Here is a 55,626-nt window from a genome sequence, read left to right as displayed (position 1 = left end):
ATGACACGGCGCAGCACCCCGTCACGGATACCTGCCTGGACCGGCCTTTCCTCGTTCCATGAAGCCATGCTCCAGTCCATCGCCCCGGTGCGCCGCCGTCACGCATGGAGTTTGCGGCCGCACAACCACTGGCACACATCAAGGACAAGAAAAAGCCGGTGTCCCGCGAGGAGACACCGGCCACGAAATCAAGGTATGACCTTGGGAAGGGAGGCTTACCAGCCGCCGCCGTAGCCGCCTTTGCCGCCACCACGGTTGCCACCGCCGCCTTTGTAGCCGCCGCCACCGCCGCCCTTGTAGCCACCACCACCGCCGCGGTTGCCACCACCGTAGCCGCCGCCACCACCACCGCCGCCGTAGCCGCCGCTACGTGGTGCGGATTGACGGGGTTCCGATGGATTCACGCGCAGGGCGCGGCCTTGGAAATCGGTGTCATGCAGTGCTTTGACAGCTTCATCCACGCGGGACTGGTCCGCAAGAGTCACGAAGGCGAACCCCTTGGAGGATCCGGTGTCGCGGTCGGTGATGATTTTCACCGATTGCACGTCACCAAAGGCAGCGAAAAGTTCGGCAATATCAGCTTCCTTGGCGGTATAGGGCAGGTTGCCCACATAAATATCCATATCTATAGTTCTTTCTGTTAACGCATTCCTACAACTTGGCGGGGACTTTGCGTTACAGAACCGGTCAAGCAAGACCGGACGGATAATCCGCTGACGATCAATCCTCACTCGATAAGGGAAGGGATTTCGAATAGCAATTTAATTCGGAATTTTATTTTATATCGAAATCGTAAATGAATGAAACGACGACGGAAGGAGCACTCATCTCCCCCTTTCCCGCGTTGCCAGATAGTTCGACAGGTGGTCCCTGCGCTCCGCCTTCGAGATCTGGCGGATCCACTCCCGAGCCGCATCGTAGTCACCAAGGTCCACGGAAATGGCGAAGCCACCCATCGCTGCGGCGTCCCTGTGTTCCCAAGCCATGGTGGTGGCGTTCTTCTCATACCAGTCCGCCGCGGCGGCGGCGTCCACCTTCGCCCAGGAGCTGAAGGTATTGCTCAGATCCATCAGCGGCTGTGGGCCTGCACGCGCGGCGGCCAGCGCGGCCTCCGGGTCGCTCTTCACCCACGCTGACATGAGCGAGCGCCGGTAGGTCTGCAACGCGTTGCGGCCATCACCAAGGTCCGGGATGCGCTGCATCGCATCGACCCTCGCGGGGATATTCAACAGGTTTCCGTTCTTGAGAACCTCCACCATCCCCTCCGGGGTGAGCAGCCCCTTTGCGTAGAGCCCCGCCATCGTTTCCATCCGCGTGCGCTGCCCCGCCACATCCCCGGTGGCGGCGTCACGCACATGGAGCTGTAGCAGCGGGGACAGCGTCGTCGCCAGTCCGTTTTTCGTGAAGCCCGCCGCTTCCAGTCTGGCGAAGAAGTCCTTGAAACCCGGCGAGGTGAGATACGCCGCAAGCTCCTCCGGCTGGCAGCGCTGGCACAGGCCACGCATTCCGGCGGACATCTCCTGCGGCGACAGCCCCAGCAGTTTTTCATACAGCGCCTGGTCCGCCAGCTTGGCGTAACGGAAGAACACCTCCAGTTGGTGGCTGCGCACGGGACCCGGATCCGTCTCGATCAATCCCCACGCCTCCTCCGCATGTCCAGCGGCACACAGCGCCGTGATCACCTCCCGGGATGCCGCCGCGCGCGAGCGGATGTCCTCGATCCTCCGGGCCACCACCAATCGCTCCCGCGCTTCGGCGGGGGTCATGCCCACCTTCGGCGGAGCGGGCCTTTCGCGCCGGCTCGTTCCTCCCGCTTCAATCCTGTCACCCGATGGCAGCGACCGACCCGCCTCCCGAAGAGATCTTGATCCATCTGGCATCAGAAAAATCCCTCCGCCGCCCAACATCGCCACGACCAACACACTCGCACCGATCCCCGCCATTCTCCCTTTTGTCATCTGCCATCACCAACGCCTGCGGAAGGAAGAATCCCCCGGGAAATCCACGGATCGATTGGTTAGGGAGTCTGTTGGAAAAATCGGGTAAGGCCATCAGGGAATCGGAACCACCGGATGATGGCACATCCGCACTACCTGACGGTTGGGAATGGGAGCGAAGCGGACATAGCGGATATGCCGCAAAACCGTCCCTGCCCAAGATGGCATCGGCGGGACGCCGATGCCACGGCCTGCTGCGGGACGCAGCAGCCACATTTGCTCCCATCAGACGATCTCCCAGCCCTTGCGGATGCTTTCGCGGATGAACTTGTCCGCTTCCGGCAGGCCCTTGGCTTTCATCTCCGCCGCGTCCCAATGGATGGTCTTCTGCATGCGCAGGGAGAGCACACCGAGCAGGATGATCTCCGTGAGATGCGCGCCGAAGCCGAACGGGCTGTAGGCTTCCTCCGTGCCCTTGCACGCGTCGATCCAGTTGCTGTAGTGGCCGCCGGGCAGCCGCTTGATGCGGGCCGCGGGCTTCGGATGGGTGGCGCCTTTTTCCGCCAGAATGAGATTCGGCGGACCGCCATTTCCCGCAGCCCAGATGACGCCCTTCTCCCCGATATAGACGCAGCCCCGGCCCGGCAGCTTCACGCCCTCCATCAGCGGGTGGGTCGCCGGCATGAGGCCGCCGTCATACCAGGTGAGCTTCACCGGTGGGCGGTCGCCCTTCGCATCGAACTCGAAATTCACGATCGAGCCATACGGCCCGATGTCGGCGTTCATGCCGCCCGCGCCGGAGCCTTCGATCCTGGAAGGAAGCTGCAGATCCAGCGCGCGCACCGCGCTGTTGAGATCATGGCAGCCGATGTCTCCCAGGCCCACGGTGCCGAACTCCCAAAAATCACGCCAGGCCACCGGGAAATACGCGAGATCGAACGGACGCTCCTCGCGCGGTCCCAGCCACAGGTCCCAGTTCAGCCCGGCGGGCACCGCAGCACCGCCCTGCGGCGCGCCTTTCATGCCCGGGTTCCACCTGCCGGTGCCTGCCCACGCGTGGACTTCACGGATGGCGCCGATGGCTCCGTCCTGGATCAGCTCGATGGTTTCGCGGGTGCCGTCGGATGAGTGGCCCTGGCTGCCGAGCTGGGTGGCCACACCGGTTTCCTTGGCCACCTTCGCCACGTGGCGGGCCTCCCAGATGTTATGGGTGAGCGGCTTCTGGCAATAGACGTGCTTGCCCGCGCGCATGGCGTAGGCGGAAACATAGGCGTGCAGGTGGTCCGGCGTGGCGACCAGCACGGCGTCGATGTCCTTCTCCTTTGCCAGCATCTCGCGGAAATCCACGTAGTCCGCGCAGCGGAACGCCGGGTCCTTTTTCTGGTAGTGGGCCTCGATCTCTTTCTTCACCGGCAGCCGCCCGGCCACCCCCTTGTAGTAAAAGGCATCCAGGCTGAAGGATTCCGCGGGGTCCGCGATGGCGATGATGCGCACGTCATCCAGCTTCAGGAGTTGGCGCATGTCCGAGCGGCCCTGGCCGCCGGTGCCGATGATGGCCACGTTCACCTTGTCATCCGGTCCCAGCTTGCGCGGCGCGCCGGACGCATGGCGCGGCAGGAAGGTGAAGGCGGCGGAAGCGGCGGCGGTCGCCTTGATGAAGTTTCTCCGGTCGGTCATGCTCATGGCCCATCAATACACCATGCGGCACGGCGGCGTTTGCCTCTTTTCGACCGATTCCCGCCGCTTATCGGTCAAGCGGGCACGGCTCCACGCACATCCTGGACGATCAACTGGAGCGTCGTCCTGCCGCGGAACGTATTGCGGTCGATGGTGAACGCCACATCCCACGGCGGGTCCGGCAGCGCCTTTTCCCCCCCGCCGAAGAACACGGCATCCTGCTCATGGTAGCCCTGGCGGAGCATGAAACGGAGGTGCTGGTTTTTCATCCGCACCGGCGGGCGGCTGAGCGAGATGCCCCGTGAGATGAAAACCGGCTGCGGGTTCCCGTTGCCGAAGGGCTGGAGCAGGTCATAGCTGTCCATGAACTCCAGGCAGAGCTGGCCGAAGCTGATCTCCGCATCATAGTAGAGGGTCGGCCGCAGTTGTTCCTCGTTCGTGTTCCGCCGGACGTAGTCGGCGAAGCGGTCGCGGAAGGAAGGAAGCCGCGCTTCCTCGATGGAAAGACCGGCCGCCATCGCATGGCCGCCGCCTGCCAGAAGATCGTCACCACAGGCACGGATGGCCTCGACGAGGGACACCCCCTCGATGCTGCGGCCGGAGCCTTTTCCGATGCCGTCGCCGTCGATGGCGATGACGAAGGTCGGCTTGTGGTATTGCCGCATCAGCCGCGATGCGACGATACCGACGACCCCCGGATGCCACTCCCGCGAGCCGATCACGATGACCGGGTCCCGGTTCGGAACGAAGTCACGCTGGAGCTGTTCCAGCGCCTGCCTGCGGATGAGGTTCTCATGCTCCTGCCGGGCACGGTTGTAGTCATCCAGCTTCAGCGCCAGGTCCATGGCCAGCCTGCGGCAGTCGGTGATGAGGGTTTCCAGCGCGTCCTCCGGCACATCCATCCGCCCGGCGGCGTTCAGCCGGGGACCGATGCGGAAGCCGACGTCCATGGAGGTGGCGTGGCCGTTCATGCCCGTCACTTCCTGTAGCGCGCGCAGCCCGGGATTCAGCGTGCCGGGCAGGTGGCGCAGGCCGTGGCGCACCAGCAGCCGGTTTTCCCCGACCATCGGCACGATGTCGGCGATGGTGGCGACCGCCACCAGGTCCAGCAGTTCCTTGAGATCCAGCGGCACCTGCCGCGTCTTCAGCAACGCGTGGCCCACCTTGAAAGCGACACCGGCGGCGCAGAGGTAGGTGAAATCGTCACCGCGCTTCGGGTTCACCACCGCCACCGCGGCGGGCAACTCCTCGGCGGGTTCATGGTGGTCCACGATGACCACATCCACGCCTTTCTCATTCAGTTCCGCGACTTCCTGGACGGAGACGGTCCCACAGTCCACCGCGATGAGGAGGTCCGGCTTCGGCCCCTCTTTCATACAGCGCTCCAGCGCCGCACGGTTCAGCCCGTAGCCCTCCGATCCCCGGCGCGGGATGAAATGCCGCGGCTCCAGACCGTAGCTGCGGAGGATGCGCCGCATGATGGCGATGGAGGTCACGCCATCCACGTCATAGTCGCCGAAAATGCACACCCGCTCCCCACGGTCCACCGCCAGCAGAATGCGCTCCACCGCGGCGCGCATGCCGGGAATAAGGAACGGGTCCGCGAGGTCCGCCAACCGGGGGCGGAGAAAACTTTCCAGGCGATCCCCGACGGGCAATCCCCGTTGGAGGATCAGATGCTCGAGGATCGCGGGAAATTCAGCGGAAGAACCGCTCCCGATGGTGTGAAACGGTTCTCCGCGGGCAATCCATCGGAAAGGTTCGGCTCGCATCAACGTCCGGACATTCTAAATACCCCGCCGCCCCGGTTACAAGATTTGAAATTGGAAACGCGCTTGCTTACCCCTCCGGACACTGGTGGGACAACCCGTCCGCCGTGACAAAGCGCCCACCCTCACTGTGTCACTTTGGCGCGAATCGGCCATTTCTGTTAGGGAATGACGCACCACATTATCCAAATTTCTTTCTGGATTCCAACGAGTTAAATCACTCGAAACACCCGTGGCATGCGCCCTGCGAAAGGCTGGCATCATCATTCACCCGTGCCTGTGTACGGGACCAATCGAAAGGAACCCACTTATGTCAAAAATTCTCGGAATCGACCTCGGAACCACCAACTCGTGTATGGCCGTCATGGATGGCGGTGAGCCAACCGTGCTGGAGAACTCCGAGGGCGCACGCACCACCCCTTCCGTCGTCGCCTTCGCGAAGAACGGCGAACGTCTCGTCGGCCAGGCCGCCAAGCGCCAGGCCGTCACCAACCCGAAGAACACCATCTTCTCCGCCAAGCGCCTGATCGGCCGCAAGTTCAACGAGCTGACCGAAGCGGACAAGCGCATGCCCTACGCCATCGTCGCGGCTGCCAACGGCGACGCCCACATCCAGGTGGAAGTGAACGGCGAGAAGAAGACCTACTCCCCGCAGGAAATCGCCGCCATGGTCCTCGGCAAGCTGAAGGCCGACGCCGAAGCGAAGCTGGGCGAGTCCATCAAGCAGGCCGTCATCACCGTGCCCGCCTATTTCAACGACTCCCAGCGGAACGCCACCAAGGCCGCCGGTGAAATCGCCGGTCTGGAAGTTCTCCGCATCATCAACGAGCCGACCGCAGCCGCGCTCGCCTACGGTCTGGACAAGAAGGCCGACGAGAAGATCGCCGTGTATGACCTCGGCGGTGGCACGTTCGACATTTCCGTCCTTGAGATCAGCGAAGGCGTCTTCGAGGTGCTCGCCACGGACGGTGACACCCAGCTCGGCGGTGACGACTGGGACAACACCCTGATCTCCTGGATCGCCGGTGAGTTCAAAAAGGACCAGGGCATCGACCTTTCCGGCCAGCCGGACGCACTGCAACGGATCAAGGAAGAGGCGGAGAAGGCGAAGATCGCCCTTTCCTCCAGCCAGTCCTACGACATCAACCTGCCGTTCATCACGGCGGACGCCACCGGTCCGAAGCACATCCAGCTCAGCCTCACCCGGTCAAAGCTGGAGCAACTGACCGACAGCCTGTTCGAGCGCACCAAGAAGCCCGTCCGCGACTGCCTCAAGGAAGCCGGTGTTTCCGCCAGCGACATCGATGAGCTGGTCCTCGTCGGTGGTATGACCCGCATGCCGAAGGTGGTGGAAACCGCCCGCGAGCTGGCCGGCCAGACCCCGCACCAAGGCGTGAACCCGGACGAGGTCGTCGCCATCGGCGCCTCCATCCAAGGCGGCGTGCTCCGCGGTGACGTGAAGGACGTCCTCCTTCTCGACGTCACCCCGCTCACCCTCTCCATCGAGACCATGGGCGGCATCGCCACCGCGATGATCGAGCGCAACACGACCATCCCGAAGAAGACCTCGCAGGTGTTCTCCACCGCCGCTGACAACCAGCCCGCCGTGGACATCCAGATCTGCCAGGGCGAACGGAAGATGTTCGCGGACAACAAGAAGCTCGGCAACTTCAAGCTCGACGGCATCGCCCCGGCACGCCGCGGTGAGCCGCAGATCGAGGTGACCTTCGACATCGACTCCAACGGCATCCTCCACGTTTCCGCGAAGGACAAGCAGTCCGGCAAGGAGCAGAAGATCTCCATCCAGGGATCCTCCGGCCTCTCCAAGGACGAGATCGAGAAGGCCAAGCAGGACGCCGAAGCCTACGCCGAGGAAGACCGCAAGCGCGTCGAGAAAGTCGATGCCAAGAACAAGGCGGACAACCTCGTCTTCCAGGTCGAGAAGCAGCTCGGTGAACTGGGCGACAACGCCCCCGCCGAACTCAAGTCCATGCTCGAAGGCAAGGTCCAGGCCGTGAAGGACGCGATCTCCAGCGACGACCTCGACCGCATCAACTCCGCCGTCGCCGACCTCGAAGGTTCCCTGCAAGCCCTCTCCCAAGCCGCTCAACAGGCAGGCGCGGGCGCAGCCCAACCGGACGTCGAACCCGCCGGTGACGAGCCGGCCTCCAACGAGCCGAAACAAGCAAAAGGTAAGGTCGTCGACGCAGAGGTGGTGGATTGATTCCCCTCGGCTCCTCTATACCCAGCTACTGATTCAGCTTATTGTCTGATGTCGCTGACAAACAAACATCAACGCCTCGCCGCGCTGCGACCGCTCTCTCCGGAGTCGGTCGCCAGCCTGGCCGCGGCGTTCGATGTGCGGATGGTATATGAGTCGAACTCCATCGAGGGCAACACACTCACGCTCCGCGAAACGGAGATCGTCCTTTCCAAGGGCGTCACCGTTTCAGGAAAGCCGCTGAAGGATCATCTGGAAGCGGTGAACCTGATGAAGGCGTGGGAACAGGTGAAGGCACTCGCCCAACCGGACGCGATTCTCAGTGAGCGCGATCTGCTCGATCTCCACCGCATCGTGCTGACCAGCGTGGAGGACCAGCACGCGGGTTCCTACCGGTCATCCTCCGTCCGCATCGCGGGTGCGAAGATCGTCCCGCCAAACCCCGTGAAGGTTCCGGACCTGATGGAAGAACTTTTCGCGGAGACCGCCGCGATTTCCGATCCAATCGAACGCGCCGCGAAACTTCACCACGGCATCGCCCGTATCCACCCGTTCACGGACGGCAACGGCAGGACCGCCCGGCTGGCGATGAATTTCATCTTGCTGGCCGCCGGTTATCCTCCAGTTTCCATCCCCACCGAACTCCGCCAGAACTACTACAAAGCCCTGGAGGCCGCCGATGAAGGCGACTCCGCGACATGGCTCCAATTTCTCACCGATCAACTGAACCACGAACTCGACGAATGGCTGTCCGCCCTCGAAGCGGCATCGGAGGCCGTTGATCCCTGAACACTTTCCACGCCGCAAGCGCGGCGTGGCTTCTCACAACAAACCAAACCAGAATACACAGACCATTATGGCCAACATCAAACCCCTTGGACAACGCGTCCTCGTCAAGCGCATCGAAGCCGACGCCATCAGCGCCGGTGGCATCGTCCTTCCGGACACCGCCAAAGAGAAGCCGCAGGAAGCTGAAGTCCTCAGCCTCGGCACCGGCGGCCGCGACGAAGACGGCAAGCTCATCGAGTTCACCGTGAAAGTCGGCGACAAGGTCCTCATCTCCAAATACGGCGGCACCGAAGTGAAGCTCGACGGACAGGAAGTCCTCATCATCTCCGAAAACGACATCCTCGGAATCGTCGCCTGATCAATTCTGAAAACTGAACACTAGCAACTAGCAAACTCTCATTATGGCCAAACAACTCCAATTCGACGAAGCAGCCCGCCAGGCCCTTCTCCGCGGTGTCGAGAAACTCGCCCGTGCCGTGAAGGCAACCCTCGGACCAGCCGGCCGCAACGTCATCCTCGACAAGAAATTCGGCTCCCCGACGATCACCAAGGACGGCGTCTCCGTCGCCAAGGAAATCGAGCTTGAGTGCCCTTACGAGAACATGGGCGCCCAGCTCATCCGTGAGGTTTCCAGCAAGACCTCCGACATCGCCGGTGACGGCACCACCACCGCGACCGTGCTCGCCGAAGCCATCTACAAGGAAGGCCTCCGCAACGTGACCGCCGGTGCCAACCCGATCTCCCTGCAGCGCGGCATCCAGAAGGCCACCGAGGCCATCGTCGCCCAGCTCAAGCAGATCTCCAAGGCTGTCTCCGACACCAAGGAAATCGCACAGGTCGCCACCGTTTCCGCCAACTGGGACACCGAGATCGGCAACATCATCGCCGAAGCGATGGACAAGGTCGGCAAGGACGGCACCATCACCGTGGAAGAAGCCAAGGGCATCGAGACCACCCTCGACGTGGTCGAAGGCATGCAGTTCGACAAGGGCTACCTGTCCCCTTATTTCGTGACCAACCCTGAGTCCATGGAAGCCCTCCTCGAGAGCGCCTACATCCTCATCAACGAGAAGAAGATCTCCTCCCTGAAGGACATGCTTCCCCTCCTTGAGAAGGTCGCCAAGACCGGCCGGCCGCTGCTCATCATCGCCGAAGACGTCGAAGGCGAAGCCCTCGCGACCCTCGTCGTCAACAAGCTCCGCGGCATCCTCAACATCGCCGCCGTCAAGGCTCCTGGCTTCGGCGACCGCCGCAAGGCCATGCTGGAAGACATCGCCGTCCTCACCGGTGGCCGCGTGATCACGGAAGACCTCGGCATCAAGCTGGAGTCCGTCGAGCTCAGCGACCTCGGCGAAGCCAAGCGCGTCGTCATCAGCAAGGAGAACACCGTCATCGTTGAAGGCGGCGGTTCTTCCGACGGCATCACCGGCCGCGTGAACCAGATCCGCAAGCAGATCGAAGACACCACCAGCGACTACGACCGCGAGAAGCTCCAGGAGCGCCTCGCCAAGCTCGCAGGCGGTGTGGCCGTCATCAACGTCGGTGCCGCCACCGAGACCGAGATGAAGGAGAAGAAAGCCCGCGTCGAAGACGCCCTCCACGCGACCCGTGCGGCCGTCGAGGAAGGCATCGTTCCTGGCGGTGGCACCGCCCTCATCCGTGCGCAGGCCGCCGTCGGCGACCTGCCACTGGAAGGTGACGAACTCACCGGCGCAGGCATCATCGCCCGTGCCGTGGAGGCTCCTCTCCGCCAGCTCGCCGCCAACGCAGGCCGCGAAGGCGCGCTGATCGTCTCCAACGTCAAGACCAACAAGGAAGGTCACGGCTACAACGTCGCCACCGACAAGTATGAAGACCTCATCGCTTCCGGCGTGGTCGATCCTACCAAGGTGACCCGCTCCGCCCTGCAGAACGCCGCGTCCATCGCCGGCCTCCTGCTCACCACCGAAGCTCTCATCACCGACCTTCCTGAGAAGGAAGCCGCGGGTGGTGGCCACGGTCACGACCACGGCGGCGGCATGGGCGGAATGGGCGGCTTCTAAGCCATCCCTTCCAGCGCCCGTTCGCTGAGATATCTGGGAAAGCCGGGTGGGAGACCATCCGGCTTTTTCTTTCCCTTTTTACTTTGCAATACAAAGTGAATGGGATTTAAGGGATTCCACCATGAAAACACGATACCTCGCCTGCCTCCTCCCGCTCGCGTCCTCCCTGCTCCACGCCGGAGTGAAGGAAGGCGACTCCGTCCAGGTCACCGTCCGCGGCATCCCCGCCGTGGAGCAGGAGAAAGTCAACGGGGCCTACCGCGTGGGTGCCGGGGGCCTGCGCCTGCCTTTCCTGAAGACGCGCCTGCCCGTGTCCGGCATGGAGCCGGAACAGATCGCCTCGGCGGCGGAGCGCGCCTACATCGCGGCCGGGGTTTATCAGACGCCCGCCATCGACGTGGAGATCGTCCGCGGCGCGGATCAGAAGGGGGACATGGCGATGGTCAGTGTCGGCGGTCAGGTCCGGCGTTCCGGTCCGGTCGCCTTCCGCCAGAACATGACGCTGCTCCATGCCATCCAGGCCGCAGGCGACCGGAATGAATTTGGCAGCCGCAACATCCGCCTGATCCGGAACGGCAAGACCACCGCGCTCGATTTCCGAAAGCCTGAGCACAAGAACCTCGTCCTCATGCCGGACGACTCCATCATCGTCGAACAGCGTGGCATTCTCGAAGGTGCCAGTGATTGAGTGTCGCACCCGGCCAATGTCTTTGAGGTTGGAGCAAGTATCAGGACTGACCGGCATTTCTGAACCACGGATTGCACGGATTACACGGATTCGGGGGCAATGGGATTCCTTTGGAAGGCAATCCGTGTAATCCGTGGTTGAAAATGCAGCATGATCATAAGACCCGGACTTGCTCAAAGAGACCCGAGTTGAACGCCATGGACGAGGAAGATCCCATCGAAATCCCCATCACCCCGGAGCTGGACCTGCACACCTTCCGGCCATCCGAGATCAAGGATCTGCTGCCGGAGTATTTCCACGAATGCCGCGCGCGCGGGATCTCCCGCATCCGCGTCATCCATGGCAAAGGCACCGGCACCCTCCGTGAAACGGTCCACCGCCTGCTGCCGAAGATCCCCGGCGTGGTCTCCTACCAATATCCCGCGGAAGCGGATGCAGGCTCCTGGGGAGCCACCTGGGTGAATCTGGAGTGAATCCGCATCTTGGGGCATCGCCCGGTGTTTTCCTTGACACTCCGGAGGGGGTATAAAAGCATGAAAGCCGCTATGAAAGCCCCCCTGATCTACCTCCTGTCCGCCGCCGTGCTGACCTCCGAAGCCGGAGCGGCCGCGTTCATGCTGGATTTCGGGCCGACGGACGCAACGCTGCCATCAAACAGTCCGCTGCATACAGTGACACCAGGCACCGGAACCACATGGAACAAGGCGGGGCCTTCCGAACCGGCCGCCGACCCCGCCGGTCCGTTCAAGTGGTCCGACAACACCAACGCCACCGGCGTGACGGTGAACATCGGCACGACGGCTGACACCACCAGCTCGACCACCCTCGATCTGGCCGTCCAACCGAGCCGTGCAAACGCTCTCGGAGCGCAGTTTTCAGGTGGCGGACACATCTACGAGTCGGGCGCTCCGGGGCGCGATGGCATTTTCCACCTCACCAGCAACACCGCAACCGGCATCCAGGTCGCAGGCCTGCCGGCAGGAACCTATGAGGTCTATGTCGCCGGACGGAACACCTCGAGCAACGGAATCTATTCCCTGAATTTCCATGCGGGCGCGGGGACGGCGGGAGCCAACTTCGACTACTCGGGCTATGCCACCAAGACCCTGTCCTACAACGGAAACACCGCTCCGACGGCATGGGTGGAGGACTCCCACTATGTGAAATTCACCGTGGTTCTGGACGGCGTCCAGGCACTCAACATCGCATCCGCCAGTTCGGCGAGGGGCTTTCTCAATCTCGTCCAGATCGTCCCGGTTCCGGAACCTTCCACCGCACTTCTTGCCGGAATCAGCCTGGCGGGATTGCTGCGCCGGAGGAGGATCCGCCGTCCTTGAGAGGTTCCAGGCGGGCTATCTGGAGAAGACCACGATCCGCTTGTCCCCCCGCTCGGACAACAGCGTCAGGGTCTTCCCGTCCTTTGAAAATCCGACGGACTCCGCCTGGGCCATGCCGTGCGGGCCGAGAAAGACGGGCAGCTTCGCAAAAGCTTCACCCCAGCTTTCCTTTCCGGTCCGGGGGAAAAGGAACACGCCGTAGTAGCTGACCAGCACTCCAGCGGATCCATCACGCGTCAGGTCCATCCCGGTCGGCTGGGCGATGTAGGGAAGCATCGGCACGCCCTTTGGCGGAGCCACCGTGGTTTCCCCCAGCCGCTTCGCCACCACGGTGCCATCCTGCGGGCGCAGCGGCAGCTCATACACCACGGGCGGCTTCGTGCGCTTGCTGACGAGGATGATCTTCCCCACCCGCGCATCCACCGCGACGGACTCGCAATCGCGCGGCCCGTCCTCAAAGCTGAACGGGATCTTCCACGCCACCTTCACGGTTCCGGAGAGCTTTTCCCCGGCCGCCGGCAAGGCGGGCTCCTCCACCACATACAGCACGCAGTCATTCCGCCGGGACAGGTTGTCCCCGCTGTCCGCGATGAGCAGGTAGGGCTTCCCATCCAGCTCGAACGACGAGAGGTCCTCCCAATCCACATTCACCGCACCCTCCACCCTCACCTGGCCATGGTCCACGCCATCCCTCCCGAACAGGTGCAGGTCCGCCTGCGCGCCGCTGTCATTGATGATCCACATGAAACCGCCAGCCCGGGATGAAACCGCCAGCCCGCTGGCCTCCGCCACCACTCCGGACTGGATGGAGGCCGAAGGCTCCGCACGGACAAAGGCCACCTCATCCGCGAGCGCGCCGCCCGCGAACAGCATCCCGACGACGATCCATGGAAAATCCCTCCGGTTCATGCGCCGAGCATCCCCATCCCGTGGCAAAGCTCAAGGCTTGTAGCTGAAGAATCCGCGCCGCTTGATCATCGCGGCGACTTCCACCGGGACCATGGTTTCCCATTCGTCATCCCCGTTGGCGATTTTCTTCAGCACGTCACGGGAGAAAATCTTGAGGTATTCCTCCTTGTAGTTGTCCAGCGCGACGAAGCTGCCGCGGTCCTGGAGGTAGCCGTAGAGTTTCCTCAGCTCCGGAGCCACCAGGAGATCCTCCACGGTGGTCAGTTTCCCCGCCATCTGGTCGAACAGCGGATAGACGTAGAGCTTCAGCTCGTTTTTGAACAACCTGCCGAAGGATTCCAGAATGCCGCCGGGGAGCTGGGTGTAGTATTTCTCCTCGAACAGCTCCATCATGCTGGGAACCCCCATGACGATGCCGATGCGTTCCTTCGTCCGCCACGCCAGGTAGGCGGCGAGGCGGTAGTATTCGAAGTAGTCTGAAATGAGGACCGTCATCCCGCAGGCGGCCAGCAGGTCGGCACGGGCGAGGAAATCCCGGCGGTCCACGTCATCGCCGCCCGCCAGCAGGTTGCGCATGGTCAGTTCATAGATGGGCAGGATCGTTTTTCCCACCACCTGCGGTTCCTTGCTGAACTTCTCCAGCGCGCACTGCAGCATGTCCACGTTCACGTTCGTCGGTGGGCGGAAGCTGCCGCGCTCCACCAGCACGGCCTTCTTGTAGAGCACCTCCGACGGTTGCAGCACCTGGCCGCTGGGGTCGAACATGGCGGCGCCGCTGAGGCCAAGTTGCACGAGCTTCAGCGCGATGAGGCGGTTGTCCACCGCACGGAATTCGATGCCGCGGAACTCGATGACGTCGATCTCGATCCTTCCGGTGGTCAGTTGGTCGAGCAGGCTTTCCACCAGTTTCTCCGGCTCATGGTGGAGGAAAAACGCACCGTAGAGCAGGTTCACGCCCACCACGCCCAGGGCCTCCTGCTGCAGCGCGGCCTCCGTATCGAGCATCCGCACGTGGATGAGGATCTGGCTCGGCTCGTCATTCGGCCGGGACTGGAACTTCACCCCCATCCAGCCGTGGCATTCGTTGCCGCCCTTGAAGCTGCGGGCCACCACCGTGTCCGCAAAGGCGAAGAAAGCCGTCGTGTCGCCGCGCTTCTCGCTCAGGCGTTCCAGGTTCAGGCCGAACTCCAGGTCCAGCATCGCCTGCACGCGGCCTTTCGAGACATAGCGCTCGCTGCCGCCATAAATGGCGTCACTGACCACCATGTCATAGGCGGACATGCTTTTCGCCACCGTGCCGGCGGCGCCCCCCACGCGGAAAAACCACCGCACCACCTCCTGCCCCGCGCCGATCTCCGCGAAGGTCCCGTACCACCGTGGGTCCAGGTTCACCTTCAGCGCCTTGAAATGCGTGTCCAGCACCTCCTCCCGGTCATTCAGATTCATGCCTCACCTCCCCTGCTGACACCTTGATCCTGAGCGTGCGATCCCATGCCGGACTCCTAGCAACATTCACGCCAGCCCGCAACCCCCGCAACGCTTCCCTGTTGACCCGCACCGGTGGAATCGCTTCCAGTGACGGAAATGAAACCCCGTCCCAGCATCGCCATCGCGGCCGCCATTTCCCTCACCATCCTGCCTTCGGCGGGGGTCCAGCTTGAGATCGATGCGGGTGCGCTCGCGCGGGATCACAGTATCGTCACATTCGACCCCGGGGATGCCATGGGCGGAGCGGACGCGCTGAAAATGACGGATGGCGTGATCCTGCCGCTTTTCAAAACCCACTCGGGCAAGGCGGGATTCATCGCGCCACCGATGCCTGCGGGGACGAAGCTGCTGCTCACACCGGAGAAGAATCCCGGCATGCCGGAGCGGGTGGTGGAACTCCGCCGTGACGGTTCCCGCCAGGACTTTGTCTCCGGCGGCAAGGTCATCGCCGGCTTCCAGGACGAGGCGAGAACCAACCCGCGCCCGGACCTTGATCCACGCTTCCTCCGTGGCGGCTACCTCCATCCCCTGTTCACGCCGTCCGGAAAGGCGGTGACGGATGACTACGCCCTCAACCACCTGCACCACCATGGAATCTGGATGGCGTGGACGAAGGCCGCCGTGGATGGCCGCGAAACCGATTTCTGGAACATGGGCCAGGGCAAGGGCCGGGTGGACTTCAGCCGGTATGCGGAGACCCGGACCAACCGCGACCAAGCAGCGATCATCTCCCACCAGACCTACACCGATCTCACCTCCGGCTCACCCGTGGATGTGCTGGACGAAAAGTGGACCGTCTCCGTGTACCGTCCGGCGGTCACCTACAACGTGATCGACCTGGAAGCGGAGCAGGTCACGCTGGATGGCAAAACCCTGGAGCTGCCCATCTACCACTACGGCGGCCTGGGCATTCGTGGGAGGGAGGAATGGAACGGCAAGGACAAGGCGACGTTCATCACCTCGGAAAATCTGACCGACCGCAACAAGGCGAACAGCCAGCCCGCGCGGTGGATCAGCATGACCGGCGCCGTGGAAGGCGGAACCGCCACACTCACCATCCTTTCCCATCCTGAAAATTTCCGCTCGCCGCAGCCGGTCCGCATCCATCCGAACGAACCGTTCATCAGCTTCGCGCCGCAGACGAAGGAAGGCATGTCCATCAAGCCGGGCGAAACCTACAAGGCCCGCTACCGCTTCATCGTCTCGGATGGTGGGGCGGACGCGAAGCTCATCGAGCAGCTCTGGCAGGACTATGCGCACCCCGTCACCACGACGTGGAAGAAGTAGTGTCACCCATGGAGTAGCGGCGTGGCTGCGCCACGACGGCTGGGGGAATCCGCCAACATCCCATGATGTCGATCAAGCGGAGAACCGCCAACCGGGAGGAACCCGCGTAGGCAGGTGCCATCCACCCAGCCGGAATGGCGCAGCCATTCCGCTACGCTCCGATGTAGCGGCGTGGCTGCGCCACGACGGCTGGGGAAATCCGCCACCATCCCATGATGTCGCCTGAGTGGGGACGGGACCCGGGAAGAACCCGCGTAGGCAGGTGCCATCCACCCAGCCGGAATGGCGCAGCCATTCCGCTACAGCAGATGGGCGGGCGGAAGGTGCGGGAAGAGGCTATGGAGAAGGTCGGCAGCGCCCCCTTCACGAGGGATGAACGGAGCGCGGACTTCAGTCCGCTTGGCTTCGCATGGCAGGATTCTACGGGACGGACTGAAGTCCGCGCTCCATCCCACCCCATCACAGCGGCTTCGGGATCGAACGCATGCCCATCTTCTCCTGTGCCCTGCGCAGGCGGATCTGGAGGTCCGCCAGCACGTTCATGAAGTAGATGTAGGCATCGTATGGCCCGGTATACGGGCTGAAATACGAATGGACGTTTCCGTCGGTGCCGCCCTTCGTGGACATCCAGTAGAAGTGGTCGGACGTCTGCATCTTCGCCCAGGTGTGGGTGAGGTCCGGATCCTTCACCGCCAGGATCTCCTGCTCCAGGCGGTGCACTTTCGCGATGGCTTCCTGCTGCAGGATGTTCCCCATCCAGGCGGAGAGATCCCGTTCCGCATCCGCCCATGAGGTGATGAAGTGGCAGTCATACTCACGCGATGCGCGGTAGAACTCCACCGCCTCCATCGGCGTGACGAACTGCGCGCCCGCCTCGATGATGGCCTCCGGCAGCTTTTCCCAGAAGTCGAAGATACCGGTCTCCTCCCACTGGTGCTCGCCGATGGACTCATAGTCCAGGAACAGGTTCACCACATCCCCCGGCGATTCCACCACCCAGCGGGCGAACGTCTCCGGCGTCAGCGGGTAGTCCTTCCAGCTCTTGTCGGAAAAGCGGAAGCCCAGGTCATCCGACAGGCCCGTATTGCGGAGCAGCGTCTTCACCCGCGCGGTGGTGGGCGCGCGGTAGAGGAAATTCGGCGACTGCCCGTTGAGCGTCCACTCCACTCCTTCCGCGATCACGCCGTCGAAGCCCATGGTCTCCACCTTCGCGGCGATGGCGTTGTTGTAGATCAGCTCCGTGTTCCGGAAAACGCGCGGCCTGACCGCGAACACGTCGCCGATCTTGTCCAGGTGCATCTCCACCTGCCGCTCGAACTCCCGGTTCGAGTGAACGAACGACAGCGAATGATAATACGTCTCCGCGAGGATCTCCACCCCGCCCGTCGCCACCAGTTCCTGGAAGGACTCCAGCACGTCCGGGCGGTACTGTTCCAATTGCTCGATGACCGTGCCGCTGATCGACATGGCCATGCGGAAGCGTCCTTCGCTTTCCTCGATGAGCTTCTTGAACATGCGGTTCGCCGGGAGATAGCACTTCTCCGCGACTTTGTTCAGGATGGCGGCGTTCAGTCCGTCATCCTCATACAGCGCGTGTTCCCCGATGCGGAAAAAGTCATACGGGACCAACCGGTTCGGCTGGTGGACCTGGAAATAAAGGCAGACGTCAGGCATGGTTTTCGGTTGGGCGCCGGTTGCGCGTGCCCGGCGGAAGATTCTTCTGGAAGATCCCTCTCATCAGGTCAGGTCGTGATCTCCCGGTAAATGTCGACCACCTTCGCGGCGGCGGCGTCCCAGGTGGACGCGGCGATGTCCTGCTTCGCCTGCTCCACCACGCGCTCCCGCATCCCGTCATCGGTGAGCAGGTCGTTGATGTGTTTCGCCATCAGTTCCACGTCCCAGAAGTCCGCGACCAGCGCACCCCGGAGCACCTCCGCCACGCCGGATTGCTTCGAGATCACCGCGGGGATGCCGAACTGCGCGGCTTCCAGCGCGGACAGACCGAACGGCTCCGACACGGACGGCATGCAATAGACGTCCGTCATGGACAGCAGGTCGTTGACCTTTTCCTTGTTCAGGAAGCCGGTGAAATGGAAGTGCCCGCCGAGCCCGCGGAAGGCGCCGGTCTCGATCAGCGGCCTGAGCTTCTCCCCCGTGCCCGCGACCACGAAGCGGACGTCGCGGTTTTTCTCCAGCACCTTCGTCGCGATCTCCAGGAAGAACTCCGGCCCCTTCTGGGCAGTCAGGCGGCCCAGGAACAGCACCAGCTTTTCAGGAAACTTCTTCTTCGTGATGAAGACATCCACCGGATCCGCCCCGTTGTGGACCGGCCGGACCTTCGCGGGGTCGATGCCATAGTGCCCGACTACGATGTCCCCCGTATATCCGCTGACGGGGATGACCCGGTCCGCCTGCTCCATGCCGTATTTCTCGATGTCGTAGATCCACCCGCGCGCATCCGCACCGGCGCGGTCATACTGGGACGCGTGGAGATGCACCACCAGCGGCTTTCCGGTGGCTTTCTTCACCTCCACCCCGGCCAGGAAAGTCATCCAGTCATGCGCGTGGATGACGTCGAAATCCTCCAGCAGCGCGAGCTTCGCCGCCACCTTGGAGAACTCCACCACCTTGTTGCCCAGGTCCGGTCCGTAAAGCTCGCCGAGCTTGAAGGAGTCGAGCTGATGGCGCGTGGTCTCTGAAAACGTGATCTCACCGCCCGGCGTCCGGTCGAGCACGGCGGCCGTCTGTTCCTCCGTCGAGTAGGGGTCCAGGAAGATCGGCACGTTGCGCACCTGGGCGAAGCTCTCGTAGCGGTATTTCCCCTCCACCGTCTTGAGCTGGTCGATCGAAAGCTGGTTCAGCCCCCGCAGGTCGAAGCCGTCGAAGGAGGCGTCCGGCGCGGCCTTCGGCACGATCACCGTCAGGTCAACGTGCTTTGAAAGCGCCTTCGATAACCCCAGGCAGGCGACACCAAGGCCGCCGTTGATCAGGGGTGGAAATTCCCAGCCGAGTTTGAGGACACGCAGACGCTTCATGTTCGGGAACCCGCCGTGGTGGCAAGTGGTTCAATGCGAATAACTCCACGGCGCGTTCCATGGATAGCATACAACGGGCCAAGATCCAGCTTCGTTGGGAAACAAGATTGATTCCATATCATGTCCCGCGCGGCGGCAGATTCGCCCGATCATCTCACGCAATTCCGCTCACCCGTCGCGCAAAACGGAGCGCGGGCTTCAGTCCGCCTGGCTTCGCAAAGACCGGATTCTCCGGGGCGGGATGAATCCCGCGGTCCCAGTCATGCCAACGGGGCGTAGCGGAATGGCTGCGCCATTCCGGCTGGATGGATCTCCATCATCCCGCGATTCCGGTTTCCTGATGACCTCGCGCGGTTTGTTCCATGTTCTCCCCCCGTGCAGCCGCGCAGGGAGGAAGGTCTGCTCTCCCCGCCGTCGTGGCACAGCCTCGCCGCTACAGCCCAAAGCGGAGCGCGGACTTCAGTCCGCCTGGCTTCGCAAAGATCCGATTCTCCGGGGCGGACTGAAGTCCGCGCTCCATCCTCACTTCTTCGGCGCGGGCGCGGACTTCGCCTTGGATTCCTTCAGCGTCGTCGGCGGCACCGGATCGGACTTTCCGGTGAAGGCATTCGCCTGCTCCTGGATCCAGGCCGCCTCGGGGAGCTGGCCCTCGCCCACCACGAAGCGGACCTTCAGGGTGAGCGGGGATTCCTTCGGCACCGCCGTCTTGTAGAACGCACCGAACCGTCCGTAGTCGCGGTAGGCGGAGAAGCGCGTGCCCGTGGGGTTCTCCGGATGGTTCAGGAAAGCGACGTTGTAGGTCTTCCCGCGCAGGACGTAGGACTCCACCACCCACGGGTAGTCCAGGTCCTTCAGCGGCACGGCCTCCGCCTTCGGGAAAAGGAAGCGGGTCTTTCCACGGTCCACCTCATTCGCCGGGCGGAACTGGAGGCCCGCGTGCTCCGGGTCGCCCTCCAGCTTCGCCTCACCGGCGGTCGCCGTGAGCGTGGAGGTGAAGTCCACCAGCAGATACGCCGGGGCGGGTGCCTTGCGGAACGTCATCGTGCGGCGTTCCTCCAACAACGTGGCTCCGGATTTCCCTTTCCACGTCACCAGCGAGGTGATGCTGGCGCTGGTGTCGTCCACCTTCTCATCGACGAACTTCTGGTGCAGTTGCTCGCTGCCTTTCATGTGCCACAGGTCGTCCGCCTTTCCACCGACCGTCAGCTTGTTCCAGCCGATGAAGATGCCGCGGTGGTGCGGCAGTTCCCCGCCGGGTCCCTTCGTGATCGTTTCCTTCCCCTCCGCGTCGAACACGTGGAGGTAGGTCTTCGCCGTGTCGAAATCGAGGTTCTTCGACGACTTGTCGCGGCCATACATGTAGCGGCCCACCAGCCTGCCGTCCTCCAGGATGTCCAGGCGACCCTCCGCCGGGGCGTCCTTCACGGAGAATGCGGCGGTGGCAGGGCAGACCGTTGCCGCGCACATGGCGGCCAGACAGAAGAGGCTGTGGGTTTTCATCGTGCCCACATACCCCCTCCCGTCGCCGGATCTTACGGATTCGCCACCTTCAGGCGGAAGAACTTCCGTTCCTCCGTGCCCACCGGCACGCGGAATGACTTTGCATCCCCCACGCTCAGGTCCTCCGCCGGGTGCCAGTCGTCCTCACGCATCGTCTCCGACCACTCGGCGGAGTAGGTGATGCCCGCCGCACCGGCAGGGCGGGTGAAGCCCATGACGTGGTGTCCCCCGGACCGGGTCCACGGCGGCAGCATGCCGGAACTGTCCGCATGCGGCGGCAGCCCGAGGGCGAACTCCACGAGGTTCTTCACCCCATCATGATCGGAGTCCAGCAGGTCCACGGAGCCGTCGAAGGCATCGTCGAAATGTTCGTCACGCCAGGACTGGAGCGGGCTGATGGCGGAGGGAGGGAATGCAATGACCTTCGTCGTGTCGGACGATGCGGCCCGGTTGGTGAGGATCTGCACACCCCGCGCCCGAATCTGTCCGGAGGGAGGGAGCGACAGTCCGCCGAGGCTCCAGCCCCCGGCCACCCTGCTACCCGCGCCGAGGCTCGCCCAGGACACGCCCATGTCGGTGGACAGCTCAAAGGTGGTGGAGTGCATCTCTGTCAGCGCACCGCCGGTATTCCAGCGGATGGTGTCCCCACCGGTGAGCTCGATCTCTGATACAATTCCCTGCCTGCCCAGCCTCGCGAAGTTCGCACCGCCGCGGTGGTCCACATGATCGAAGTTCCCGCCAACGAGCAAACTGCCATTCGCGGTCATCAACATGGTGTGGACGGTTGGCGCGGAGGACCCCGCCCTCATCACCCTCGGGTTGAAGGTTTCATCCAGCGTGCCGTCCGGATGAAGCCGTGCAATGCCCGGCCGGGCCACTCCGTTCATGGTGCTGAAAAGCCCCGACACCATGATCTTCCCATCCGCCTGGATGCGCAGGCAGGTCGACGGATTGTCACCTTCCGCGTTGAATGAGGTGTCCAGGCTGCCATCCGCATTGAGTCTCGCCAGGTAGCGCTTCGAAACCCCTCTGATCTGGGCGATGAATCCACCGATCACGATCTTCCCGTCCGGCTGCACCGCGATGCTGGAAGTGCCGCCTCCCTGGGTGAACATGCGGGGGTTGAACGTCTGGTCCGCCTGTCCGTCCGCACCGACCCTGGAGATATGGGCGACGGAGAAGCCGTTGACGCTGGTGTATGAGCCGCCGAGCAGCAACTTGCCGTCCGCCTGCTCCGCCAACGAATAGATGGCGGATCCCGCGCCCGCCAGATCCGCGGTGAACGACGGATCCAGGGTGCCGTCCTGGTTCACGATGGCGACGCTGCGGCGGTCCACGCCATCCACCTTCGTGAAAGCACCGCCGACGAGCACCTTGCCGCTGCGCAGGAGGCAGATGCGGTTCACCACGCCCTCGATGTCCGCCTGGAAGGAAAGGTCCAGGCTCCCGTCCCTGTTCAGCCTCGCCAGCCGGAGGCGCTGGACTCCGCCGGGCGCTGTCACGTCGCATGCCACCAGCACCTTGCCGTCCGGTTGGACCGCCATGCTTTCCGCACCCGTCCCGGTGACGGTGAAGGTGGGGTCCGGCGTGCCGTCCGGCATCAACCTCATCAGGCCGCCCACACTGTTGCCACCCACCGAGGTGAACGCACCGGAGATGATGATTCTCCCGTCATCCTGCAGCGCGATGGAGTTCGGACGTTCATTCAGCACCGGAGCGAACGCATGGTCCGCGACATGCGGGCCATCCAGGACGAAGACCAGATCATTCCCATCCCCCCCACGGTAGTTGGCATGGAACAGATAGGTCACGCCGTTGAAAGTGGCGGTCACCGCGGAGTGGTCCGGCAGCCCCAGCAGGGAGCCGCTGATGGAGGCGGTGCCGGTGACCCGGATGCCCATGAGCACCGCACCCGGCTGCGGCGCGAACCCGAGGGTGAAGGTCCCCACGGATAGCCCGGCGGCATCGAAGGAATCCACCGTCAGCGGGACATGGGATACCTCCCCGAAGTGGGGGGAAAAATCCGTCCTGCCCACCCCGGTGAGCGTGTATTCATGGACCGGCACCGCCGGATCATTGCTCATCACCCGCAGTGTGGCCGTTTTGCTTCCCGTCGTGGCCGGTGTGAACCGGACGGCGGCACCCATCTCGGAGCCGGGCTCGATGGAAGATGCGGGTGGCACGGACACCGTGAAATCCGCCGCATCCGCTCCGGTGATGGAGGTGGTGATGGACGACAAGACGGCCAGGCCGTCATTCCGCAGCGCCAGGTTCCGCACCTCCGAAAGCCCGGTGAGGGAGGATCCGAAGTCGATCGTTCCGCCGGAGACGAGTTCGGTGGTGGCGCTGCGGATGCGCAGTGAAGGAGCAACCTCACCACGCGGCAGCAGTGCGTGGTGCAAGCCGGAGGATGCCCCCTCCGTTGTGGCACCCACCATCCGGTAGAGCGTGTTTTCCTGGAACGGGATACCCGCGACAACCCACCCCCCGGTGATCCGCTCCGCATTTCCCACCGCCGTCCAGCCCGTCACACCGTGCTGCTTCATCTGGGCGGAGACGGAGTGGAGTTCCGGAGACACCCCGGAGCGGAGCCACCGCAGTTGCTGGCCGACGGCTTCCACGGAGGACTCCGCCGTTCCCATGGAGACCTTCACCAGCCGTCCCGCGCCGATCCCGTTCACGCGGCTGAAGCTGCCGCTGATGAACATCGAACCGCCCTCTCCCAGCGACATCCCGGATGGGTTGCTGTCCAGCTCACAGCGGAAGGAGGGATCCAGACTTCCATCCGGGAACAGCCGGGCTGCACGCATGCGCGGAACGCCGTTGAGAAGCGTGAAGTTTCCGCCGATCAGAATCCTCCCATCCGACTGCAACACGCAGGCGGATACACCTCCCCGGGAGAGCAGGCTGAACGATCCATCGGCGGTGCCATCCGCATTCAGCCGGACAAGAGGTTCCTGGAACGAGGTGCTGGATCCGGGATTCCTCACCAGAAAGATCCTGCCGTCCGGCTGCACCGCGAATGACGATGCGGCTGAGGAGGGGAAAGACGTGATCAGCGCGCCGGTCGGGGAGAGTTTCTCGAGATCGGAGGCACAGATCAGGATGCTTCCGTCCGGCAGGACATGCGCCTGCTTCGCATCAGAATCATAGTCGGAAACGAAGGTGGCATCCTCGGAACCATCCGGCAGCAGCCGTTTGAGGAAACGGTTGCTGCTGGATTGGGAGGAGGAGGTGACGGCCAGTATCCGTCCGTCCGCCTGGACCGCGAGCGGTCTCACGACCCACATGGCCGGCTGGAATGTCAGGTCCGGAGCACCATCCCGGTGGAACCTTGCATTTCCCGCCAGAATCCTCCCGTCCCGCTGGATGACGACCTCCCGTCCGGAAGCCACCGCTCCGCTGAAGGAGGGGTCTTTCACACCGTCAGGCCGCCATCTTTCCAATCGATAGGTCCCCGCGACGTAGTTCGAGATGACCAGGCTGCCATCCGTATCCCTCGCCAGGAAAGGGAGTATCCCGGACGTTCCCTCGGTAGTGAGGGTCTCCTGCAATGTCCCTTCCCCCACCAGCGTGAGGACGATGTCCTGCGAAGAGTCGCCATGGCGGTATCCCAACCGGAACTGATAGGTGACACCCCCGTACTCCGCGGAGACCGGCGCACCGTCCGGCAGATCCGCGAAAGGCGCGGCCAGGGCGCTCCCTCCATCCACCACCAGCAACTGTGTCCCCGGCTGCGGGGCGAAACCGAGCGTCAGGCTGCCGAAGGTGTAGGCGCTGCCATCGAACGCCGCGGACTGCTTGTGGGCGACGTCCTCCGGCGTGATGAACACCGGGGACAATCCGGTGGTATTCTCCGCGGAGATCGGGATCTGATAGGAAGGGGTGTCCGGATCATCGGAGAAAACGGTGAGCACGGCCGATTTCAATCCCGCAGCCCCTCCACCGAAAGTCACGTACAGCGTCCCGTCCTCCTGCGGACCCAGCTCCCTGGGTGGGGCGTAGGACACGGTGAAAGAGGCGGCATCCTGCCCGGTGATGGTGGCGAAGATGCCGGTCATCCCCCCGTCACCCAGATTCCTGATCTTGAACGCCACTTCACGCGATGCACCAGGAAGGCTGTTGGGAAACCGGAATGGCAGACCCTCCGGAAGCGTGGTGTTGTTCGCCAGCGCCAGGGAGACATCAGGACCGGCGGTGCCGAGGTTGAGAACCTCCTCCACGATGGATGAGCCTTTCGAATGGAGGGTCCCACCACGGGCGCGGACGGCCCCGTTTTCCGGCAGCACTCCGTTGAACCGCCATTTCCCGCCGGTCCACACCGCGGGGACCGGCGCGCCCCAGGAGCCACCGGACGGACGGGTCTCAAAGGTGACCTGGTGGACGGCAGGCAGGGATCCCGTCCGCGTCCATTCCAGCGAACCACCAGGACCGGCATCCAGTGAGGAGGAGCCGGGATCATTGAGGAACCGATGGGTGAATGGCACGAATTTGCCGCCGTCTTCGACTGATCCGGTTAGCAGGACGGAGCCATCATCCTGCAGGGAAACTCCCGCCTCCATGTGGGTGACCGTGCCCCAGGAAAGTGTGGGATCGACGAAGCCGGAGGCATCCACCCGGTAAAGACGCGCGCCCAGCTCGTTGCCGCCATGGACCACCAGCTTGCCATCCGCCTGCAACTGCGCATCGTAGGCTCTCCGGAAGTTGCCCGGGGAACTGGGATAGGCGGGATCGGGCGAACCGTCCGCGAGCAGCCTCACCAGGCCGCTGGTGCCACTCCCGTTCACACTCGTGAAAGCCCCGCCGACGAGGATGCCGCCCCCCTGGTCCTGCAGGATCCACTCCACTCGTCCGCCATCACAGTTTGCGGTGAATGAGCTGTCCAGAGCCCCATCCGGCAGCAACCTCGCAAGGTTCTTCCGCGGCTGCCCGCCCACCGTCGTGAATTCCCCGCCGACGAGGATCTTCCCGTCGGACTGGATGAAGATCGAACGGCAGGCGCCATTGCTCGTGGCAGAGAACGTGGGATCCAGGGCACCATCGCCCATATAACGCCTGAGCATATGGACGGTCGCACCGCCCTGGATCACCTGCCCGCTGACCAGCAATCTGCCGTCCGGCCGCTCAACGAAGCTATGGACCGTGAATCCGGATTCGGTCGGGAAGGCGAAAGGCTCGCCTCCATCCGTGTTCAGCCGGAGCAGACGCTTCGGGGCAAGGGCGTGCCCCACCCCTGCATTCACCAGAATCGCTCCGTCCTTCAAGGTCGCGATCCGTGGGAAGGAAGCGTAAATGTCCTTCCTGAACGCCGGATCCCGCGCACCACGATGATCGACCCGGAACACGTTGCCCGAAACCATCAAAGTCCTCCCACCCGTGGTGGCTGCCATCGGGTTGATGGTCCCGTTCGGACCCGCAGGATGAAGGTAGGAAGGATCGAGATCCCCCGTCGCCGCTGACGCTGCGGAAATGGCCGCGATGGTGGCGGACAAAACTCGGATGGAAGGCGTGAGAGGGAATCCGTGCGCTTTCATGAAGAAAGCACATACTTTTCCATAACTCCGCCAGGCCGAGGAAGCAAAAAGGACGCGACTTCCGCCCATCTTCTTCCTATAACCATCAGTCCATCAACCGGTTTGCGCATCTGATGAAAACCATTTCCTGAGATAACTACAAAGCCAGACTGGCGGAGCTGTCCGCCCGGCAGATCACGGACCCGTCACCCTCACCCGGAAGAACTTCCGTTCCTCCTTTAGCCACATAAAAAGGCCGGTTCTGGAGAACTCGACGGAGTTTTCCACGAACCGGCCGCAAACCTTGCGCTTATACTAAACTTACTTGCCCCAGCGCTCCAGCAGCGTGGTGGCCATCACGCTCGGCGTTTCCGCCACGGCGATGCCGCACTCCGCGAGGATGCGCTTCTTCGCCTGCGCGGTGTCTTCCTCACCACCGACGATGGCGCCGGCGTGGCCCATGCGGCGGCCGGGAGGTGCGGTGGCTCCGGCGATGAAGCCCGCGATGGGCTTCTTGCAGTTCTCCTTCGCCCAGCGGGCGGCCTCGACCTCGGCGGTGCCGCCGATCTCGCCGATCATGATGATGGCCTCGGTCTCCGGGTCGTTGTTGAACATTTCCAGCACGTCGAGGTGGGAGGTGCCGTTGATCGGGTCACCGCCGATGCCGACGAGCGTGCTCTGGCCGTAGCCGAGCTGGGTGAGCTGGAACACGGCCTCATAGGTGAGGGTGCCGGAGCGGGAAACCACGCCGACGTTGCCGCGCTTGCAGATCTGGGAAGGGGTGATGCCGATGCGGCAGCCACCGTGGGATTTCTCACCGTAGCCGGGAGTGACCAGACCGGGGCAGTTCGGGCCGATGAGGCGGGACTTCGAGCCGCGCATGGCTTCCTTCACCCGCATCATGTCCATGACCGGGATGCCTTCGGTGATGCAGACGATGAGGTCCACACCGGCGTCGTTCGCTTCCAGGATGGCGTCCGCGGCGAATGGCGGCGGGACGAAGATGGCGGAGGCGGTCGCTCCGGTTTCCTTCACGGCCTGGGAGACGGTGTCAAAGATCGGCACCACGTCCTCGAACTTCTGTCCGCCCTTGCCGGGGGTCACACCCGCGACCAGCTTCGTGCCATAGGCCAGGGAAAGTTGCGCGTGGCGGGCGCCGAAGCTGCCGGTGATGCCCTGGACCAGGACCTTGGTGTTTTCGTCGATGAGGATGGACATGGCGGGAGTTAGGTAGGATGTGAGGTGCTTAAGGATTGAGCTTTGCGGCGATTTCTTCTGGTATCTGTTCCAGCAGCTCCGGATGGGTTTCCACAAGTCTTCCGATATCGAGAAGATCCTTGAGTTTTTTCGTGGGCCTTCTCTCCGGCTCCTGATAGGCGGCGAGTTTGCCGGCGAGGGTATCCTCCAACGAGGCCACCCTCATCAAAATGCCATGGATGGATGCGGGGACCGACCGCGACGGAAAGCTCAGATACATTTCCTCCGTGCTGATCTGGATCGAAACCTTGGACTCTCCTTTGAAATTGATCGACCACTGGAAACGGCTTTCGGAAAAGCCCAGATCCTTGAAAGCCGCAGCAGCTTCTTCGACCATTCCGGAGACGATCACCAGATCGACATCCGCCGTGGCCATCGGCTCCGCGGCCCAATGGTTCACCGCAAGCCCACCGATCATGCACCATGGGATTTCGCGCTCCTCCAAAACGGCGACGAGCCGCGAAACATCTTTCGCGCCTCCTGCTGTCTGCCAGTCGTAGAATTGCCGGAGCGTCATTGCCTCAGTGCGAACACTCGGGATGGTTCGCCTTTTTCTGGTGGATGGCGATGGTGTTGCCGGACGGGTCCGAAATCAGGGCCATGCGGCAGATCGGGAAGTCCTGGATGGGCATAGCGATCTTCACGCCCGCGGCTTCCATTTTCGAGACAGCGACATCGAGGTCTTCCACCTCGAAACAGGCGCCGCCGCCGTGCTCGCTGGGCTGCCACTGGTCGTTGGCCTTCGTGATCGCGAGCGTGCCGCCACCGGGCACGCTGTACTCCACCCAGCCGACCTCGCCCTCGTGGTCGAAGACCATGCCTTCCGGCAGGCCGAGGATCTCACCGTAGAAGCGGCGGGACTCGGCGATGTCGTTCACCGAATAACCAACGAATGCGAGTTCCTTGATGCCGATGCCGGACATGGTCGTGGTGGGGTGGAGGGTTCTGCGGATCGATCAGGCGACCGCGGCGACGATCTTCTCAGCGCCGTCCGCCATGGTGTCGGCGGAGGTGATGTTGAGGCCGGAGGCGGCGAGGGTGGCCTTGCCCGCCTCGACGTTGTTGCCTTCCAGGCGGACCACCAGCGGGATGGGCAGGCCGGTTTCCTTCGCGGCGGCGATGACGCCTTCCGCGATGACGTTGCAGTCCATGATGCCGCCGAAGATGTTGATGAAGATGCCCTTCACGTTCGGGTCGGCGAGGATGATCTTGAAGGCCGCCGTGACCTGCTCCTTGGAAGCGCCGCCGCCCACGTCGAGGAAGTTGGCAGGGTCACCACCGTAGTGCTTGATGATGTCCATGGTCGCCATGGCCAGACCGGCGCCGTTGACCAGGCAGGCGATGTTTCCGTCCAGGCCGATGTAGTTCAGGTCATACTCGGAGGCGGCCACTTCGCGCGGGTCCTCCTCGTCCTTGTCGCGCATGGCGACGATCTCCGGGTGGCGGAACAGGGCGTTGTCGTCGAAGCCGAACTTCGCGTCCAGCGCCAGCACGCGGCCGTCCGGAGTGGTGACCAGCGGGTTGATCTCCACCATCGCGCAGTCGAGGGAGATGAAGAGCTTGTAGAGGTTGGAAAGGAGCTTCGCGAATTGCTTGGCGAGGTCTCCGGAAAGGCCGAGCGCGGCGGTCAGCTTGCGCACCTCATAGCCCTGCAGGCCGAGGATGGGGTGGACGAACTGGCGGATGATCTTTTCCGGGGTGTTGTGGGCGACGTCCTCGATGCTCATGCCGCCTTCCGTGGAGGCGACGATGACCGGGCGGGAGGTGGCGCGGTCCATGAGGATGGCCAGGTAGTATTCGTGGGTGATGTCCACGGCTTCCGCCACCATCACCTTGCGCACCAGTTTTCCGGCATCGCCGGTCTGGATGGTCACCAGCGTTTCGTTGAGCATCTTGCCGGCGAATTCCGCCGCCTGCTCCGGGGAGTCGATGAGGTGGACACCGCCCTGGAAGCCGTTCTTGAAATGGCCCTTGCCGCGTCCGCCCGCGTGGACCTGCGCCTTGATGACCAGCTTCGCGCCGGCGAATTTCTTGGCGGCTTCCGCTGCTTCCTCCGGGGTCGAGGCGACCGCACCGACGGGGCTTGGAACGGAGAAACGATCGAAAAGCTCTTTGGCCTGGTATTCGTGGATGTTCATGGCGCGGGGAAAAATCTGGCTGCGGCGGGCAGCGAACCGCGCGAAACCTAGGATCTCCGCCCCGGACCGGTCAAGGCATCCGTCGTGATTTATTCCGATGGCGGCTAGGACTGGGATTCATCCCGGGGGGGGGCGGACGGCTCCCTCCGGAGGGGCATTGGAGCGCGGACTTCAGTCCGCTTGGCTTCGCAGGCTGGATTCTCCGGGGCGGACTGAAGTCCGCGCTCCATGACGTCGCCAGGTCCGTTGGCAGCTTGTCATGATGGATGCTCCTCCGATGGTTGCCAGGATAGGGAAACCGGGGGTCTCCTATAGACCCCCGGATTCCCTTTCCCTTTCCGGAAACGGGAAATCACTCACTTTCCCTATGATGTCCCGTTTTCCCTTTGGGCTTGAGCTGATAGACACCTCTCGCCGTTTTCTCCAGAATACCAAGGACTTCGGCACGTTGCAGCCGCTTCTTCATGGTGGTCTCCGTGGTGGATTCCGCTTTCCCTTTGATGTCCCTTTCCAGCTCGATCGCGTCCCGGACGGTCAGAAAGGGAAAGCAGTCCATTTTCCCTTTCTGCTCGAAAATCCTCTTCCACTCCTCCCGTGCGCGGGTGATGGCGTCGCGCTCCCGCATCTCCGCCTTCATGGTGGCGTTGCGGCCCTTGTAAACGTGCATCCTCGCCGCGTCATCCCAGCCGAAGCAGAAGCCGTGGTTCTGCGGGATGTCCCGCTTGCGCATGTCCGTGCCGTAGATGACGGACAGGCCGGTGGACGGGTCCTTGTCGATCCGCAGGTTGGCGAATGCCTTCCGGTTCAGCTCGCTGCCCAGGTGGCCGCGCGTCTTCGCCGTGTCCGTGCCGGGATTCTCATGGATGATGAGGACCACGGCGATGCCGAACTCCTGCGCCAGCGCCATGAGCCGGGACACCAGCTCCAGCCCCTCCGCCTCATCGTTCGGGCTGATGCAGAGGTCCGCGACGCCGTCGATGACCAGAACCTCCGTGCCGTTGCCGTGGTCCCGTTCATGCTCCAGCAGTTCCCGCAGCAGGGCCAGCCGCTCCCCGCGGGAAAAGGTGACCAGCGGCAGGGAAATGAGCCGCCCCAGCGGCACCGCCAGCCCGGCCCGCCGTGCGCCGCGCGTGACCAGCGCGTGCCAGTCCGCCGGACTCTGCTCCGTGTCCAGGTGGATGATGGCCCCGTTCACCGCCCCCTCCCGTCCCTGCCAGCGGAAGCCCAGGCAGTCCCCCGGCTCCGTGGCGGCGGACACCTGCACCGTGCCGAGGATGGCGGAGACGACGGCGGATTTCCCCACCTTCGATTTCCCCTGGATGACGGTGAGGTTCCCGCGCGCGGCGACCGGGATGTCCCCCAGCAGCAGGCAGATCTCCTCCCCCGGCGGCACGGTGGTGGCGTCATAGCGCAGCAGCCCCGCCCTTTCCCGCAGGGACCTGGCGACGGAACCACGGGTGGCGTTCAGCCCGCGCAGCGCCTCCGTCACCCGCTCCAGATGGCTCCGCGTTTCCGCAGGATCCGCGTACACCGCCTCGATCCCTTCACGGAAATGCCGCAGCATCGCCCGCTGCACTTCCTTGTCCCGCAGGATGTCCACGTGCCGGTCGAACGCCGCCGCTGACGGAGCGTAGGTGTAGATGTCCGTCAGCGCGGATGGCCCACCGACCGCGCCCAGCAGGCTCCGGTCGTCCAGCGAATGGATGAGCGCCACCAGGTCGGTCTCCCCCGGCCCGTCGCCCGCGCGTTCCAGTTCCGTGAACAGCAGCGCGTGGCCGGGCAGGTGGAAAGACGCCTCCGTCACCCCCAGTTCCCGCGCCCTCCGGAAGCACCGCTCCGGTTCCTTCAGCAGGCTGGAAAGCACCGACTTCTCCGGGCCGACGGCGTGGGGTTGCGGCCGCAGGGTGGACTCCTCATGGGATGGTTTTGCCATCCGTATGTTGTCCCCCAACAGGCGGTGGAGCAGGGATTGAACAGGTGGCCAATTTTTTCCCCGCAACCATGGGGGAAAGACGCGGCGGTTGGGAAAAACCTCCCGAAATGGCGCCCCCTCGGGTGCTCCATGGATTCCGGCGGATAGGCCGCCGACGTGCGGAGGTGAAATGGAGCCATGATCGTCGCGGCAGCGTCATGGAGTGCGGCAGCCCTCTGCCGCTTTGGGAAATGGATGCCGACACGGGAAAGCAGCGGAATGGTCCGGTGGGCTTTCGTCAGGGAGGTGGCCTGTCGTTCCGGAAAAGGTCTTCTGTTGGGGGAAAGTTCCACCCGCCACTGATAGCGGCAGAGGACTGCCGCACTCCATGACGCTGCCGCGACCGGGGCGACTCCATCCGCTTGCAGCTTCGGCGGCCCCGGACGGACCGCCCTACCACCATCACCCCGCCTTCCGGTAAAGCACATGCCTCACCAGCGCATGCCCCGCCGGAACCAGCGGATGCGGGAAATCCTCCGCCGGATTCCTTGTGAATCCCAGCCGCTCCATCAGCCGTCTGGACCGCAGGTTGCCCTCCGTCGTGAAGGACACGAGTTCCGCCAACCCCAGCTCCCCAAACGCGAAATCCTCCGCCTGCCGGGCCGCCTCGAACGCGATCCCCCGGCCCCAATATTCCCTCCGGAAGCGCCATCCGATCTCCACGCAGGGGGTGAACGCCGCCGTGAAGGCAGGCTCGGACAGCCCCGTGAACCCGGCGAAATCCCCGTCCACCTCCACCGCCCACAGGCCCCAGCCCCGCCGGTCGATGTCCACGCGGAAACGCTCCATCATCGCGGCGGACTCCGTGGCGGACGGACATTTCAGGAACCAACGCATCACCTCCGGGTCCGCGTTCATTTCCGCGAACCGATCCAGGTCGCCGTCCTGCCACTGCCGTAGCCGCACGCCGGTCATCTGCCGGACTCCCTCACCAGCCCGCCCAGCCGCGTGTTGAAATTCTCCGCCGCCGCCAGCACCTCCACCTCCAGGTGCATGCGGTAGCGCCAGTAGTAGGGCATGATGGCGGGCACGTTGATCCTCTCCGCCGCGGCGTCCGGGTGGCGCAGCGTCTCATCCATCGCCAGCAGGTCCTGCAGCGGGAAGATGGCCCACATGGCGGGCGAGTGCAGGTGCTGCGCGATGATGCGCTCCGCCAGCGCCCCGTCCAGTTCCTCCGGTGGCGCGGCGATGCCGAACATCTCCCACGCGAAATCCTTCGTCGCCTCACGGTCCTCCGTCCACCACTCGCGGAGGGTCGGCATGTCGTGGGTGGAGGGGCTGACCACACTCATGTAGGGCGCATCCGCCGGGTTGAAGAAGCGGCTGCCCGGCGCCTTCGGCATCCGCTGGATCTCCAGCGACAGGATGCCCGTTTCCTTCAGCACGCCCGGCACGCATGCGGGGACCATGCCCAGATCCTCCCCGCACAGCAGCATGTCACTGGCGCGGCGCATGGCCGGCAGCTTCTCGTAACCCTGCGCCTGCCAGTAGTCCTCCTGCCTGCGGTAGAAATAGTCGTTGTAGAGGTCTTCGACCTTCGCCTTCACGTCCGCATCCAGCGCGGCGTAGCTGCGGGTGAGCTGCATGCCGCAGCGTGGATGGTATTCCTGACCGCCAGATCCCGGAGCCTCGAAAAACAGGACGTCGCTCACGCAGTCCAGCAGCGCCTCCCGCACCCGCCCGGTCAGCGCGTCGTCCGGCAGGCCGATGATCTTCCGCTGCGTGTCCACCTCCGGCTTCAGCCGCCACGCGCCTTTTCCCCGGTCATCCAGGAAACGCGCCTTCACCTCCGCCACATCCGCGCCGAACCGCTCCTCCAGCGACTCCTCCCGCAGATACGGCGCACAGAACCGCTCCCGGTCGAACGGGATGCCCCGTTCCCAGATCTCATCCACATGGATGGCCAGCGCCGGGTCGAACCAACCCATGATGCCGTCCACCTGTTCATACGGCACCTGCCAGATGCGGAAGAAGCCCAGGATGTGGTCGATGCGGTAGGCATCGAAGTAGCGGCTCAACCGGGCGAACCGCTCCCGCCACCAGGCGTAGCCGTCCTGTTTCATCAGGCCCCAGTTGTAGGTGGGGAAGCCCCAGTTCTGCCCCTTCACGGCAAAGGCGTCCGGCGGCGCGCCCGTCTGCGCGTCCATGTGGTAGAGTTCCGGCGCGGACCACGCGTCCACGGACTCCCGGTCGATGCCGATGGGCAGGTCCCCCTTCAGAACCACGCCGCGCCCGTGGAGATGGCCCACCGCGTCCATGAGCTGGCGGTCCAGTTCGTATTGCAACCACAAGTGCCACGCCACCGCGTCCCAGTCCGGCCCGCCCTCGCGCGCCAGCTCCGCCACCCGCGCCGCGTCATAGACCGCCCACTCCCCCCACTTTGAAAACTCCGCCGTCCCCTTCCGGTCGCGCAGCACGCAGAACGCGGCGTAGGGCACCACCCAGCCACGGTTCCCCTCCACGAACGCGCGGAATCCGGCATCCGCATGGATGGCACTACGGTGCGCATCGTAGATCTCCCGCAGCAGCGCCGTCTTCGCCGCCATCACCCCCTCATGGTCCACCTGTGGCAGCGCGTTGAGCTTTTCCCGCGCCCCGCCCAGCCGCCGGTGGAAATCCTCCGGCATGGTGAAGCCCATGGCATCCACCCGCAGGTAGATGGGGTGCAGCGCGAACGCGCTGATGGCGGAGTAAGGATAGGAGTCCGTCCACGTGTGGGAGGACGTCGTGTCATTGACCGGCAGGATCTGGATGATCCCCAGGCCCGCCGCAGCGGCCCAGTCCGCCAGCGGCTTCAGGTCGGAAAATTCGCCCACGCCCAGCCCGTCCCGGCTGCGCAGGGAAAAGACCGGCACCGCCACGCCCGCTCCGCGGAAAAGCTGGCTGTCGTCCCGCCGGTACGCCTCGTCACTGATGCGGGTGGACTGGTTCCCCGCCACCACCGGACTATGAATCCGGCGGTTCTCCCCCTTTTCCAGATGCACCAGCCTGCCCTCCGCCACGTCGTAGAGGCCGTATTTGTAATCCACATCCCGCCCTGCGGCCATGCCCACGCGGACCTTCCACACATCCGGCGCGGACTCCGCCATCACCAGCGCGCGCGCCGGGTCCCAGCAGCCCAGTTCCTCCGCATTTCCCGTCAGGCAGACCGCCATGCCCTCCGGCACCGCCGCCATCCGCAGTTGGAAATCATGATTCCCCCGTGACTCCACGGTGCCCTCCACCCGCCGCCTGCCCGCCGCGCCGAAGGCCTTCGTCGCATACGCATGGTCCACCGTCCCGGCGGAACACCACGTGTCCAGCGCCACCACCGCGTCCTCGAACGCGCCGATCATCCTCGGCCCGCCCCATTCCTCCAGCTCCACCCCGTTTCCTTCCTGCCGGAACACATAGCGGTAGGTGAAAAGCAGGAACCCCGCGCTCGTGCTCCAGCCCGTCTCCCACTCCGTCTGCCACTGCGTCCCGCTGATCCACCGCATCGGCAGCAGGTGCTCGAACGTCGCGTCCCCCATCTTCACGGAGATCTTCACCCACAGGCTCTGCCCGGTAACGGTGTGGTAGTTGACCCGGAAGACGATTTTTTTCATGAACGGAAAGAGAAGGGGGACGGGAAAAATCTCAGACGGCGGCTTTCTGCAGGCGGCGCAGGCGGTCCAGCGCCGCACCGCTGGCGATCACCTCCCGCGACAGCTCGATGCCGTCGCCGATGTGGTCCGCCAGACCGGCACAAGCAAGCGCCGCGCCGGAATTGAGCAAAACCATGTCCCGCTTCGCGCCCGTTTCCCGGCCTTCCAGGATGGCCTCCAGGATCGCCGCGTTCACCTTCGCGTCGCCACCCCGCAGGTCCTCCGGGTCCACCCGGGCGAGGCCGAAGTCCTCCGGCGTGATCTCCTCGTCCTCCAGATCCTGGTAGGCGCCCGCCTTGCAGATCCGCGTCGGCCCCATCAGGCTCACCTCATCAATCACCCGGCCCCCGCTGACGGAGCCATGCACCGCCCACGCGCTGTCACGGCCCAGCCGCTGGAGGATCTCCGCGAACGCCGGGCAGAACTCCCGCGCGAACACCCCCACCAACTGGCACTCCGGCCGCGCCGGGTTCATCAGCGGGCCGATGATGTTGAAAATGGTCCTCACCCCACGCCCCGCCAGCTCCTTCCGGATCGGCGCGACCGCCTTGAACGCCGGGTGGTAGTTCGGCGCGAAAAGGAAACCCACGCCCGCCTCCCGGATGCACTTCCGGAAGCCCTCCGGCGGCAGGTCGATCCGCACGCCCAGCGCCTCCAGCACATCCGCGCCGCCGCTTTTCGAGGTGATCCCGCGGTTCCCGTGCTTCAGCACCACGCCCCCCGCCGCCGCCACGATGAACATGGCCGTGGAGGAAAAGTTGAACAGGTCCATCTTCGACCCACCCGTCCCGCAGACATCGATGGTCGGCCCTTCCAGTTCCAGGTCCGCCACTCCCGGATCGATCGCATGCACCAGGAACGCCTCCACGAACCCCGCGATCTCCGCCGGGGTCTCCCCCTTCTTCGACAGCGCCTCCAGCAGCCGTCCCTTCTTTTCATCCGGCACCCCCGCGTCCAGCAAAAGCCCCGCCGCCACCTCCACCTCCCGTGGAGACAGCTCCTGCCCGTGTTCCAGATGATGAATCAAAGCGTCCATGCCCGACCCTAGCACGCCGATGGCTGTTGCGGGAACGGTTTCCGAAGGAAATTTTCCGGGTTTGGATGAAACGAAACGCGGAGACGCGGAGGTCGCGGAGAGAAGCGCGGAGATGTCATCGGGGACGGCTTGCGTGGTGTGGGTGACTTCATGGCGATACCGCAATTTTGAAACCACGGATTATGGGACTAAGACGGATTTCGCGGATTCGGATGCGACGGGTTCATTCAAAAAATCAATCCGTGCAATCCGTGTAATCCTATAATCCGTGGTCAAAAAATGCCGATTGGTTCTGATACCCCCTCCAAATCATCTCCGCGCTTCTCTCCGCGACCTCCGCGCCTCCGCGTTTCGTTTGTTTTTCAGCTCTTCTAACACCCCGCAATCCTCCTTGCGCCCGCCGGGGAGCCCCGCTAGCCTCCGGCTCCCATGGTCCACCGGCCGGCAAAAACCCCATCTCTCGCAGCGGTGCTCCTCTTCTCGGCGGCGATCCCGTTTTTCGCCGTACAGACGACGCGCGCCCAGGAACCCCCTCCGGCGGCACCGGCCCAGTTCGACCCGTCCGACGTTTATTTCCAGGGCTACCTCGCCACCCGTGCGGCGGAGAAGCTGGAGGCCGACGGCGACTTCATCGGCGCGGCGGAAAAGCTCAACCAGGCCAGCAAGTTCTTCGAAAGCGTCCGCCGTTACTATCCTGACTGGAAAAAGGACATGGTCGCCGGACGCGCGGAAAAGACCACCGAGGCCATCGCCAGCGTCCGCCCGAAGGCGGAGGAACAGCGCAAGAAGAACCAGGGAGCCGTGGCGGAACTGGAGGGCGGTGCCCGCGCCGGTGCCATGCCAGCGCCCCCGACCGATCCCAATCCCGGCGTGCTCGCCGCGGATCCCCTGCTCACCCGCCGCCTCACGGAGGCCCTCCAGGAGGTCCAGCGCCTCCGCAACCAGATCTCCAATTCCAGACCGAACGAAGCGTCCCGCAACGCCTCCCGCGTCGGTGACCTGGAACGCCAGCGGGACTCCCTGGCCGCCCAGCTCCGCGCTGCGGAAACCAATGTCGAGAGCCTCCGTGCACGCCTCACCAACTCCCCGGCGGAGAACGAATACAAGGCGCTCAACAAGCGCATCGAGGGACTGGAAATGGAACGCGAGGCGATGGCACGCGCGCTCGCCCAGAGCCGTGGCGCCCACTCGGAGGCACTCGGGAAGATCGCCAACCTCGAAGCGGATGTGAGCAACCTCCGCCAGGAAGCCGCCAAGCTGAAACAACAGCAGGTGGACTCCGAGCGGAACCTCACCAAGGAACGCGGCGTGGCCAACGAAGTCGTCGCCGGCATGCGCCGCCAGCTCGACAGCATGGAAAAGGCCCTCAAGGCCAAGGGCGACGAACTCGACAAGGCGAACCGGCGCATCGCCGGTCTCCAGGTGGAACTGGAACAGAGCCGCGCCGCCTTCGACGACCTGCGCACCGAGCGCGACGGCCTCCTGCTGGAGCGCGACCAGATGGCCGCCCTGCTGAAACTCAACGAAGCGGGCCGCATCCAGCAGCTCATCGAGCAGAACATGGGTCTCGCCAAGCAGCTCCGCGAGGCGACGGAAAAGGTGGACCGCCTGGACCTCGACAACAACGCCACCAAGGACGAGCTGACGGAGACCCTGCGCGACCTGGCCATGGCCAAGGAACAGATCAACGCCTTCCGCAAGGAACGCATCAAGCAGGAGAAGCGCCTGGAGGAACTGCAGGCCCGCCTGAAGAACGAGGAAGGCGCGCTCGCCCGTGGCGAGGTCGCCGCCGACCCCGCCGAGGTCGAGATGCTGCGTGACATCATCAAGCGCCAGATCCGCGCCCAGAACCACCGCAAGGAAGCCCGCGACATCCTGGTGGAGGCCGCGAAGAAGCTCGGCAGCCAGGATGAGAACGTCGCACGCGCCATCGAGATGTTCGAGGGTGAGGAGATCCAGCTTTCCCCGGAGGAACAGAAGCTCATCGCCGACCGGCAGGTGGACGGCGAGTTCATCTCCCCCTTCGCCCGCGACCGCGCCACGGTTGAGGGAGCCACCCAAGGCCTGAAACGGGAACTGGAAAGCTACGACCGCGCCGCCACCCGTGCTTTCGCCGCGGAGCGCTACCACCCCGCCAAGGAACTTTTCCAGATGATCGTGGACGCCAACCCCGGCGACACCTCCGCGCTCTGCAAGCTGGGCGTGATCCAGCTCAAGCTCAACGACCTCGCCGGTGCCGACAACGCCTTCCGCCGCGCCATCGAGTTGGATGAGTCCAACCCTTACGCCCACATGATGCTGGGCCTGACGCTCCACAGCGCGGGCAACGCCGCCGAGGCGGAGGAACACGTCGCCCGCTCCGTCGAACTCGCCCCGGACAGCTACAAGGCGCAGATGCTCCTCGGCTTCATCCAGTTCGGCCAGGGCAAGACCAGCGAGGCGGAATCCCACTTCAAGGCCGCCATCTCCGCCGACCCCGTCCTCAGCGACCCCTACATCAACCTCGCCCTCATCAGCGTGAAGAAGAAGAAACTGGATGAGGCGCGGACCTACTACCAGCAGGCCCTGGAACGCGGTGCCCTGCCGGACCCCCGGCTTGAGAAACTCCTCGCCAGCTCCGCACCATGAGCCTTTCCCGGAAAGCCCTTCCCATCCTCGCGCTGCCCGTGCTGCTCCTGGCCTCCTGTGCCGGTGACGGCGGCGGTGACTCCGCCACCGGCAGGCCGGCCAAGTCTTCGAGCTCCAGCGACACCGGCTTCAAGCCCATCTCCGAGCGGATGGCCGACACCATCGCCGGACGCGACGGCGGCTACACCAAGGACGCCGACGGCAACTTCCTCCCCACCTCCAACAAGCGCAGTTCCTTCGAACTCAACCGCGACTCCCCCCATTTCAAGGGCGACTACGCCAAGAAAAACTTCAAGACCAACGACTACGCCAAGAAGTCCTGGTGGGGTGACACCCAGCACGAGCGCAAGAAATTCGGCGGCGACACCGACGGCAGCCGCTTCCAGACCAGCTCCCGCTTCCAGGGAGCCGGTGCCCGTGAGGCGAACACCTCCGCCAAGCTCCCCGGTGCCTACCGCACCAACCAATACGGCACCAGCACCGCCCGCGAAGCCGGAGGCAGCCGCCTCGGCAAGCCCTCCGACGCCGAAACCGACGTCCGCCGCCGCGTCTACACCCCTCCCGCCGTCGTGGACTGGAAGGAGCAACGCTCCATGAGCATGGGCGAGACCAAGAGCTTTTTGGGACGCTGAGAACTAACGCGCCGACTGCTCAGTAAGGAGCCGACTGCTCCAGTAAGGAGGGAGGACACTCCTGTCCTCCGGCGGCATTGGCGAGCCAAGGAGGAGAAGTTTCCAGTGTTCAGTTTTCAGGGAAGAAAAAGGGCTGACCGCGATTCTTACGAATCAGGCGAATCCCTAACAGATCCGTCTCCCCACTTCGCGTCTTCGCGGTGAATCCTTTCCTGATTCGCCAGTGCCGCCGGTGGACAAGAATGGGAGCGCAGCGGACATAGCGGCGCAGCCGCAATGTCCACCCTCCTTACGCGGTTGCAGCGGGAACCCATTGCAGCGGTATCCTCACTCCTCCAACCCCGCCACCACCAGCGGCAGCGTCGTGAGCAGGAACTTCTTCAGCGTCTCCCAACGCAGCGGCTTCCCTTCCAGGAAATACGACTGAGGAACCTTCAGACGCAACAGCCCGTAGCGGTCCTCCGGATAGTTCACCACCAGCCGCTCCATCAGCCCGTTGCCATCGATCTTCACCACCCTCATCTCCACGCCGTTCGCGGACAGCCTCGCTTTCCAGCCATCCGCCACCTCGCGGGCGAGTCCGTCACGCACCGTCTCCAGCAGCAGTTCCGGCCCGCCTTCCTCCGTGTGGATCATCACGTGCAGCACCTGGTGGTTCCGTCCCAGGTCGTCCGTGATGCGGGATCGCAGCGCCTGCCGGTAGGGCCGTTCATGACGGTCCACCAGCTTCGCCCGCGTCGTTTCCGGCAGCTTGCCCGAAAAATTGCTCCAGCGCAGGTCGCCATCCTCGTTCAGGTCGATCAGCAACCGCGTCACATCCCCGTGGACCAGCGGCGTGCGGAACTTCATCGAGAATCCCTGCGCCAGGTTCAGCGCCCCCGGGTCCCACCCCTTGACCGAAGCGACGGTTTCCTCCGACCCCTTGAACGTCTCGCGGAACGCCTCCGGCACGGCACAGGTGGCGTGTTCGCAACTGAACAAACAAGAGATCATGCGAACAGTATTTCCCGAACCGTCCACGCTCTCAAGCACTTTTAAGCAACGGACAGTCGGGAGAGCCGGGGTTCCAGTCATCAGACATTAGAAAAACCCAAAAAAGCCCCGAAGAGGCCGGAATAGCCCGGAATCAAGGGATCTCAGGGCACCGCACCAACCAAAAATCGCCCCTTTCGCAGTTTTGGAAATATGGGGGCGGATGGGCGGGATTCCACGGACAGTTTAGAAAAATGACGGGGGGATCCGCTGGCCTGGCAAAGGGGCTGCATGGGGCGTGCAAAGGTCATGCAGGGCCGGTGCATGGGATCACCAGCGCGGGGTTTCCTGGTCGGCCTTTTTGGCGGCGCGGTATTTGCCGGAGCGCTGGGCTTTGTTGCGGCCTGCTTCGGTTTCCTGGATGCCCTCGACGGCGTTGATGCGGTTCACAAGGGTGAAGAGGATCTGGCGGAGCTGCTCGACGGTGCAGCGTTCTGCGAGGCCGTCCTGCCACATCTGGCCAAGCTGGAGGGTCGGGCGGCGGGTTTTCTGGCGGACGATGGTGATGAGGTAGCCGGGGGTGAGCGGGCCTTTGCCACGCGCCTCGATCGCGGCCTTGCGCTCCAGGCGGATCCGGAGGGCGGCGGGACCGGGGCTGGCTTCCCACGGGATCCGCTGGTCGGCGGGGATGCCTTCCTGCTCCTCCCGGAGGTTGTGGAACTCGATGGCCTCGGCGCGGAGCTGCTCTGCGGAGGTCATGGCGAGATACATATGTTCAGCCAGGGCGGTGGCGATGAGGTAGGCGAGCTGGCGGCGTGCTTCCTGGGTGTCGCCGGGATCCGCGTTGTCGGTCTGATGGCCGGACTTGAGGAGGTTGCCCAGGGCGGCGGAGTCGTCACCGGCGAGGGTCTGGAAATGGGCGAGGAGCGGGCGGAAGTCGTCGTGATGGCAGGCGGTGAGGCCCTTCTTCCCCACGCAGGCCATGACCTGCTCCCGCCGCCAGTCATCGAATGAGAGGCCATCAGTGAGGTCCATGCCGGATTGGACGTCGTAGGCTTTGCGGGCCTGGATGACGAGGGGCTTGATCTCCTTGCCGGTGAGGTTGCCGCGCTTTTTCTGCGGGGCGGCTGCCGGGGCTTTGCGCGGGGCGCGGGCGGAGGTCTTTTTGGGTATCGATTTCATCAGGATTTCTGGTGGGATTGCAGGATGAAGAGCCGCAACTGCTGGTTACTACTTTGGTCTTGGCATCCGAATCCGGACAAACGAGCGGAACGCCATAAAGCAGCGCTTAATGGCAATCCTTTCGCGGGTGTGCTTCCGAGGAGTCACAGTCCCCGGCAAGTGATCGAGATCCTCAAACCGTTGGTGATCTCCCACGCCAGCTTCACAGCTGGCGACATCGTCCGATATTGTGGCAGGAACCTGCGCCGCGATAATCCAAATCCTAAGGGAATGGATGCGGATCATATCGACTACCGGGCCACGACAGCGCGACATTTTCCGCACATTCACCAGACTCCCCACTCGATCAGATGTTCCCTGTATGGCAGCCACGGAATTACTCTCATAGCAAGCCGTGCGACCAACGTCCGAGTTCATGAAAGCGAGTACGGCGACGGAGAAATTTTGCAGTGGGAGGATTTCCTGGGCGTCCCACTTAGCAGGAAAATTCGGATCAGCGATCAGCAGTAAGTAATCCCCGAAGTTCCTACCAGCGCCCACAGGGTGCTGGTAGTCACCGATTGCCGTTGCGTTCCGGGTGGATGGGGTAGCCTTGGGCATGGAAGTTTATGAGATCAGGCCGATTGAGGGCGGGCGGTATGAGCTGACCGGCAGGCTTGAAGGCGTGAAACGGATGGAGTTCGGGTCGATCCGGGAGGCGTCGTTGCACGCGCAGAAGTGCGCCGAGGGAAGAGAGGCAACGGTCCGGCTTTACTGGCCTGATGGGCGGTTGAGAAAGCACCGGCCAATCCCATTGTCTGAGAAGCATCGATACAACATTGGGGTTCAGAACCGGCCATTGTCGTGATGCTGGTCATGGCTGGCCTTTGTCGTTGAGGAGATCACGGATGGCCTGGATACCGTCGATGGCGGCGTCGATGTCGGCCTGGGCGGCGGGGTTTGAGCGGAGGCGCTGCTGGTGGTGCCAGCCCCGATACCATTCATCCCTGCCCTTCCCGGTGAGTCGGGCATCATCACAGAAGTTCGGCTTGCCCGCGTCGTAGGCATCGCGGCCACGGGTGAAGTGATCAACGGGACGGCTCATGAGTTCATGCGAGGGGTTTTGATGGAAAGGAGCGCAGCGATCTCTGCGGGATCGGTGATGCCGGGGCCGGAGGGTTGCTGGACGGGCTGTGGGGCGGCGCGGTGGCGGGATGGTGCCTCGGTGGTTTCGGGGAGGTCCTCCCATTGGCGGCGGCTGATGAAGCGGTGCAGGCCGGGTGCGTAGGCGTTGCCGTCTTTCTTCCACTCGGGGCTGCGGTTCCACGCCTTGAGGGCGTTGACGATGACCTCGATGTCGGGGCGCTGGGCCTTGGGGATCTTGTTCCATTCCTTCCGGCACTGATGCTTCGATGACCGGGTGCGGGAGATGGGCAGGGCGGCTTTCCAGAGTGGATCCAGCTCAAAGGTGGCGGCGGGCTTTTCGGCCTTGGGCGTGGTGGCCCGGGCGAGCTTTTCACGGAGATTCTGGAGCTTGGCCTCGGTGTCCGCGATCTGTCGCTGGAGCTTGGCGACGGTGGTTTCCTTTTCGGTGGTCATGGTGGTCAGTCGATGATGGCGACGATGCGGCCCTGCCAGACGTTGGTGAGCCAGTGGGCGCGGGTGCGGCACGGGGTGGGTTCGTAGATGGCCAGGCCGCAGCGGGCACCGATGACGGGGCGCTTGCCGATCCACTGGTCGGCGATGCTCATGCGGATCGCGACGGTGCCGATGTCGCGGATGGTGCGGTTGTCGCAGGGGCCGCCGTGGAGGGTGATGCGTTTCATGGGAGGCGGACTTTTCCGCTACCATTGCAGCGGGTGCATTTGGCGGCGGCCTGGTTGCGGCCGGTGCGACGTTGGATGGACCAGATGAGGCCGGTTCCCCGGCAGTCGGGGCATGGAGCAGGTTTGGGAAACGCGATGATCATGGTCTGGAGGGGTTGGTGATTTTTGATCTGCCAGGGTTATGGGTTCCGGTTGCAGCCGGAGGACAGGAGTGTCCTCCCTCCTTACTCCCCAGCCACGGGTGGGTTGTTACGGTCCGGGGACGAAGGTGGAGGGCTGCGGGACGTCGGGGAAACGGATGAGGATGAGGTTGGCCTGGACGCGGTCGATGGGGGTGTCGAGGTCGGTGACTTGGGGCGGCAGGATGCCTTCCTGGAGGGCGGCGAGGTTGGCGAGACGCCAGGCGTTGACTTCGTTCCGCTCGGTTTCGAGGTTGTCGACCTTTTCGGTGTAGTCGGCACCGGGGATCTCGGCGGCGAGGTATTCGGCAAGGTGGCGGACTTGGTTGGCAGGGTCGCCGGGGATGTGGCCGTAGGCGTCGTAGGATGCCTGGTCGGCAAGGCTTCCGGATCCGCGCCAAACCATGGCCAGGCCATTGGTGGAGGCCGGGACCCATGAGCCGTCGAAGGTGCCACCGACGAGCTGGACGCGGGCGAGGCCGGACTCGGGCGGGATGGCAAGGGTGGCGTCATCGACCGGATCCTCCAGGGCCTGGATGAAAACGCTGGGGTGTTCTGTCAGGCCGGGGAACCAGAGGAGGACGGGCTGGCCAGCGGCAATGGCGGCCTTCTCCGCGACCGTGGGTTCCCACAGGGAGCCAATGCCAGGCGTGGGAGCGGCATCCCACGGGGTGGCGAGGACGATGGCGTTGAGGGTGCCGTTGGTGACGGTGGTGACTTCTTTGTTCCAGAAGTCAGAGGTGGTGACGGGATCCATTGGGAGGGTTGCTGGTGTTCAGTTTTCAGGAAGAAGAACGGGGCGGGACGCCCCGGCAACGGCCTGCGGCGGGACGCCACAGCCACGGTTCACGCGGTGGGTTCCAGCTCGGTGGAGATGCGGGTGGCGTCGGAGGACTTGGCCTCGACGTAGAAGCGTTCGACGCGGTCGACGCGCATGCCGATGGCGGCGAGTTCGGCGTCGCTGAGCTTCGCGCCGTGGAGGGCATCCTTGTCGATTTCCTCGACGGTGCGGATGAACTTCCCGGTCGGCTTGAGGGCGTCGAGGATCTTGCCCCAGGTCCACTTGTTGTTGAGGGGCTTGAGGGCGTCATTCCCGGAACGGAGGCCGAAGTTGGCGAGGGCGGTGGCGGCGGAGCGGAGCTTCGCGCCGAAGACGGTGTCGCGGTGGGCCTTGGCGTAGGTGCCCGCGAGGTCGACCAGGGATTTCATGCGGGCCTTCTTGTCCTCAATGGGGCCGTCGTATTGTTCCTGGACTTTCTGGATGGCGGCGTCGCGGATGGCGGCGGCCCCACGGAGGGAAACCTCAAGCTGGGCGATCTGATCCACGGTGGCGTGGAACTGTTCGAGGGTTTCGATGGCGGGCAGGGCGGCTTTCTTTTTCTTGGCGGGCATGGTGGTGGTTGGTTGGAGTGCCGAGTGAGCGGTGATCGGTGATCAGTGGTTGTTGCGGAAGAGGCCGAGGTACAGGAATGCGAAGAACGCGATGGCGACTACGCCGTTGACGATGGTTTCGATGGATTGTTCGGACATGGGGGTGGTGGTGGGTTGGGAAGAACGGGGCGGGACGCCCCTCAAACGGCCTGCGGCGGGACGCCACAGCCACAGTTCAGAGCTTGGCGAGTTCGTAGATGGGGATGGTTCCGGCGAGGTGGACGGAGATGGTGACCTTGCCCTCGTTGATGAGGCGGGAGAGGTGGGCGCGGACTTCGTCCTTCTCCATGCCGAGGCGGTCGGCGATGGCGGCGGCGGTGGATCGGCCCGCGGCCAGGTCGCGGAGGATGTGGTTCTCTGGTGACATGGTCAGTGGGTGTGGCCTTCGTTCCAGGCGGTGGCGGCTTCCTCCGGGGTGGGATGGACGTCGGTCATGGGCCACTGCTTGCAGTCGAGGGAATCCGAACACTCGACGACGTAGCCGCCGTCGCGGTGCTGGAAGAGTTCGCCCGGGGCCTTGCAGCAGGGGCAGGCGACAAGCGGAATGGGGCTGGTGAGGATGGAGGACATGGGAGGTGGTGGGCTTACTGCTTGCCGAGGGACTGGATGGCATCGAAGGCGGCGACGAAGTGGGGCCAGGTGTAGGTCTCCTCGCGCTTGTTGGCGTAGGCGGCTCCGTCGCGGAGGTGCATGGTGAGCTTCCGCAAACCGGAATGGGTGATGATGTCGTCGATGATGGCCTTCGCGCCGGTGGTGTCGTCCTTGCCAGGGAGGCGGTGGCCGTAGTGGGCGACGAAGGCTTCGATGTCCTTGCGGGTGGGCTTGGCAGGGAGCGGGATCTGGACGGTGCCGCGGTCAACGAGCTGGGCGAGGGCTTCCTTGTATTGGCCGTGGAGGATGGATTCCTCCAGGGCCTCCGTGCCGACGAGGACCATCCCGCAACCGGCTTCATCCGCAATCTCACGGAGCAGCTCGCAGCAGCGGACGGCGACCTCCGGGCCGCAGGTGAGGAATGCCTGGTGGAGTTCATCCACGATGAGGAGGCGCTTCCCGGCGGAGAGGATCTTGATGATGAGGCCGCGCAGTTCGAAGTGGTTCTTCCCGGTGGGTGAGAGGCCGCAGCTTTTGGCGACCTGCTTGAGGAAGGTGGTGAAGGTGGCCCCGGCGGGGAAGCGGATGGCGACGGTGCGCCCGTGATTGTTGAGGCGCTGGTATTCGCGGATGATGGTGGTTTTCCCGATGCCCATCTTCCCCCACAGGATGGAGACATTCCCCAGGGCGCGGGTCTTGTCGAAGATGGCGAACATCTGGCGGCTGAGGGAGGTCTCGATGAAGTCGGGATTGGAAACGGCCTCGACGAAGTTCTCGCGGGCGCGGCGCAGCTTTTCGATGATGCCGGGGGTGTCGCCCTCGTAGATGTTGCGCAGGACGCGGCTGAGGGTGGAGGTGGAGATGCCGGTGGCTTCCTGGAGCTTCGGCAGGGACCAGCCGCGCTCGCGGGCGGTGAAGAACCAGAAGCGGAGGACGTCGGCGGATTCGTCATCGTAGGAGGCGAGGGCAGTCTCGAAGTTCTGCGCGGAGATCTGGAGGCTGGCGGTGGCGGAGTGCTTTTCAGGGGTGCTCATGGGCTTGGGGAGGTGTGGGGATGTGGAGAGGGATCAGAGGGCGTCGGGGAGGTCGCGGTCATCGTCGAGGTCATCGAGTCCGCCGGTGGAGGCTGCGGGGGTATGGGAGGCGGCGTTGTCCCAATCCGTGGCCTTGCCGTGCTTTTGCAGGCGGCTTGCAGCGGCGGTCTTGCGGCCTTTCTCGGCGGCCTCTGCGGTGGTACGGATGGCCGGGGACAGGAAGTCGGCTTCCTTCGCCCGGGCGATGAGGTCGTCATTGATCTCGCGGACGGCGGCGCGGCGGTCGGCCTCCGGCTGCATGGCGCGGCGGACGGGTGCCTCAGCGACCCACTTGAGGCGGGAGCGCTGGCGATACATGGCCTCCAGCTGGTCGGCGTCGTTGCCGATGCGGACGTTGCGGGTGAGGGTGCCGAGGACAACCATCTGCTGGTCGCAGACGATGACCTGGTCCGGCATGAGGGGGTTGAAGAAGATCATAACGTTGTCGCCCTGGCGGAGGAACTCCTGGCGTCCGCGTGGGGTGGTGATCTCCGGGAAGTAGACGAAGGTTTCACCGGGCAGCAGCTCGTCGGTGATGTGGATCTCATGGTTCTTCCGGACGGTGGCGGCCTTCGCCCAGGAGGAGGGCAGGAGGTGGACGGCATCGACAAAGGAGAGGCGCTTGATGGCGGGGTCCTGTTCCATGGCGTCGCGGGCCTGGGTGGGCGACCAGTTGATGATGGTGCTGAGGCGGGGATCCTGTGACTGCTGGTGGAGGGCGTGGTCGCGGAGGTGGGCCGGGAGTCCGGCCAGCTCCGCACGGGTGCGCCACATGCCGGGCTGATCCTCCGCCCAGCGCCACATGGGTTCGACAAATCCGCACTTCGCCCAGCCCTCAAGCTGGTGGTCGGTGCGTGCTGCCAGGGCGTCGTAGATGAGCATGGCGAGGGAGGTGAACTCGATGCCGGTGAGGAAGTTCGACGCGATGCCTTCCTGAAGGGCGGGCGGGAGATCCTTCACGGCCCTGATGATCCGGCGCTCGTATTGGTCGATGCCGTAGTTTTCCTCCGGGGCCATCTCCGGGTTCCGCCCGGCCTGGCCGATGAGCGGGAGGGAGTAGGTGCGGACGGCGTGGAAGAAGGACTCGATGGGTGCCTTGAACCGTGGGTTACCGGAGGACTTCGGCCCGTAGAGCATCTCGGCGAAGGCGGCCTTGTTGAAGAGGCCGGAGTCATCCATCCAGACCTTGCCACCGGTGATGGAGTTGATGGCGTCCTTGAAGGAAAGGTGGCCGCCGATGGTGGCGAGGGCCTTGTTGCTCCAGACCTTTGCGGTGCCGTGTTCCTGGACGAGGCGGGTGCCCGCGTCATCCGTGCGGTAGCCCTCCGTGCAGAGGATGGTGATGACGTACCAGACGAACTCCCGCTGGGTGAGGTGGCGGTGGGTGTCCGCGTCCGCATCAAACCACCGGAGGCGGATGTGCGGGGTGAAGGGGAAGGCGGTGAGGCGGTCGAGGGCGTTGAAGCCGAGCGGGCGCATGGGCCGGTCGTAGCCGGGGACGCGGATGTGGTTGTCGTATTGCTGGTCGTCGAAAAAGATCGTTTCCAGGTAACGGGTGCCGACGCGGGTGGAGAGGATGGATGGCAGGTCGCGGTAGGAGGCGATGGTGCCCTGCCGTGCGAGGGAGGCGGCGAAGGCGGTGGGCTGGCACCTACGGAAGTTCTCGTAGGAGAATCCGGCGGGGATCCCCTTCCCCGCGTCCTTCGGCGGGCGGTTGAAGCCGGGGATGCGGTATTGCGGATCCCCGGTGCGCCGCCAGAGGTTCCACTGGTCGATGACCTGGCGGTGGACTTCCTGGACGCTGTCCTCCCGCTGGCTGCGGAGGATCTTGTCCTGGACCCATTGCTTGGTGGTCTTTGGCAGGGCGGCGCGGTCCTCCCCGGCGGCGCGGCGTCCGTCGATGAGGCCGGTCCAGCCGTTGTCCTTGTAGAGCTTGATCCAGGTGTGGACGGCGGCCTTTGAGATGTTGTGCTGCTTTGCGATGGCGGCGACGATGCCCCCCTTCCCTCCATGCCCGGCGTCCCTCACCAGCAGGACCGCGCCGAGCTTTGCGAAGAGGGCGGATTTCTGGCGGTCGTTGAGGTCCTTGAGATCGTTCAGGCCGCCGTCGTTGGCGATGAGGGTGAGGATCCGCGGATCTGCTTGGGTGAGGTGCATGGTGGTGGAAAAAGTGGGAGGTGGTGGTCAGTCGACGGTGCGGCCCCGGGCGGCCCTGAGGTTGGCGGTCTTGATCTCCTCGATATCGGCGAGGACGGAGCGGAACTCCGCCTCCAGGGTGGAGAGGGAAATCGGGGCTTCCTCGGTGGAGTCGGTGGGCAGGGCCATGAGCAGCTTCTTGTAGTCGGGGTTGCTGCGGGCGTTGATGAGCGGCGCGGCGACGGCCCCGAAGAAGTGGAAGGCGAGCTGGCCAGCGGTGACCTGCTCCGGCTCAGCGCCGGGGGTCTTTCCGCCCTTGGGCATGGCCTGCGGTTCAGGAACGAGCTTGAGGTGCTGGAGGAGGGATTTCTGCGTCTCTCCATCGGTCGCGCTGCTGATGACGGAATCGACGGTCTGCCATTGTTCCTCGGTGAGGGTGAGGGCGGATTCCGTGCGGAAGATGGCGAGGGCCTGCTTCTTGGCCTCGGCGGGGAGGTCGAGTTTCTTGCCGGTCTTGAGCTTCTTGATGGTGGCTTCGTAGAGCTGGATGAAGACGTCTGCGGACTGGCGGGAATAGCCGCTTTCACGCTTCACCAGGTCGGGCCAGGGCAAGTATTCGCCAGAGTCTGGCGAATTCTTTTTGGGCTGCCCCGGGTGGTAACCGTGGGCCTTTTTGAGGTTGGAGAGGAGCATGCCGATGCGGACCTGGCAGCGGAGGAACATGCGTCCATGACCGGCCATCTGGCGGGTGGTTTCCCTGACGGCGTCCCAGGCGGGATCCTTGGGTGCGTCGGTGGTGACTTCGACGGGGGCGGCTGCTGCTGCCTTTTCGGCCTTCTTGGCGGCGAGGGAATCTTTGAGGAGCATGGAGGTGGTCAGAGGGTGATGGGGTTGCCGTTGCTGGTGACGGTGGGGATCGGGGCGGGACGCCCCGGCAACGGCCTGGGGCAAGATGCCCCAGCCACGGGGTGATCGAGGGCGGCCATGAACATGCAGGCGGGCTGCACGGGCTTTGCAGGAGGCAGGTTCTCGGCGGTGGGCTGGGCGAAGTCTTCCGCCGCCTTGATGAGGGCGGGGACATCGGCCTTGAACGGTGAGGCCGTGCCGTGTTCGAGGACCAGTCCCACGCCCGCTTCGATTTCTTCGCGGGATAACAACGGTGTGCCGAGACCGGCAATGCATCCACAGTTGGAGCAACGAATGACTTTCATGTTCAGAGGAGGGGTTTGGTGAGGAGGTAGATGGCGAGCCAGGTGCCGAGGATGAGGAGGGTGTGGAATTGCCAGTCTTTCACAGGCGGGGTGGCTCGGGTTTGATGGGCATGGAGATGGTGCCGTCGCGGCGGAGGCGGTGGAGGAGCGCGGCCTGGGAGCGGCGGCGGTTCCCCACCCCGGCGATGTAGCCAAGGCCGAAGATGATGGCGGCACCGCCGAGGAGGATCATGGGTTCAATGAGCGGGAGCATGGTGGTGGCGGTGGGTGGTTCAGGCGGCGGCGAGTTCGCGGGCGTCACGGCGGCAGCGGCGGGCGACGTCGAGGTGGTAGAGGCGGCGGCGGAGGTTCCCGGCTTTCTTGAAGTCGCGGGCCATCTGGAGGTTGATGCTCGCGCACTGGAGGAGGCGGCGGACGCCGAGTTCACGGAATCCGGTGACGGTGAATGGGAGGGCTGTCATGGGGTGCGGTGGGGTTCAGGGTTTGATGCGACGGAAGAGGGCGATGGCGTCGGCGGCTTCGATGTGCATGCGCTTGGCAAGGCGCATGACGAGCTGCTGCTCATAGCGGGCGAAGGTGCGGCGGGAGACGGGGTGGCCGAGTTCGGTGGAGATGCGCTCGATGGTCCGCGCCGTGGCCGCGCCGGGCGGCGGGCACTCCTCCCCGGTGAGCTGGCGGCGGCGCAGCTCATGCAAGGCGAGGTCGATGGAAAGGAGGGTGGCTTGGTTCATGAGAAGGTTTCGCTGAGAGAGAGCTGGGCATCTTCGGCCTTGCGCAGATCGGTGGCTGCCGAGCGGAGGGCTTCCGCGAGATCGTCCCGCTGGGCCTGGGTGCAGACGCCAGCGGCGGCGTCGAGGATCCGTGCGCGGTGGGCGTTGTTAGGGATCTCTTCCAGGTGGCGGACCGCGAGGGCCACGAGGTCAATGGCAGGAGTGGGTTTCACAGGGGGATGTTGAGTTCCGCGGCAATGAGGCGGCGGGTGGGTTGGTAGAGGTCGTGGTGGATGGCCCGGGACACGGTGTTCCGATTCACCCCGATCCGGCGGGCGAGCTGGGTCACACTCCAGCCGAGTTCGAGGAGGCGAATTTTGACTCGGTGAGAAAATTCACCTTGTGGTCCTTTGACTGGAGTCGTAGCAGTTGGGGGCATCACTTGGGGCCACCATAACCAAGTTAGAAATTCAGTCAAAATCTATTTCACACTTATGGAAGAATTTTCCTCCATCCTTTTCCGCATCAGGAAGGAATTGGATCTAACTCAGGAAGAAATCGCGTCCAAATTGGGTGTGACTGGCAATTACGTGAGCCTGCTGGAAGGCGGAAAGAAGGAAGCGAGCGATGCCCTAAAGGCGCGATTGCAGGCGCTTTCGACGCAAGTCCAGGAGGCCGCTGTCGAAAATGGCAAGCAGAGGCGCATACCCCTGTTGGGATGGGCGCATGCTGGGTCCGCCGGAGTGTATGAGGAGACGCCTTTCTCCTGGCAGAAAACGATTCCAACCGACTGCCGCGATCCGAAGGCGTTCGGCCTTGTGCTGGAGGGGGATTCGATGATCGGCCAGAAGGGGCTAAGTCTCCACCATGGCGATGTACTGGTGGTGCAGCCCAGCGAACAGCCCTACAGCGGGTGCATCGTGGTGGCGCGGTTCAACAACGATGGGGTGATCTGCCGTCAGTTAGAAATGAACGGATCCCGGCTCATCCTCGCACCACTGAATGAACGATACCCGGTGAGCGAACATGCTCCGGAGGAATTTGCATGGATCTACCCTGTGTTTGGAAGCTGGACGCAACTTTGGAACCGATGAAAACGACAGCATGTTTTATGGTGGCGGCAGCGTTGCTGCTGGTGGGCTGCCAGGATGAGGCAGCACAGATGGAGATGGAGTCCCTCAAGCGGGAGAATGCCCGGCTGAAGGAATCCAGGGCACGGCTGCTGGATGAGGCCAAGCCGGTCACCGAGAAGGATCCGGGTGTGGATGCAACTCCTGACATCCAGTCCGCCCATTCGCTGCTGAGTGAGCAGGTTTCCAACGGACAATGGTTGAGTCTGTGTCTGGAGATGGCGCTGGAGGTGCCGGAAAAGGACCGATCCCCGAAGCTCCAGGAGCTGGTGTCCTACCTGCACACTGCGGTGGTGATCTACGACGCGGCGAACGATGGGATCGCGCAGCATGTTCCGCCGGTGCTGGCCAATCCTGACACCGATCCGGCCCGGCTGAAGATGATGAACAGCCAGACTGCCACGATCAACGAACAGACTGCGGAGATCCACCGGCTGGCCGCGCAGCTTCCGAAGGGCAATTAGGCGTTATGGCGGGGCTTCCCCATGCGGTGGGATGGTTCGATGCGAACCATCGGTGGGTGTTTTCCAAGCTCGGCATCGAGCATGAGGGGTTCATCGAGAAGGCGACACCGAAGATCTCCGCGAAGCTGCGCATGGAGCGGGTGGATGGCCGGGTGATGGAGCGCAGCCGGTTCATGGATGAGATGCACGATGACCTTTACTGGATGAAGTATCGTCCAAGGCCGGAAGACAGGAGCACGATCCGTGATCTCCGGACGAGTGAATGCCTGGGAATGGTTTGGGAGATGCATGTGGGGCTGGCGTGCGGATATGCGAACTGGAGGTCGGGAATAGACCCCGATATCCTGGAGGCAGTGCCATGCTGGGAACTGATCCAGATCAGCACGCTTGAGGAGCAGCTCGATTGGAAGCGTCGCTGGATGGATTCAGGTGGTCAGTTGTATGGCGAGCGCATGATCGCGAAGAAAGGCGATGCTATCTGGTGGGCGCTTTCGGACTTTGGACTTCCGTGGCCACCATTCAAAATTGACTCGGGATATGGCGTCCGGAGTCTGCGCTGGAGGGAAGCAGTGGCCCTCGGTCTGGTGACCGAGTGATCCATTTTGCCCCACCCGTGGTAGGATGGGTGCATGGCTGACAGTTCCACCCTCCAGTTGTCACTGTTTCCGGAGCGTTCCTGGACGGAAGGGACGCAGCTTTCCACGAAGTCCGGTGGCCAGCTCCGGCGCTGGGGCGATGTGGCGACGGCCTGCCAGATCCTGGACGATTGCGACCGGGAGACGATCTATGACCTGATCGCATCCGGGCAGATCAAGGGCTACAAGCGGAACCCGCTGCGCCCGAACTCGCATTTCCGCGTTGATCTGCTGAGCGTGTGGAGGCATAAGCACGGGCAGATGGCCGGTTGATTCCGGCGGCGTCTGAAGGGGGGAATTTCCGGTCGAGTAGCGGAAATAGCGGGAGTGGATGTGAGTAGCGGCGGTGCCGCCCCGATGGTGATTTCGATGGTTTGATGCGTGCGTCGCCAGGACACGCACCGCCATGAACCAACTCACGACGCACCTCCGCCATCTGCTGACCGGCCTTGCCGGGATCGGCACCTACATCGCCACAAAGACGCCGGTGGATCCGGCGACGGTCAACCAGATCAATGACGCCGGGAAGGATCTTGTGGATCCGCTGGCGGCGTTCTTCGCGCTGCTGGCCATCGTGGCGGTGCGGCTGGTGATCGCGGCGCTTGGCAAAGTTTTCCCGTCCCTGGGCGAACGCCTGGGGAATGCGGCATCAGGCGGAATGTCCGGGGGGGCGTCCGTCCTGCTCATCAGCATGGCGGCGGCAGTCGGGGGGCTGCTGCCGTCGTGCGCTGACTATCCGATGACCGGCGGCGTCTTTTACCGCCATCCTGAATCCGGCGCGAAGGCCGGGCTGACGTTCGAGCCAGGCAAGCCGCCGTCCTACACGGCGAAGGTGCCGGTCTATGACCCGGAGACGGGCAAGCTGACGGGATGGGCTGAGGTTTCCGGCCCGCTGGCCCGCGAGGTGAAGCCTGAGAAGTAACTCCCCCATCAAATGGGGTCACCGGCGGGCGTTGTGAGCGCCCGCTGAGGGCAGAGGGTGACGCGATGATATGCGGCCCGTGGAAGCTCTCCCCCGCCATTTCCTGAACCCGAAGAGAACTGCGGCGAGACGCCACAGCCACGGCCTGCGGCGGGACGCCACAGCCACGATCCAAACCAAGAACGTCAACATGAAGGCCGATCTTCTCACCACCGCACGGTGGCACATCACGAACCGGAGCGGGATGCCCTGGTCTGAGGATGTGACCGCCGAGCTGCTGGACCTCATCAATGACAAGCTGGGCTTTCCTGCTCCCGGGACGCCTGAAGCGGAGCTGGTGCCGATCGCGCCGCTGCCGAAGGTTGATAGCTCACAGCACATCGCGCTGTGCCTGGGACATGGCCGGGCCGGTGATGAGGGCAATGTGGGTGCGGGTGGTGTGTCCGAGGAGGACTACAACCTGCCGGTGATCCAACTCGTCGCGGGTTGGCTGCGGGAGTGGGGCATCCGGGTTTCCATCTATTCGCTCTACAAGGGGAATGGCTACGAGTCCGCCATGCGGTGGCTCGCCCAGCAGATGCTGACGGACGGCATCACCGGTGCGGTCGAGTTCCATTTCAACGCCTACGACAAGAAGGCGAAGGGCCATGAGGTCCTGCACTGGAAGGACTCCGTCCGTGGGGTGACCCTGGCGAAGTCCATCCTGGATGCGCTGGACCAAGCCTATCCGAACCGTGTCTCCCGTGGCCTGAAGCCGAAGTCGCCTAAGGATCGCGGGGCCTTGTTCCTCTCCCTTCCCCACTGTCCTTGTGCGTTGGTGGAGCCGTTCTTCGGCGACAACCCGGCGGAGTGGTCACAGTTCGATGAGACGGGCGAGCGTGCCCTTCTGGCGAAGGTGATCGCAGGCGGGATCCGGAGCTGGATCAGAACCCAATGGAAAGGATCCACACCGTGAGCGGCGAGGAGATCATCCAGCGCCTGGTCACGAAGCGGAATCCTGAGAAGGCGGTCGCCCGGCTGTCCCGCAAGAAGCTGGGCAAGGCTTATTGGGCGGCGGTGCGGACGGAGCCGGAGACGGATGCCGCAAGGTATGTGCACGGGCTTTGCATCCTGGAAGCAGGGGCACGGTTCGCGGGTGGAAAGGGACTGGCACGATGATGGATACGCTTTCCAACATCACGTTCGATGAGGTGCTCAAGCTGCTGGGGTGGATCTCCACGTTCACCATGGCTCTGATCGCGGCCATCCTCGGGCCGATCCTGAAGAAGCGCTGGAAAGAGGAAGCGAAGGCGGAGTCCAGCGTGAGCATTTCGGGGCAACCGATCCGGATCCAGAACACGCCGGGCTTTGTGACCTTCAACGACATCAAGCCGCTCACGGATCGGATGGAGCGGTTCGATCAAGATCTCCGAGATCTCCGCCGCGACCAGGGGGAGCAGTACAGGCAGCTGCTGGAGTCCGGTCAGGAGCGTGAGACCCGCATCAAGGAAAAGATGGATGACGTGGCCCGCGACTGGCATGCGCGACTGGATCTGCAATTTGGCCCCAAACCCCGTTCCTCCCGCTGACCATGGATCCCGCACGCATCACCATCATCCGCCGCACGATCCTTGAGACGCTCAAGAACGCGCAGGGGTATGCCGTGGAGGTTTCCATCCTCCGGAACTTCGTCTCCACGCTGCTCCGCCCACCGGTGACGGATGA

At 63.9% G+C, this 55,626-nt stretch carries 57 protein-coding genes (2 of these 57 running past the window's edge); 20 read left to right on the top strand and 37 right to left on the bottom strand.

The genetic code is table 11. The features are described 5' to 3' along the window. The 5 genes from OVA24_RS06585 to recJ all read right to left on the bottom strand — a co-directional run. On the bottom strand, window positions 1-68 hold the beginning of the coding sequence (locus tag OVA24_RS06585; RefSeq protein WP_267674399.1) for a hypothetical protein. The gene continues 340 nt to the left of window position 1, outside the view; 68 of the gene's 408 nt are visible here — the first part of the coding sequence; it begins with the start codon at window positions 66-68; its stop codon lies off the left edge, out of view. A 147-nt stretch (window positions 69-215) separates the two neighbouring features. After that, a complete protein-coding gene (locus OVA24_RS06580; RefSeq protein ID WP_267674398.1) occupies window positions 216-623 on the bottom strand; it encodes an RNA recognition motif domain-containing protein in 408 nt (135 codons plus the stop codon). Window positions 624-824: 201 nt separating this feature from the next. Next, window positions 825-1,766 (bottom strand): hypothetical protein, encoded by a 942-nt coding sequence (locus OVA24_RS06575; RefSeq protein WP_267674397.1) that lies wholly within the window; start codon window positions 1,764-1,766, stop codon window positions 825-827. Between the two features lie 456 nt (window positions 1,767-2,222). Continuing rightward, complete coding sequence (locus OVA24_RS06570; protein ID WP_267674396.1) at window positions 2,223-3,620, bottom strand: Gfo/Idh/MocA family protein; 1,398 nt, start codon at window positions 3,618-3,620, stop codon at window positions 2,223-2,225. A gap of 68 nt (window positions 3,621-3,688) precedes the next feature. Next, entirely contained in the window at window positions 3,689-5,386 is a 1,698-nt protein-coding gene (recJ, locus tag OVA24_RS06565) for a single-stranded-DNA-specific exonuclease RecJ (RefSeq protein WP_267674395.1), read from the bottom strand. A gap of 307 nt (window positions 5,387-5,693) precedes the next feature. On the opposite strand from recJ, the gene dnaK reads away from it, so the two are divergent. From dnaK to OVA24_RS06530, 7 genes are all read left to right on the top strand, one after another. Continuing rightward, complete coding sequence (gene dnaK / locus OVA24_RS06560) at window positions 5,694-7,607, top strand: molecular chaperone DnaK (RefSeq protein ID WP_267674394.1); 1,914 nt, start codon at window positions 5,694-5,696, stop codon at window positions 7,605-7,607. A gap of 48 nt (window positions 7,608-7,655) precedes the next feature. Beyond that, window positions 7,656-8,393, top strand: coding sequence for a Fic family protein (locus OVA24_RS06555; protein WP_267674393.1), 738 nt, complete (start codon window positions 7,656-7,658; stop codon window positions 8,391-8,393). A 67-nt stretch (window positions 8,394-8,460) separates the two neighbouring features. Beyond that, a complete protein-coding gene (locus tag OVA24_RS06550; RefSeq protein WP_267674392.1) occupies window positions 8,461-8,751 on the top strand; it encodes a co-chaperone GroES in 291 nt (96 codons plus the stop codon). Between the two features lie 40 nt (window positions 8,752-8,791). After that, window positions 8,792-10,435, top strand: a complete 1,644-nt coding sequence (gene groL / locus OVA24_RS06545) for a chaperonin GroEL (RefSeq protein WP_267675275.1) — start codon at window positions 8,792-8,794, stop codon at window positions 10,433-10,435. Window positions 10,436-10,556: 121 nt separating this feature from the next. Further along, complete coding sequence (locus OVA24_RS06540) at window positions 10,557-11,123, top strand: polysaccharide biosynthesis/export family protein (protein ID WP_267674391.1); 567 nt, start codon at window positions 10,557-10,559, stop codon at window positions 11,121-11,123. A 197-nt stretch (window positions 11,124-11,320) separates the two neighbouring features. Next, window positions 11,321-11,596 (top strand): Smr/MutS family protein, encoded by a 276-nt coding sequence (locus tag OVA24_RS06535; protein ID WP_267674390.1) that lies wholly within the window; start codon window positions 11,321-11,323, stop codon window positions 11,594-11,596. A gap of 72 nt (window positions 11,597-11,668) precedes the next feature. Next, on the top strand, window positions 11,669-12,460 hold the full coding sequence (locus OVA24_RS06530; protein WP_267674389.1) for a PEP-CTERM sorting domain-containing protein: 792 nt from the start codon (window positions 11,669-11,671) through the stop codon (window positions 12,458-12,460). Between the two features lie 15 nt (window positions 12,461-12,475). On the opposite strand, the gene OVA24_RS06525 is transcribed toward OVA24_RS06530, so the two are convergent. Both OVA24_RS06525 and OVA24_RS06520 read right to left on the bottom strand, forming a co-directional pair. Then, a complete protein-coding gene (locus OVA24_RS06525; RefSeq protein ID WP_267674388.1) occupies window positions 12,476-13,369 on the bottom strand; it encodes a hypothetical protein in 894 nt (297 codons plus the stop codon). 30 nt (window positions 13,370-13,399) lie between these two features. Further along, window positions 13,400-14,815, bottom strand: coding sequence for a TonB-dependent receptor (locus tag OVA24_RS06520; protein WP_267674387.1), 1,416 nt, complete (start codon window positions 14,813-14,815; stop codon window positions 13,400-13,402). Window positions 14,816-14,953: 138 nt separating this feature from the next. Here OVA24_RS06520 and OVA24_RS06515 point away from each other — a divergent pair, with 138 nt between their 5' ends. Further along, window positions 14,954-16,144, top strand: coding sequence for a DUF6807 domain-containing protein (locus tag OVA24_RS06515; protein WP_267674386.1), 1,191 nt, complete (start codon window positions 14,954-14,956; stop codon window positions 16,142-16,144). 459 nt (window positions 16,145-16,603) lie between these two features. Here the strand turns inward: OVA24_RS06515 and OVA24_RS06510 are convergent, their stop codons facing one another. The 12 genes from OVA24_RS06510 to trpD form a co-directional block, all read right to left on the bottom strand. Continuing rightward, window positions 16,604-17,818 (bottom strand): glycoside hydrolase family 57 protein, encoded by a 1,215-nt coding sequence (locus OVA24_RS06510; RefSeq protein WP_267674385.1) that lies wholly within the window; start codon window positions 17,816-17,818, stop codon window positions 16,604-16,606. A 68-nt stretch (window positions 17,819-17,886) separates the two neighbouring features. Next, window positions 17,887-19,179: a glycosyltransferase gene (locus OVA24_RS06505; RefSeq protein WP_267674384.1), complete on the bottom strand. Its 1,293-nt coding sequence runs from the start codon at window positions 19,177-19,179 to the stop codon at window positions 17,887-17,889. 522 nt (window positions 19,180-19,701) lie between these two features. Continuing rightward, complete coding sequence (locus OVA24_RS06500) at window positions 19,702-20,679, bottom strand: DUF6807 family protein (protein ID WP_267674383.1); 978 nt, start codon at window positions 20,677-20,679, stop codon at window positions 19,702-19,704. A gap of 32 nt (window positions 20,680-20,711) precedes the next feature. Then, window positions 20,712-26,171 (bottom strand): delta-60 repeat-containing protein, encoded by a 5,460-nt coding sequence (locus tag OVA24_RS06495; protein ID WP_267674382.1) that lies wholly within the window; start codon window positions 26,169-26,171, stop codon window positions 20,712-20,714. 342 nt (window positions 26,172-26,513) lie between these two features. Further along, the gene (gene sucD, locus OVA24_RS06490) at window positions 26,514-27,410 is read right to left on the bottom strand and encodes a succinate--CoA ligase subunit alpha (protein WP_267674381.1); all 897 of its coding nucleotides are present in this window, start codon (window positions 27,408-27,410) and stop codon (window positions 26,514-26,516) included. A gap of 28 nt (window positions 27,411-27,438) precedes the next feature. Next, window positions 27,439-27,966 carry a nucleotidyl transferase AbiEii/AbiGii toxin family protein gene (locus OVA24_RS06485; protein WP_267674380.1) on the bottom strand — a complete coding sequence of 176 codons (528 nt, stop codon included), beginning with the start codon at window positions 27,964-27,966 and terminating at the stop codon, window positions 27,439-27,441. A 4-nt stretch (window positions 27,967-27,970) separates the two neighbouring features. Beyond that, on the bottom strand, window positions 27,971-28,372 hold the full coding sequence (locus OVA24_RS06480) for a VOC family protein (protein ID WP_267674379.1): 402 nt from the start codon (window positions 28,370-28,372) through the stop codon (window positions 27,971-27,973). 33 nt (window positions 28,373-28,405) lie between these two features. Next, entirely contained in the window at window positions 28,406-29,587 is a 1,182-nt protein-coding gene (gene sucC, locus OVA24_RS06475) for an ADP-forming succinate--CoA ligase subunit beta (protein ID WP_267674378.1), read from the bottom strand. Between the two features lie 352 nt (window positions 29,588-29,939). Continuing rightward, the gene (locus tag OVA24_RS06470) at window positions 29,940-31,520 is read right to left on the bottom strand and encodes a DnaB-like helicase N-terminal domain-containing protein (protein ID WP_267674377.1); all 1,581 of its coding nucleotides are present in this window, start codon (window positions 31,518-31,520) and stop codon (window positions 29,940-29,942) included. Window positions 31,521-31,961: 441 nt separating this feature from the next. Continuing rightward, entirely contained in the window at window positions 31,962-32,474 is a 513-nt protein-coding gene (locus tag OVA24_RS06465) for a GNAT family N-acetyltransferase (protein ID WP_267674376.1), read from the bottom strand. Then, window positions 32,471-35,146: a 4-alpha-glucanotransferase gene (locus tag OVA24_RS06460; RefSeq protein WP_267674375.1), complete on the bottom strand. Its 2,676-nt coding sequence runs from the start codon at window positions 35,144-35,146 to the stop codon at window positions 32,471-32,473. The genes OVA24_RS06465 and OVA24_RS06460 overlap by 4 nt, the downstream gene beginning before the upstream one ends. Window positions 35,147-35,177: 31 nt before the next feature. Further along, on the bottom strand, window positions 35,178-36,221 hold the full coding sequence (gene trpD, locus OVA24_RS06455; RefSeq protein WP_267674374.1) for an anthranilate phosphoribosyltransferase: 1,044 nt from the start codon (window positions 36,219-36,221) through the stop codon (window positions 35,178-35,180). Between the two features lie 468 nt (window positions 36,222-36,689). Between trpD and OVA24_RS06450 the strand changes: the two genes are divergently transcribed. Together OVA24_RS06450 and OVA24_RS06445 are read left to right on the top strand one after the other, a co-directional pair. Further along, window positions 36,690-38,849: a tetratricopeptide repeat protein gene (locus tag OVA24_RS06450; RefSeq protein ID WP_267674373.1), complete on the top strand. Its 2,160-nt coding sequence runs from the start codon at window positions 36,690-36,692 to the stop codon at window positions 38,847-38,849. Beyond that, window positions 38,846-39,481: a hypothetical protein gene (locus OVA24_RS06445; RefSeq protein WP_267674372.1), complete on the top strand. Its 636-nt coding sequence runs from the start codon at window positions 38,846-38,848 to the stop codon at window positions 39,479-39,481. Before OVA24_RS06450 ends, OVA24_RS06445 begins: the two co-directional genes overlap by 4 nt. A 327-nt stretch (window positions 39,482-39,808) precedes the next feature. On the opposite strand, the gene OVA24_RS06440 is transcribed toward OVA24_RS06445, so the two are convergent. Together OVA24_RS06440 and OVA24_RS06435 are read right to left on the bottom strand one after the other, a co-directional pair. Further along, window positions 39,809-40,474: an N-formylglutamate amidohydrolase gene (locus tag OVA24_RS06440; protein WP_267674371.1), complete on the bottom strand. Its 666-nt coding sequence runs from the start codon at window positions 40,472-40,474 to the stop codon at window positions 39,809-39,811. Window positions 40,475-40,783: 309 nt separating this feature from the next. Beyond that, entirely contained in the window at window positions 40,784-41,635 is an 852-nt protein-coding gene (locus tag OVA24_RS06435) for a hypothetical protein (RefSeq protein WP_267674370.1), read from the bottom strand. Window positions 41,636-41,794: 159 nt separating this feature from the next. Here OVA24_RS06435 and OVA24_RS06430 point away from each other — a divergent pair, with 159 nt between their 5' ends. After that, window positions 41,795-42,145 carry a hypothetical protein gene (locus OVA24_RS06430; protein WP_267674369.1) on the top strand — a complete coding sequence of 117 codons (351 nt, stop codon included), beginning with the start codon at window positions 41,795-41,797 and terminating at the stop codon, window positions 42,143-42,145. 343 nt (window positions 42,146-42,488) lie between these two features. Here the strand turns inward: OVA24_RS06430 and OVA24_RS06425 are convergent, their stop codons facing one another. The 16 genes from OVA24_RS06425 to OVA24_RS06350 form a co-directional block, all read right to left on the bottom strand. Continuing rightward, a complete protein-coding gene (locus OVA24_RS06425) occupies window positions 42,489-42,719 on the bottom strand; it encodes a hypothetical protein (protein WP_267674368.1) in 231 nt (76 codons plus the stop codon). Further along, the gene (locus OVA24_RS06420) at window positions 42,716-43,213 is read right to left on the bottom strand and encodes a hypothetical protein (RefSeq protein WP_267674367.1); all 498 of its coding nucleotides are present in this window, start codon (window positions 43,211-43,213) and stop codon (window positions 42,716-42,718) included. The genes OVA24_RS06425 and OVA24_RS06420 overlap by 4 nt, the downstream gene beginning before the upstream one ends. A gap of 5 nt (window positions 43,214-43,218) precedes the next feature. Further along, a complete protein-coding gene (locus tag OVA24_RS06415; RefSeq protein ID WP_267674366.1) occupies window positions 43,219-43,440 on the bottom strand; it encodes a hypothetical protein in 222 nt (73 codons plus the stop codon). A gap of 249 nt (window positions 43,441-43,689) precedes the next feature. Beyond that, on the bottom strand, window positions 43,690-44,376 hold the full coding sequence (locus OVA24_RS06410; protein ID WP_267674365.1) for a hypothetical protein: 687 nt from the start codon (window positions 44,374-44,376) through the stop codon (window positions 43,690-43,692). Window positions 44,377-44,465: 89 nt separating this feature from the next. Next, on the bottom strand, window positions 44,466-45,011 hold the full coding sequence (locus OVA24_RS06405) for a host-nuclease inhibitor Gam family protein (RefSeq protein ID WP_267674364.1): 546 nt from the start codon (window positions 45,009-45,011) through the stop codon (window positions 44,466-44,468). A gap of 214 nt (window positions 45,012-45,225) precedes the next feature. Further along, on the bottom strand, window positions 45,226-45,417 hold the full coding sequence (locus tag OVA24_RS06400; RefSeq protein ID WP_267674363.1) for a winged helix-turn-helix transcriptional regulator: 192 nt from the start codon (window positions 45,415-45,417) through the stop codon (window positions 45,226-45,228). A gap of 2 nt (window positions 45,418-45,419) precedes the next feature. Further along, a complete protein-coding gene (locus OVA24_RS06395; RefSeq protein WP_267674362.1) occupies window positions 45,420-45,620 on the bottom strand; it encodes a Lar family restriction alleviation protein in 201 nt (66 codons plus the stop codon). Between the two features lie 14 nt (window positions 45,621-45,634). Next, window positions 45,635-46,675, bottom strand: a complete 1,041-nt coding sequence (locus OVA24_RS06390) for an AAA family ATPase (protein WP_267674361.1) — start codon at window positions 46,673-46,675, stop codon at window positions 45,635-45,637. A gap of 33 nt (window positions 46,676-46,708) precedes the next feature. Then, window positions 46,709-48,871: a hypothetical protein gene (locus tag OVA24_RS06385; RefSeq protein ID WP_267674360.1), complete on the bottom strand. Its 2,163-nt coding sequence runs from the start codon at window positions 48,869-48,871 to the stop codon at window positions 46,709-46,711. Window positions 48,872-48,898: 27 nt separating this feature from the next. Then, window positions 48,899-49,717 carry a hypothetical protein gene (locus OVA24_RS06380; protein WP_267674359.1) on the bottom strand — a complete coding sequence of 273 codons (819 nt, stop codon included), beginning with the start codon at window positions 49,715-49,717 and terminating at the stop codon, window positions 48,899-48,901. An 8-nt stretch (window positions 49,718-49,725) separates the two neighbouring features. Continuing rightward, window positions 49,726-50,061: a hypothetical protein gene (locus OVA24_RS06375; protein WP_267674358.1), complete on the bottom strand. Its 336-nt coding sequence runs from the start codon at window positions 50,059-50,061 to the stop codon at window positions 49,726-49,728. A gap of 79 nt (window positions 50,062-50,140) precedes the next feature. Then, complete coding sequence (locus OVA24_RS06370) at window positions 50,141-50,314, bottom strand: hypothetical protein (protein ID WP_267674357.1); 174 nt, start codon at window positions 50,312-50,314, stop codon at window positions 50,141-50,143. 19 nt (window positions 50,315-50,333) lie between these two features. Next, a complete protein-coding gene (locus OVA24_RS06365; RefSeq protein WP_267674356.1) occupies window positions 50,334-50,522 on the bottom strand; it encodes a hypothetical protein in 189 nt (62 codons plus the stop codon). Window positions 50,523-50,537: 15 nt separating this feature from the next. Further along, window positions 50,538-50,792: a hypothetical protein gene (locus OVA24_RS06360; protein ID WP_267674355.1), complete on the bottom strand. Its 255-nt coding sequence runs from the start codon at window positions 50,790-50,792 to the stop codon at window positions 50,538-50,540. Further along, entirely contained in the window at window positions 50,789-51,004 is a 216-nt protein-coding gene (locus OVA24_RS06355) for a hypothetical protein (protein WP_267674354.1), read from the bottom strand. Before OVA24_RS06355 ends, OVA24_RS06360 begins: the two co-directional genes overlap by 4 nt. Next, complete coding sequence (locus OVA24_RS06350) at window positions 51,001-51,210, bottom strand: helix-turn-helix transcriptional regulator (protein ID WP_267674353.1); 210 nt, start codon at window positions 51,208-51,210, stop codon at window positions 51,001-51,003. Before OVA24_RS06350 ends, OVA24_RS06355 begins: the two co-directional genes overlap by 4 nt. Before the next feature lie 55 nt (window positions 51,211-51,265). On the opposite strand from OVA24_RS06350, the gene OVA24_RS06345 reads away from it, so the two are divergent. The 9 genes from OVA24_RS06345 to OVA24_RS06305 all read left to right on the top strand — a co-directional run. After that, entirely contained in the window at window positions 51,266-51,865 is a 600-nt protein-coding gene (locus tag OVA24_RS06345) for a LexA family protein (protein ID WP_267674352.1), read from the top strand. Further along, window positions 51,862-52,365 (top strand): hypothetical protein, encoded by a 504-nt coding sequence (locus OVA24_RS06340; RefSeq protein ID WP_267674351.1) that lies wholly within the window; start codon window positions 51,862-51,864, stop codon window positions 52,363-52,365. The genes OVA24_RS06345 and OVA24_RS06340 overlap by 4 nt, the downstream gene beginning before the upstream one ends. Before the next feature lie 56 nt (window positions 52,366-52,421). Then, entirely contained in the window at window positions 52,422-52,961 is a 540-nt protein-coding gene (locus OVA24_RS06335; protein WP_267674350.1) for a hypothetical protein, read from the top strand. Between the two features lie 33 nt (window positions 52,962-52,994). After that, window positions 52,995-53,273, top strand: coding sequence for a hypothetical protein (locus OVA24_RS06330; protein WP_267674349.1), 279 nt, complete (start codon window positions 52,995-52,997; stop codon window positions 53,271-53,273). 133 nt (window positions 53,274-53,406) lie between these two features. Next, window positions 53,407-53,922 carry a hypothetical protein gene (locus OVA24_RS06325; protein ID WP_267674348.1) on the top strand — a complete coding sequence of 172 codons (516 nt, stop codon included), beginning with the start codon at window positions 53,407-53,409 and terminating at the stop codon, window positions 53,920-53,922. A 190-nt stretch (window positions 53,923-54,112) separates the two neighbouring features. Further along, window positions 54,113-54,877: an N-acetylmuramoyl-L-alanine amidase gene (locus tag OVA24_RS06320; protein ID WP_267674347.1), complete on the top strand. Its 765-nt coding sequence runs from the start codon at window positions 54,113-54,115 to the stop codon at window positions 54,875-54,877. Continuing rightward, a complete protein-coding gene (locus OVA24_RS06315) occupies window positions 54,856-55,080 on the top strand; it encodes a hypothetical protein (RefSeq protein ID WP_267674346.1) in 225 nt (74 codons plus the stop codon). Before OVA24_RS06320 ends, OVA24_RS06315 begins: the two co-directional genes overlap by 22 nt. Continuing rightward, complete coding sequence (locus OVA24_RS06310) at window positions 55,077-55,490, top strand: hypothetical protein (RefSeq protein WP_267674345.1); 414 nt, start codon at window positions 55,077-55,079, stop codon at window positions 55,488-55,490. The genes OVA24_RS06315 and OVA24_RS06310 overlap by 4 nt, the downstream gene beginning before the upstream one ends. Before the next feature lie 2 nt (window positions 55,491-55,492). Continuing rightward, on the top strand, window positions 55,493-55,626 hold the 5' portion of the coding sequence (locus OVA24_RS06305) for a hypothetical protein (protein ID WP_267674344.1). The gene runs 130 nt beyond the window's last position; only the first 134 of its 264 coding nucleotides appear in the window; the start codon lies at window positions 55,493-55,495; its stop codon lies off the right edge, out of view.

The organism is Luteolibacter sp. SL250 (assembly GCF_026625605.1).
Lineage (GTDB): Bacteria > Verrucomicrobiota > Verrucomicrobiia > Verrucomicrobiales > Akkermansiaceae > Luteolibacter.
This window is presented reverse-complemented; position numbering and strand designations above follow the sequence as displayed.

Bases quoted from the DNA above. Each gene is read 5' to 3' on its own strand.
- OVA24_RS06580 (WP_267674398.1), bottom strand. From the start codon at position 623: ATGGATATTTATGTGGGCAACCTGCCCTATACCGCCAAGGAAGCTGAT.
- OVA24_RS06575 (WP_267674397.1), bottom strand. From the start codon at position 1,766: ATGACCCCCGCCGAAGCGCGGGAGCGATTGGTGGTGGCCCGGAGGATC.
- OVA24_RS06570 (WP_267674396.1), bottom strand. From the start codon at position 3,620: ATGAGCATGACCGACCGGAGAAACTTCATCAAGGCGACCGCCGCCGCT.
- recJ (WP_267674395.1), bottom strand. From the start codon at position 5,386: ATGCGAGCCGAACCTTTCCGATGGATTGCCCGCGGAGAACCGTTTCAC.
- dnaK (WP_267674394.1), top strand. From the start codon at position 5,694: ATGTCAAAAATTCTCGGAATCGACCTCGGAACCACCAACTCGTGTATG.
- OVA24_RS06555 (WP_267674393.1), top strand. From the start codon at position 7,656: ATGTCGCTGACAAACAAACATCAACGCCTCGCCGCGCTGCGACCGCTC.
- OVA24_RS06550 (WP_267674392.1), top strand. From the start codon at position 8,461: ATGGCCAACATCAAACCCCTTGGACAACGCGTCCTCGTCAAGCGCATC.
- OVA24_RS06540 (WP_267674391.1), top strand. From the start codon at position 10,557: ATGAAAACACGATACCTCGCCTGCCTCCTCCCGCTCGCGTCCTCCCTG.
- OVA24_RS06535 (WP_267674390.1), top strand. From the start codon at position 11,321: ATGGACGAGGAAGATCCCATCGAAATCCCCATCACCCCGGAGCTGGAC.
- OVA24_RS06530 (WP_267674389.1), top strand. From the start codon at position 11,669: ATGAAAGCCCCCCTGATCTACCTCCTGTCCGCCGCCGTGCTGACCTCC.
- OVA24_RS06525 (WP_267674388.1), bottom strand. From the start codon at position 13,369: ATGAACCGGAGGGATTTTCCATGGATCGTCGTCGGGATGCTGTTCGCG.
- OVA24_RS06520 (WP_267674387.1), bottom strand. From the start codon at position 14,815: ATGAATCTGAATGACCGGGAGGAGGTGCTGGACACGCATTTCAAGGCG.
- OVA24_RS06515 (WP_267674386.1), top strand. From the start codon at position 14,954: ATGAAACCCCGTCCCAGCATCGCCATCGCGGCCGCCATTTCCCTCACC.
- OVA24_RS06510 (WP_267674385.1), bottom strand. From the start codon at position 17,818: ATGCCTGACGTCTGCCTTTATTTCCAGGTCCACCAGCCGAACCGGTTG.
- OVA24_RS06505 (WP_267674384.1), bottom strand. From the start codon at position 19,179: ATGAAGCGTCTGCGTGTCCTCAAACTCGGCTGGGAATTTCCACCCCTG.
- OVA24_RS06500 (WP_267674383.1), bottom strand. From the start codon at position 20,679: ATGAAAACCCACAGCCTCTTCTGTCTGGCCGCCATGTGCGCGGCAACG.
- sucD (WP_267674381.1), bottom strand. From the start codon at position 27,410: ATGTCCATCCTCATCGACGAAAACACCAAGGTCCTGGTCCAGGGCATC.
- OVA24_RS06485 (WP_267674380.1), bottom strand. From the start codon at position 27,966: ATGACGCTCCGGCAATTCTACGACTGGCAGACAGCAGGAGGCGCGAAA.
- OVA24_RS06480 (WP_267674379.1), bottom strand. From the start codon at position 28,372: ATGTCCGGCATCGGCATCAAGGAACTCGCATTCGTTGGTTATTCGGTG.
- sucC (WP_267674378.1), bottom strand. From the start codon at position 29,587: ATGAACATCCACGAATACCAGGCCAAAGAGCTTTTCGATCGTTTCTCC.
- OVA24_RS06470 (WP_267674377.1), bottom strand. From the start codon at position 31,520: ATGGCAAAACCATCCCATGAGGAGTCCACCCTGCGGCCGCAACCCCAC.
- OVA24_RS06465 (WP_267674376.1), bottom strand. From the start codon at position 32,474: ATGACCGGCGTGCGGCTACGGCAGTGGCAGGACGGCGACCTGGATCGG.
- OVA24_RS06460 (WP_267674375.1), bottom strand. From the start codon at position 35,146: ATGAAAAAAATCGTCTTCCGGGTCAACTACCACACCGTTACCGGGCAG.
- trpD (WP_267674374.1), bottom strand. From the start codon at position 36,221: ATGGACGCTTTGATTCATCATCTGGAACACGGGCAGGAGCTGTCTCCA.
- OVA24_RS06445 (WP_267674372.1), top strand. From the start codon at position 38,846: ATGAGCCTTTCCCGGAAAGCCCTTCCCATCCTCGCGCTGCCCGTGCTG.
- OVA24_RS06440 (WP_267674371.1), bottom strand. From the start codon at position 40,474: ATGATCTCTTGTTTGTTCAGTTGCGAACACGCCACCTGTGCCGTGCCG.
- OVA24_RS06435 (WP_267674370.1), bottom strand. From the start codon at position 41,635: ATGAAATCGATACCCAAAAAGACCTCCGCCCGCGCCCCGCGCAAAGCC.
- OVA24_RS06425 (WP_267674368.1), bottom strand. From the start codon at position 42,719: ATGAGCCGTCCCGTTGATCACTTCACCCGTGGCCGCGATGCCTACGAC.
- OVA24_RS06420 (WP_267674367.1), bottom strand. From the start codon at position 43,213: ATGACCACCGAAAAGGAAACCACCGTCGCCAAGCTCCAGCGACAGATC.
- OVA24_RS06415 (WP_267674366.1), bottom strand. From the start codon at position 43,440: ATGAAACGCATCACCCTCCACGGCGGCCCCTGCGACAACCGCACCATC.
- OVA24_RS06410 (WP_267674365.1), bottom strand. From the start codon at position 44,376: ATGGATCCCGTCACCACCTCTGACTTCTGGAACAAAGAAGTCACCACC.
- OVA24_RS06405 (WP_267674364.1), bottom strand. From the start codon at position 45,011: ATGCCCGCCAAGAAAAAGAAAGCCGCCCTGCCCGCCATCGAAACCCTC.
- OVA24_RS06400 (WP_267674363.1), bottom strand. From the start codon at position 45,417: ATGTCACCAGAGAACCACATCCTCCGCGACCTGGCCGCGGGCCGATCC.
- OVA24_RS06395 (WP_267674362.1), bottom strand. From the start codon at position 45,620: ATGTCCTCCATCCTCACCAGCCCCATTCCGCTTGTCGCCTGCCCCTGC.
- OVA24_RS06390 (WP_267674361.1), bottom strand. From the start codon at position 46,675: ATGAGCACCCCTGAAAAGCACTCCGCCACCGCCAGCCTCCAGATCTCC.
- OVA24_RS06385 (WP_267674360.1), bottom strand. From the start codon at position 48,871: ATGCACCTCACCCAAGCAGATCCGCGGATCCTCACCCTCATCGCCAAC.
- OVA24_RS06380 (WP_267674359.1), bottom strand. From the start codon at position 49,717: ATGCTCCTCAAAGATTCCCTCGCCGCCAAGAAGGCCGAAAAGGCAGCA.
- OVA24_RS06375 (WP_267674358.1), bottom strand. From the start codon at position 50,061: ATGAAAGTCATTCGTTGCTCCAACTGTGGATGCATTGCCGGTCTCGGC.
- OVA24_RS06370 (WP_267674357.1), bottom strand. From the start codon at position 50,314: ATGCTCCCGCTCATTGAACCCATGATCCTCCTCGGCGGTGCCGCCATC.
- OVA24_RS06365 (WP_267674356.1), bottom strand. From the start codon at position 50,522: ATGACAGCCCTCCCATTCACCGTCACCGGATTCCGTGAACTCGGCGTC.
- OVA24_RS06360 (WP_267674355.1), bottom strand. From the start codon at position 50,792: ATGAACCAAGCCACCCTCCTTTCCATCGACCTCGCCTTGCATGAGCTG.
- OVA24_RS06350 (WP_267674353.1), bottom strand. From the start codon at position 51,210: ATGCCCCCAACTGCTACGACTCCAGTCAAAGGACCACAAGGTGAATTT.
- OVA24_RS06345 (WP_267674352.1), top strand. From the start codon at position 51,266: ATGGAAGAATTTTCCTCCATCCTTTTCCGCATCAGGAAGGAATTGGAT.
- OVA24_RS06340 (WP_267674351.1), top strand. From the start codon at position 51,862: ATGAAAACGACAGCATGTTTTATGGTGGCGGCAGCGTTGCTGCTGGTG.
- OVA24_RS06330 (WP_267674349.1), top strand. From the start codon at position 52,995: ATGGCTGACAGTTCCACCCTCCAGTTGTCACTGTTTCCGGAGCGTTCC.
- OVA24_RS06325 (WP_267674348.1), top strand. From the start codon at position 53,407: ATGAACCAACTCACGACGCACCTCCGCCATCTGCTGACCGGCCTTGCC.
- OVA24_RS06320 (WP_267674347.1), top strand. From the start codon at position 54,113: ATGAAGGCCGATCTTCTCACCACCGCACGGTGGCACATCACGAACCGG.
- OVA24_RS06315 (WP_267674346.1), top strand. From the start codon at position 54,856: ATGGAAAGGATCCACACCGTGAGCGGCGAGGAGATCATCCAGCGCCTG.
- OVA24_RS06310 (WP_267674345.1), top strand. From the start codon at position 55,077: ATGATGGATACGCTTTCCAACATCACGTTCGATGAGGTGCTCAAGCTG.